The organism is Sphingobacterium bovisgrunnientis, from assembly GCF_009829085.1.
Classification (GTDB): Bacteria; Bacteroidota; Bacteroidia; order Sphingobacteriales; family Sphingobacteriaceae; genus Sphingobacterium; species Sphingobacterium bovisgrunnientis.
Map to the genome: position 1 here is coordinate 1 of NZ_WUQY01000021.1, position 57671 is coordinate 57671.

Below are 57671 nucleotides of genomic sequence, written 5' to 3' on the forward strand. Positions count from 1 at the left end.
TTCTTAAAGAACTTCTATCGAATCCGCATCGCGCTTCTTCTTATATTTCGAGCATTACTGCTGTACTTATCTTTTTTGTTTTCCCTTCATTTCCGTCGGGACTGCAAAGGTAGAAACTTTATTTTAATCCGCAAATTTTATTTGAATATTTTTTCTTTTTTGTTTTCCCGATTTCTCAGTTTAAACTGTCTCTAACCTCGTATTTCATCGCTGTTACCAGCGTTCCTCCCTTGCGGAGTGGTGCAAAGATAGAAACATTTATACATCAACTCAAAGCGTTTCTGAAAAATAAAAACGAAATTAATCGTAACTTATTGTGTATATGTGAATTATTTTTTAAAAACTATAAGAAACGAGGCTATTTATGAGAACAAGTAAAACAAGAAATACTTCTACACATGCTAAAAGGGATTTATATTAATGTAAATACACCTACTTCTTAAAAACCCAAAACTTCTGAAGTGTGAAATTAAATCCAAGTGAAACAATAATTTCGACTAATAATTTAGACAACAAAAAATGCCATTGCCATATATCGACTAGAATATAAATACCCAATGATTTCAGACTAATACTTCCAATTACTACAATAATAAATTTCCAGAGTTGGGAACCTAATGATGTTTTAGTATTACCAAAAGACCAATAGCGATTAATTAGAAAATTAACAATTGCACCTAAAGAGCCACTTATCGCATTAGAAAAAGGTGCTGAGAAACTCAACACCTTATAACAAAAAGAATAAATTGCAAGGTCAGTCATGCCGCCTAAGAAAGCAGACAACTGTGCCTTTAGAAATTCTTTTAGTTTAAAACTCATTATTTACTTTGATTTTGCTTTGCTAATTTCTCTGCATTGTCACGCTCATCCCCCATATCCAACAATTTCTTTGTATCACCCATATTAATAAAAAACAGCGCAATACAGATTACAATAACTGAATAGTGAATTGAGCCGACAAATAAAGCTTCCAATAAAAACACAAGCGATATTATAACGCGTATCTCCGTAGGCCCAACCAAACCAGCATCAATCGTATATTTGTCTGTGATTTTATAACGCAACTGCGAAATAATCATTGCCCAACCGTATAGTGCAACTAAAGCAAATCCAGCGTATTTAAAATCACCTTGCGCGTAAAACACATACCCAAGTCCAATGAATACCACACTAATCCAATCCATAATAATATCCAGCGCGAAGCCGTACCACTTGCGTGATTTATTACGGTAAAAAGCAATACGTCCATCTAAAGAATCTCCAAACCATTGTACAAAGAAACCAAGAGCACCAACTAAAATAAGACTTCTGTCTACATATTCTGCTAACAAGAAACTTCCCATAATCATCAATGACCCAAAGAAACCAATAGCCGTCAAGCCATCCGAAGACAACCAATTAGGAATTTTTGGCAATAGATACGTGATAAAACGCTGCTCTGGTTCACTTAATATATTTGTACGTTTTCTGTCCGCAAACAATTTCTTGTCAATTTTTCCTTCACTCATTACTTTATTTTTATAGCCAATTATTGTCTTTGTACCACAATAATGTCGCTGCCAAACCCTTTTCAAGATCGTATTTGGGCGTAAAACCCAACTTTTGCTTCGCTTTACTAATATCACAACTCCAATTTTCCGCTGTCAATTCTCCTAAGCGTTCGGGATATATGACAGGCGTTTTACTGGAATTTTTATACAACATTAGAGATATACGTGCCATAAAAGCTACAACTCGATAAGGTATATGCAAACGCAATGCCTTTTTTTTAAATGTTTTTCTAAAGATGTCGGCCATCGCATACTTGGAATATACTTGACCGTCCGATATATTATAAAATTCTAATCCTTCTTGTGGTGCTTCACATCCTTTCAGCAAAATACCCACCAAATCTTTGACGTAGATGAAACTCAACTTCTGCGGATTAGCACCGATGTAAGGATCAAACCCCTTGTTTAATGTATCAAATAAAATAAACAAATCTTTTTCACGTGGACCATACACCGCTGTTGGACGAAATACCGAAATCGCTTTGTCGGCAAATCGTTTTTTTATATTTAATTCAGAAGTCTTCTTACTACGCCCATATACCGTTAGTGGTCGATAATCTGTTTCTTCGTGAATATCCTCAGAGCTATTGAAAGCTATTGGGCCAATTGCAGCCAAACTACTGACATATACAAAACGCTTTAACTCCACGCCTTCTGCAAATGCGGCTTGCATCAGATTTTGCGTCATTCCTACGTTGACACGAAGCATTTCTTCTTCAGACTTTGACTTTGTCAATGCTGCGGCATGAATTACGTAATCGTATTTTTCGTGTAGAAAAAGTTGTTGCAATTCTTCTACATTCCCAAAATCAGGATGAATAAATTTGTCAACAAAAGCTTTAATATCATCCGTTTTGCTAGATGAACGGACAGCAGCATGCACTTCCCAACCTTTCTCCTTTGCAGCTTCGACTAAGTGCGAACCGACAAAACCACTTGCTCCTGTTATGAAAACTTTTTTCCTCATATTGTTTTCTCATAGATACGGTAACGCTTATACAATTCACCATTGATTTGCTCAATGGCGTGATTCATCATATAATTATGTTCCAGCATCCAAGAACATTCACCACGCTCAATGCCATAGATTTTCGCATTCTTAATAATTCGACCGTATAAACATGCCTCAATACCCATCTTGCGATACTCCTCCAACACACCCAACATCATCACGCGAAGTGATTTAATTTTCTTGCGTCCGAATAACAATTTGAAAATTCCCGTAGGCAATAAACGTCCTCGCTTAATTTTAATCTGAATTTCGTTGATATTTGGAATACCAACGGCAAAGCCAATTATTTGATTTTCCTTCTCTGCGATTATACAGAAATTCGGATTTACAATCATTTTCAAATCTTTGGCAACATATGCGAACTCATCGTCCGTCATAGGCACAAAACCTAAATTCTTATCCCAAGCCTTGTTGTAAACCTGCTTAATTTTCTCAGCTTCGGACTTGAAATTATTTAGATCAATAAGACGCAAGGTAACACCAGAACGCTTTAAACGTTCTTCCAATTTGTCCATCAATAGGACTGAACGATCACTTGCTTTAGCTGTCGGAATATCATACGCAAATAAATCCACTTGCTTTTCAAAGCCGAAATTGCTTATCAAATCAATATAGTAAGGATAATTGTAAGTCATCATGGCTACTGGAGGACGATCAAATCCCTCAATCAATAAACCACAAGTTTCATTCGTAGATAAATTTATAGGACCAACGATTTTCTCACCACCTTTATCCTTCACCCAAGCCTGTGCAACTTCGAACAGCGCATTAGCAACATTTTGATCATTTATACAATCAAAAAAACCAAATTGCCCTTCCTTTACATTATTAAAAGAATTGTGCTGCGTATTACAGATAGCGGCTATTCTTCCGACAATTTTATCGCCATCATACGCTAAAAAAAGCTGAGCTGAGGAATGCTTGTAGAATGGATGCTTATTGGGATTTAACAAATCATCTTGCGCCACAAAAAGCTCAGGCACGTAATTCGAATCCCCCCTATACAAATCATGCGGAAAATCTATAAATTCCGCACGTTGTTTTTTATTCACTACAGGTATGATATTCATCATGTCCTTTATATTTTAAGAGTAAACTTAACCTACAAATGTCTCCACTTCAGCAGTTTTGAATACTTTAGCCATTTTCTCGACAGCTTCGTCGATTTGTTCAAAAGTATGTGTAGCCATTAAAGAGAAACGAATCAAAGACTCTTCCGCAGGAACAGCAGGCGCAACAACTGGATTCACGAATACGCCATTGTCTTGAAGAGTTTTTGTAACGTAATATGTTTTTTCATTATTACGAACAAAAATCGGTAAAATTGGACTTTCTGTTTCACCCAAATCAAATCCACTATCCAATAATAATTTTTTTGCGTAGTTTGTATTAGCCCACAATTTCTCAATGTGTTGAGGCTCTGTTTGTATGATTTCCAACGCCTTCAATGTAGAAGCTACAGAAGCTGGTGTCATACTTGCAGAGAACATCAAAGAGCGAGCCTTGTGTTTTAAATATTCAATAGTGTCCTTATCAGCTGCCACAAAACCTCCTAAAGAAGCCAATGATTTACTGAAAGTTCCCATAATCATATCTACCTTACCTTGCAAACCGAAATGACTTTCCGTACCTGCACCATTGTGACCAATCACACCCAAACTGTGTGCATCATCACACATCACCGCAGCATCAAATTCATCCGCAACTTTAACCAATTCTGGAAGATTGACAATGTCACCTTCCATACTAAAGATACCGTCTGTAGCGATTAATTTAAAGCTATCTTCTGGAAGACGTGATAATTTAGCACGTAAATCTTCCATATCGTTGTGCGCATATTTAATCACCTTGGAAAATGACAATCGGCTACCATCAATGATAGAAGCATGATTACGTTCATCCAATAAGATATAGTCATTACGACCAGTGATACACGACAAAGGACCTAAATTAGATTGAAAACCTGTACTGAACAAAACCGCTGCTTCCTTACCCACATAATCAGCCAATTTTTCTTCTAATTCTACGTGAATATCGAGCGTACCATTCAAGAATCTAGATCCTGCACAACCCGTACCGTATTTTTCCAAAGCGTCTTGCGAAGCCTTAATAATACGTGGATCTGTAGTTAACCCTAAATACGAATTCGAACCAAACATTAATACACGTCGACCATCAATCACCACCTCTGTATCTTGCTTGGATTGAATGGGTCTAAAGTATGCGTATAAATCAGCTGCTTTTATAGGCTCTAGTTGTTCTTGAAGAAACTTCGATGTTCTTTCACTTAACTTTCCCTTGCTCATGCTATAGATATTTCTATTAAATGCGATTTTTTACTTTTTGACTAAAATCAAATAATCGTCAAAATTACGGATTAAAACTGAACTTGTTAAATTATGTTAAAACTATGACTTTAATCTAACATTGCACCAATTAACCCTTTTTTACGTATTAATTCCGTTATTTAAACTTTAACCAAAACGTGCAAACATACAAAAATTTGGTCGATTATTTGCAATTTTATAAACTTATAAATATCATAAAGTTAAGTTATTGTTAATACACTAACAAGAATTAAGAATATTAAATTCAACACATTATTTTATTAAATTTGCAGCTAAGAAACATCAAAATATGGCTATATCTTCACAAATAAATATTAAAAATAAACGCGCATCTTTCGAATATCACTTGCTGGATAAATATGTAGCTGGCCTACAATTGTTGGGCACCGAGATCAAATCGATGCGTGAAGGGAAAGCAAATATTAACGATAGTTTCTGTTCTTTTTTTGATGATGGGCTTTATATCCGCAATATGCATATCGCAGAATATTCATTTGGCTCATTCTATAATCATGAAGCAAAACGCGACAGAAAATTGCTTCTTACAAAGAGAGAATTGAAAAAATTAAAGGAGAAAGGTGAAGAAAAAGGTTTTACCATTGTGCCACTTCGCATCTTTATCAATGAACGCGGCTACGCCAAGATTGAAATCGCATTAGCGCAAGGTAAGAAAGACTTCGACAAACGCGAAACCTTGAAAGAGCGCGATAGCAAACGTGAGTTGGATCGTGTAATGAAGTATTAATATTATACGGAAAGCATATAAGCACCTGGTGTGATTCCTTCTCGATTTTTAAATAAGCGCACAAAATAATTGACGTCACTGAATCCTGATCCAAAGCAGGATTCTTTGACAGATTTAGTTATCTTCAACAGTTCCTTTGCTTTATTCATACGTTCGCTGATAACGTATTCCATTGGACTTACTCCAAGCTCTTTCTTAAACATTCGCGTCAAACTGGATTTACTCATATTCGCGACTTTTTCTAAAGACTCTATCGAAATTTTTTCTGTAATTCGTGTACGAACAAACTCTTTTAAATGCAATAGCACCGCATTCGCAGAACTACCAATTTCTAACGCCAACAAAGATTGGGCTTGCATCAGACGTATCATTACTTCTTTAAACGTTAAATCCGCGTAAACACTTTTCAATGCATTGTTGTCCATCATGATTTTGAAGAACTTATTCATAAGTTCTGTCAATTCAGGCGTATTGTACAAATAAAATAAGTCTGGATTGAAATTCCATTCCCCAATCATCTGATGTTTAGGACTAAACTCATTTAAGTAATTTAAGATGGAGTCAATCTTTTGTTTGCTCACCACTAAAGCCGTACACTGTGTGGGTTTGTGCAAAGTCGCTTCCGGAAAATCGATCAGCATTTTTGTATAAGAAGGCAACATAAGCATTTGTCCAGGATTATAATCAAAAGCTTGAATTTCGCCAATATGCATGACTTTTTTACCTTCTAGCATATTAATCAAAACCATATCACCAAACTGTAAAGGCACGAGCGAACTTGCCTCATAGGTCTCAAAAACATGAAGCTCCATCTCATCGACAGCATAAGAACGCTTATTCTCGATAAGTGTAGTAATTTCATTTTCCCTTGAAAATGGAAGGGTATTTATAAAAGATTTGTTCATCATATTAATCAAACTTTTATAATTGGCTCGTAATCAAATATAACAAAATGCTGACATACGAAGAAACAATAATTCTACACTTTGACACAAAAATGCTAAACCTTGAAAATCGTGTTGGGTATTTTTGAATAAACAGATAACACAAATAAATAAACACTAATATGGGTACTATTCAAAGACCAACGTTTAAAGAGCGTTATGACAATTACATTGGGGGTAAATTCGTAGCTCCTGTGCAAGGTAAATATTTTGACAATATCTCACCTTTAGATGGTAAAGTGTTTACACAGGCTGCACATTCAACAAAAGAAGATTTAGAATTGGCTGTGGATGCTGCTGAAAAAGCATTCCAAACATGGGGCAAAACATCAGCGACAGAAAGAAGTATTATCTTAAATAAAATAGCGGATCGCATTGAGCAAAATTTAGAATATATAGCCGCAGTAGAAACAGTAGACAATGGTAAAGCTGTTCGCGAAACGTTGAATGCCGATCTTCCATTAGCAATTGACCATTTCCGCTATTTTGCTGGCGTTATTCGTGCAGAGGAAGGTTCGTTAAGTGAATTGGATGCTAACACAGTTTCCTTAATCGTACACGAACCAATCGGTGTTATCGCACAGATTATCCCTTGGAACTTCCCGTTGCTAATGGCTGTTTGGAAATTAGCACCAGCGCTAGCCGGAGGTAATACTGTCGTATTAAAACCAGCAGAAAGTACCCCTACATCTATCATGGTACTAATGGAAGTTATTGGAGATTTAATTCCTCCAGGAGTTGTTAACATTGTGAATGGTTTCGGTTCAGAATTAGGTCGTGCTTTAGTTACGAATCCAAAAGTAGGAAAAGCAGCGTTTACAGGATCTACAGCCACTGGTCGTATGGTCATGCAATATGCCACGGAGAACATTATTCCAGTGACATTAGAATTGGGCGGTAAATCACCAAACGTATTCTTTGAGTCTGTAATGGATCAGGATGATGCTTTCTTAGACAAAGCTATTGAAGGTGCCGTACTATTTGCATTGAACCAAGGTGAAATATGTACTTGTCCTTCGCGCTTACTAATTCAAGAGTCAATTTATGACAAATTTATTGCGCGAGTAATCGAACGTGTTAATGCGATTAAAGTTGGTGATCCATTGGATCCAACAGTAATGATGGGTGCGCAAGCTTCGAAAATCCAGAAAGATAAAATCCTTTCTTATATCAAACTAGGTAAAGAAGAAGGAGCAGAAGTATTGACTGGTGGTGATGTAAACAACGTAGGTGAAGGATTTGAGGAAGGTTACTACATTCAACCTACGCTATTAAAAGGTCACAACAAAATGCGTGTATTTCAAGAGGAAATTTTTGGACCAGTATTGGCAGTTACTACCTTCAAAGACGAGAAAGAGGCTATCGAAATTGCGAATGACACGATTTACGGATTAGGAGCTGGTGTATGGACACGTGATGCACACCAATTGTATACTGTTCCACGTGCCATCCAAGCTGGTCGCGTATGGGTAAATCAATACCACTCGTATCCTGCTGGCGCACCATTTGGAGGATATAAACAATCTGGTATTGGTCGTGAAAATCACAAAATGATGTTAGATCATTACAGACAAACGAAGAATATGCTTATTTCTTATAATAAAGAAAAGTTAGGATTCTTTTAACAAATCACACACTTTACAATTCTATGGGGTTTCACTGTAAACCCCATTTTTGTCAAATCAACTTATTATGATCAAAAGACTAGACGTAACAAAAGAAGCAAAAAACATTATTCAGCAATTAGCAGCCCAGCACGGCGATTTGATGTTTTATCAAGCAGGTGGATGTTGTGAAGGTACGCAGCCACAATGTTTTGAAAAAGGAGGCTATTTTCCGCGCATGAATGACGCTATGATTGGCTTAGCCGAAGGTTACGAATTTTGGATAGATCGCGATTTGTTTGAATATTGGCAATATTCGCATTTTACGTTAGATGTACTGGATGGCTTTGGGCCTGGTGGCTTTTCTTTAGAAACGCCCCTCGGAAAAACCTTTAAAGTTCATTACAGACTATTTACTGAGGAGGAATTGAAAGATTTGGAACCAGTGAAAAGAAGTGAGTAAAAAAAGCTCAACTTTTTAAAGTTGAGCTTTTTTTATATGTTAAAATAAATTAAGCTTTTGGAGCATCAGGAGCTGGAGCAGCTGCTGGTTTCTCTTCGCGTTTAGGTTTATCTTCACGTGGAGGACGAGGCAATAAAGCTTTACGAGAAAGTTTCATTTTACCTTGTTTGTCTATTTCCAAAAGTTTAACCGTTACGATATCACCTTCTTTGTAGATACCATCCATAGTTTCGATACGTTTCCAATCAATTTCGGAAATGTGTAATAAACCATCTTTACCTGGCATAATCTCAACGAATGCACCGAAAGCCATGATAGACTTCACTTTACCTTCGTAAGTCGCACCGATTTCTGGTTTTGCTGTGATATTTTTGATACGTGTAGTAGCCGCATCAATTGCAGCTTTATTATCTGCAAAGATTTGAACGATACCTTTGCCATCAACTTCTTCGATAGCAATAGTAGCACCCGTTTCACGTTGCATTTCTTGGATGATTTTACCACCTGGGCCGATTACAGCACCGATAAATTCTTTATCAATAATCAATTGAATGATACGTGGAGCATGTGGCTTGTAATCTTCGCGAGGCGCATCGATCGTTTTCTTCATCTCACCTAAGATGTGAAGACGAGCTTCTTTCGCTTGATCCAACGCTTGAGTCAACACTTCCCATTTCAAACCGTTGATTTTTAAGTCCATCTGACAAGCAACGATACCATTCTCTGTACCTGTTACTTTGAAGTCCATGTCACCCAAGTGATCTTCATCACCTAAGATATCTGAAAGTATAGCGTATTTGCCTGATTTTTCGTCAGTGATTAATCCCATTGCAATACCTGATACTGGAGCTTTCAATTTCACACCTGCATCCAATAAAGCTAATGTACCCGCACAAACAGTTGCCATAGATGAAGAACCATTTGATTCTAAGATATCCGAAACAACGCGAATTGTGTAAGGATTTTCCGAATCAGCCGGCAATACTTTTTTCAATGAACGTAATGCTAAGTTACCGTGACCGATTTCACGACGACCAGCACCTCTATTTGGTCTTACTTCACCTGTCGAGAAACCTGGGAAGTTATAGTGTAAAATAAATTTGTTGTAACCATTGATGAATGCGCCATCAATCATTTGCTCATCGTCTTTAGCACCTAAAGTAACTGAAGTCAACGATTGTGTTTCACCACGTGTGAATACTGCTGAACCGTGCGCTGCAGGTAAATAATCAACTTCAGACCAAATAGGACGAACAGTACGTGAATCACGACCATCCAAACGGATTCCTTCGTCTAATAATAGATTACGAACCGCATCGTATTGTACGTCGTGGAAATATTTCTTCGCTAAGAATTTAGTTTCGTCATCAAGATCTTCACCTAATGACTCAATAACTTCTTGCGCTATAGCAGCAAATTTTTCTGTACGCTCGTGTTTAGCTGAACCAGATTTTGCAATCGCGTACACTCTATCGTAAGTAGCGCTGAAAATTTGAGCTCTCAACTCTTCGTTTGAAGGCTCGTGGTTAAACTCACGTTTAGTTTCTGAACCTACTAATTTTGACAATTCCAATTGTGCAGCTACTTGTTTTTTGATAGCCGCGTGTGCAAAAGCGATAGCTTCTACCATTTCAGCTTCCGAAATTTCGTTTGCTTCACCTTCTACCATCACGATATCTTGCGCAGAACCAGCTACCATAAATTCTAATGAAGCTCTTTCTAATTCAGATAAACGTGGATTAATAACCAACTGACCATCGATTTTCGCTACACGAACTTCAGAAATAGGACCGTTGAATGGAATATCAGACACTGCTAATGCTGCCGAAGCTGCTAAACCAGCTAGTGCATCTGGCATAATATCTTTATCAGCAGAGATCAAAGATATCATTACTTGCGTATCTGCGTGGTATGTTTCAGGGAATAATGGGCGTAAAGCTCTATCTACCAAACGTGAAATCAAGACTTCGTAGTCAGATAATCTCGCTTCACGACGTAAAAAACCTCCTGGGATTCGACCTGTAGCCGCGTATTTCTCTTGGTAATCTACAGATAATGGTAAGAAATCCACACCTGCTTTAGCGTCCTTTGATGATACTACTGTTGCTAACAACATCGTATCTCCTTGTTTTAATACGACAGAACCATCAGCTTGTTTAGCCAATTTGCCTGTAGACAATTCGATAGGTGCAAGACCGCCACCTAAGTCGATTGTTACTTTTTGTTCGTTATAACTCATTGTTTGTTAATAGTGATGCATTTTCCTCTTTATTATACAGATGCATCGATTTTTATGACTTTTAAAAATTCTATCAAAGGTAATTATTATTTTCCTTAAATTATTACTTTTATAAACACAGTAAGTCATAAAAAATGCCTAAATACACCGTATACATAACATTACTTTACCTAGTTTTTCACTCTATTATTTCCTGTAAAGAAAAAACTGAGAAATCTACTCATAAACCTATTTTACTAGCTACTGAAACTGTCTTACCTTTCAGTCATGGACATCATGACACCTTAGATTATCAACTAACTATTTTTGAAGACAGTACGTATTCATTGAGCTACAAGAAAGAAGTACAAGACCCCAATAATATATATAAGAGCAATACATACTGACTACAAGTATGGAAAAGCAAAAATAAAACAAGATAAGATTTATCTCACAAATGACACTTTGCTTCTTATTAATGGATATGTAGAATTTATGAAGAATGGTAAAATAGATTTTGTACGCAAAATAGATTCGACAGTATTCATACAAAAGAATACTTATGACATAAAAAAATACCCAAAATATCATGTCATTCATTATGAAACAGTAACAACAGGTATCTTAAAAAAGAAAAAAAAGTTTAAAGAAATATTTCCAATCAATAACGAAACTCTATTTGAAATAGAGTGGTTAGTAAAAGATACGGTTGATAAAATTATGCCTAAAAATACAATTTACAATGATAAATATTTAATGACTCCTAATAGAGAGGACTGTTGCTACTTTAAATCCTACCATAAAAAAGTATTACCCTATGTCGATCAAAATGGACATAAAATAATAATATTGTTCTTATCACTTGAAGCGAAAGATATTTTGGGTGCCGACCTGCCAATGATATCAGATGGCGCATACTATTTTTTAGATATAGATCTAAATCTGACAAATAAAAAAATTACTCGAATAGGCTTATATGAATAAGCACAAAAAAAGCCATCCAAATTGGATGGCTTTTTAAAGCTTTTCACTGTATGAAGCTTACTTGATGATATCACGTAAACCTAAACCTTTGATGATCGCACGGTAACGGTTAATATCTTTTTTGTACAAATAAGCTAATAATGAACGACGTTTACCTACTAATTTTTGTAGAGAACGTTGTGTGTTAAAATCTTTTCTGTTTTTTTTCAAGTGCTCAGTTAAGTGAGCAATTCTTTTTGTGAATAAAGCAACTTGTCCTTCTGCAGAACCAGTGTTGTCAGCTGCACCTGCAAATTCTGCGAAGATACCAGCTTTGTATTCTTTACTTAAATACATTCTTGAATAATATTAAAGTGTTATAAAAATTATTAATTGCCTGCAAAGATAGGACTTTAAATTAGAAAATAAAAAGGAATTTAAATTTATCAATATCATTCCCAAATTTTTCAAATCCTTTAAACCTTTACGTAAATACCTTTTTTATCCATAAAATAACCGATTATCCACATCAGAGCCAAGAACAGCAATGAATAAACGAATGAACCAATTTCAGGCACGCCAGGGATTTGCGCACAAACATTTTGATAAAACCATGATAAAGGTGTGAGGTATAATTGATCTCCAGCATCAGACAATCCGTTGGGAATGCGAATTAAAGCCATAGCTTTTGGAAATAAACCACTCAACACAAAAATGAATAATGGATTTTTACCAAATACATCAAAAAATTTAGTTAACCAATTTTTAACACCTTGCACCTCGATATACCAAATCATCCCCCCTATAGTCATAATTCCCAATCCAGTTGTATATAACACATATGAACTAGTCCAAATTTTCTTGTTAATCGGAAAACCTAAAGACCAAATCCAACCCAGTACAATTAATATAAACCCTGTAACAAAAAGACCAGACAATAATTTAAAATGTGGTTCAGAAGAAGTAGGAACTTTAGTCCACAACCAATCCACCTGCCCATGTTTCTTAATAAAAACTCCGGCTAAATAACCGAACACAACTTGAACAACAGCTGGCAAAGCACTCATCAACCCTTCTGGATCAAAAGGCACGCCCTCTCCTTTGTACATATGAGCTACGCCGAGAATATCTTTATCTATAGCTGTTCCGAACCAACCTGCTAGAGAGTATGGATCTTCTCCGCCTAATACCGCGCATATCCCCCAGTAACCAAATAAAATCAGCGCTGAAATGTAAATTAATGTACGAGGTTTGAAATAATATGCAAGTATGGATGCAAAAAAGTAGGCAATAGCGATACGTTGGAGTACGCCTAAAATTCGTACACCTTTTGTAGGATCGACACTACTCACCCACTCTCTGAATTGTAATGCCCCATCAATCCATTGCACAAATGGAAACCAATTTAATCCCAAACCTATTAGAAAAATAAGAACAGTTCTTTTGATTACCTTTTTCCAGAATATAGCATCCCCCGCTTCTTGCAAACGCGGAATGACGAATGACATAGCATTACCGACAGCGAATAAAAAGAACGGAAATACCAAATCGGTTGGTGTGCATCCATGCCAAGGAGCGTGTTTTAATGGTGCAAACATAGTTCCCCAAGTTCCTGGATTATTTACCAAAATCATAAGCGCCACGGTGGCGCCTCGAAATACATCCAGCGAATAATAGCGTTGTTTCATAGTTAAAACAGGTGTTTTAGTTAAAAGAATCGAAGATAGAAAATACATTTGAGAACTTATTCATTTTAAATAATGCAACAACTTCTCTCAACTTAATATTTTTTTTAAAAAGATTTTGGTTTTAAAAAAAAATAAACACTAACTTTACGTTACATTTTTATAAACCTATGTTTGACCAATTACATACGCAAGTAATCAAATCGATTTACTTTTCTGGCGCGCAGTCGATAGCTGAGATAAGTCATACTATTGGTAAAAGCGTTCCAATTGTTGCTAAAACGATACAGCATTTAGTAGATAAAAATATAGTTTTATCGCACGGATTACGAGCATCCACGGGTGGAAGGAGAGCTTCATCTTATATTTTAAATAAAAGCAGCATTGGTAATATACTCACAGTCAGCATAAACCGCTACTCTATTACTATGGGATTATTTAATATTTTGAACGAATCTTTGATGGAGGAGCTTGATATAAATATTAATGGTTTTGATGATATTAACATCTACAACACAATTGTAACACATATTCGCAAAATAGCTGAGAAGTACAATGATCATCCAATATTAAGAATAGGAATCACGACACCAGGTTTTGTTGATTCTCAGGAAGGTGTTAATAATTCTTTTCCAAAAGAATCACCACTACATGATCTACCAAATAGAATTAAAAAAGATGTAGAAATCGACACTTTTATGGAAAATGATTCCTCAGCAATCGCAATTGCAGAAAAACATTTTGGCAAGGCAAAAATAACTAATCACTCGTTGGTTATTAATCTAACTTGGGGAGTAGGACTTGGTATTATTGTAGATCAACAACTTTTTAGAGGCTATAATGGTTTTGCAGGAGAATTTAGTCATATACCACTAGCAGATGAAAACAAACTCTGCTCTTGTGGCAAAAAAGGATGCTTAGAAGTAGAGGCATCATTAGAATCTGCAGTTGAGTACATAAAAGAATGTTTAAATAACGGGGAAGTATCTCTTTTAGCCCCTAATATAGAAAACAAAGACAAATCACAATTTCTCAATTCGCTTATTCAAGCTTATAAACTTGGTGATCAATTAAGTATACATGCTATTAAAAAAATGGGGTTCATGCTAGGCAAAGGCATTGCAACTTTAATCCATATACTAAATCCACAAAAAGTAATAATAAGTGGGATTGGTGCATCATTTGGCGCTATTCTCCTTCCTGAGATTCAATCATCCATACATATTTATTGTATACCTAGATTATCCCAAAAAACAACTATAGAAATATCAGACTTAGAAAATATACAAACCATTGCAGCGGCATGTGTTGCCGTAATGCAAAGTAATGAGTTAATAAAAAATTAGAAAAATCATTTTATCACAAACAATTATGAACAATTATTACAAACACTGGAGCATTTCGCTGCTGATGCTGGTATTTAGCATCTCAACAGTATTTGCACAGCAATCTGTTACGGGGAGAGTAACAGATGCAGAAGGAGGCTTGCCTGGCGTAACCATTAGTGTAGTCGGAACAAATCGAGCTACGCAATCTACAACAAATGGAGCCTTCACCATTCAAGCAAACAATGGAGAGAAGATTAGATTCACTATCGTAGGCTACTTAAGTCAAGAAGTTATAGTATCAGGTTCAACAGTCAACGTTTCTTTAGCGCAAGATGCAAGTGGCATTGACGAAGTCGTTGTAACAGCAATGGGCATAAAAAGAGAAAAAAAATCTTTGGGATACTCGTTTCAAGATATTAAAGGAGATGCTTTAGTAGAAGCACGCGAAAATAATATCGCAAACGCTTTAACAGGTAAAGTAGCGGGCTTACAAATCATCAAAGGCTCAAGCGGCCCGGCATCTTCGTCTAAAATAGTATTAAGAGGTTTTACTTCATTGACAGGTGATAATCAACCTCTAATCGTAGTTGACGGTGTACCCATGGAAAATTTTGCAGGAGCGTCGAATAATGACTTTTGGAATCCATCTGCCGATATGGGTAACGGAATTGGTGATTTGAACCCAGAAGATATTGAAAGTATGTCTGTACTTAAAGGCGGTGCAGCATCCGCACTGTATGGATCGAGAGCATTGAATGGCGTGATTTTGATTACTACTAAATCAGGTAAAAGCTCAAGAGGCGCAGGCATCTCCTACTCAGCAACTATGGGCTTAGAAAATCTTTTTATCACTCCTAAACTTCAGACACAATTCTCACAAGGTACTGATGGTACATTCAACGAAACATCTGGCAATAGCTGGGGTGAAAAAATCTCAGGTCAAACGGTAACAGGATGGGATGGTAAACCACGTGCGTTGCAAGTATATAACAATTTAGATAACTTCTTCAAAACTGGATTTAATACTACGCACAATTTAACGTTTCAACAATCATTGAGTGAAGGTACAAACCTTTATACTTCTGGAACATACTTACATGATGACAGTAAGACCCCTGGAGTCAAACTAGACAGACTTAATCTGATGTCAAAATTAACTTCCCATTTTGGAGAAGATAAAAGATGGACAACAGACATCAAGGTTCAATATATGAATACTACTGCTAATAATAGAGCCGTTGGTGGTTCTAACGCAGGTAACTATTATTCAACAGCATTATTATTTCCGAGTACAATTGATATTACGGAATTCAAAAATGGAATGGACGAATTAGGTGGAAATCAAACTTGGTATAACAATAGTAATACTGTAAATCCATATTGGGCAGTAAATAACAAACTAAATCGTGATTCTAGAAATCGTTTCTTGCTAAATGCTACAATCAAATACAAATTCAACGATTGGTTGGATGCAGATTTCAGAGCTGGCTCGGATTTGTATAATACAAAATTTGATAGCAGAACATATACTGGATCTTCACTTCCAAACTCTTATGGAGTAGGTTCTGACAATTTCAATGAGCGCAACTATATTGTAAGTCTTAATGCGCGTAAAGACAACCTATTTGGTAAGTGGAATGGTTCAGCTTCTGCTTTTGGACAAATTATGAAACAAGAATCTAACTGGTTATCATCGTCAGCCGGATCTTTGACAGTACCCAATTTGTTTACAATAGGAAACTCAGAAGGGAATCCTGGATTTTCAGAAGGTATAAGTGAAAAACAAATCAATTCTTTATTTGGAACTGCTGAATTAAACTATGATAATTTCTGGTTTATTAATGTAACTGCTAGAAATGACTGGTCTTCAACCCTAAGTAAAGAAAACAGATCATATTTCTATCCTTCAATAAGCACATCTCTTGTTATTTCGGATATGATCGCTAAAACTGGTGGATCTTCTCCATCTTGGTTAAATTTTGCGAAAATACGTGCTTCATACGCGGAAACTGGCGGTAGTCTTGCTCCATATGAATTATATAACACCTATTCGATTGGTAAAGATCCTAATGGAAATACTACAGCGTCTAAGAACCCTACAAAATACAATCCGAATGTTTTAAGTGAATTATTAAAATCATTTGAAGTTGGATTTGATATTAGAGCATTTGATCGTTTATCCTTAGATTTTGCATATTACAAAACAAACGCGACAAATCAGCTAATTAAATTGGCTATGAATCCGCTTTCGGGATACCAAAACTATATGGCAAATGCTGGTAACATACAGAATAAAGGCCTTGAAGCTGTATTGGGTATCAATGTGATGAAAAATCCAGAAAAATTGCTTTGGGATATCAATGTAAATTATTCTAAAAACGTGAATGAGCTAGTTGAATTAACGGATGATTTAGATAGGTATCCTTTAGGAGGATTTGACAATCTTCAAGTAAATAGTACAGTTGGTCAACGTTATGGAACTATCTATGGTACTAAATATGCTAGAGTAGAAGACAAAGAAAGTCCACATTTTGGTAAAATGATTGTAAACGGTGATGGCTTACCAACTGCTGCCAATGGCACGCATATCTTAGGTGATCAAAGTGCTCGCGCATTACTTGGTATTACAAACTCATTTGCCTATAAAGATTTTGGCTTATCATTCTTAGTTGATGGAAGATTTGGCGGAAAATTCTTCGCAGGAACTAACCTAGCCTTACAACGTGCGGGTCTTGCAGCAGAAACTGTTGTAAATGGAGAAAGACAACCATTCGTCGTAGATGGTGTAGTCAGCGATGGCAACGGTGGATATACTGTTAATACGAAGACAGTGACACAACAACAATATTGGAATCAAGTAACTAATACTTCAGGAAATTTGGGTATCACAGAACAAAACTTGTACGATGCTACAAATATTCGCTTAAGAAATGTTCAGTTAAGCTACCGAGTTCCAAGTAGATTATTAAATACATCAGTTGTAAAAAGCGCTAAATTCTCATTATCTGCTAATAACGTGTGGATGATTAAGAGCCACGCAAATGGCGTAGATCCAGAATCAGTATATGCAATTAGCACGAATGCAGTAGGTTTCGAATACTTATCATTCCCTACTTCACGCTCGTACTTTTTAAATATTTCATTGGGCTTTTAAAATCTAACAAAATGAAAACGAAATTAACAAAACTCACAATAGCAGTTGCAATAGCAACAGCAGCATCCTTTTCGAGCTGTTCGAAATTCGATGAAATAAATACAAATCCTACACAAGCAAATGAAAATCAAGTGCAGGTAGAATACTTTCTGAATAATTCCATAATCGGTGCCCAACAAGATCCACATATCGCTGAACGTGTATTCGTATTGTACTGGAAATCTGCTGGACGACAACATTTGTCTGGGGGACTTACCACTGGTGGATATAATGATGATTGGACAAACGATTACTGGCGCTACATTTCAGAATGGTTGAATCACGCCAATACAGCTATTCAGATTGCGGATTTAAAAGCTGAAAACGGCACAGCACAACCCTATAATGCAAATCTTATACAAGTCGCTCGAATTTGGAGAGCATACTTAATGAGTGAATTAGCTGATAACTTCGGTGCAATACCTATTGAAGCTTTTTCAGGTAATAATCCAGAATTTAAGTCGACAAAAGATGTATATTATTTCTTATTAGATGAGCTAAAAGATGCTACGAGTAAGATTGATGCAGCTTTAGCACGTCCAGACAAACTTCAAAATCAAGACCCTGCTTATAGATACGAATGGGATAAATGGGTGAGATACGGAAACTCTATGCGTCTTAGATTAGCAATGCGCATCGCAGAAGTAGATGCAAATAAAGCTAAAACAGAATTTGAAAGCGCGGTAGCTACAAACAAATTAATTACTACTGCTGATCACAATTTCAAAGTTGCAGAAAGACCAGGCTGGGATGCATTATCTGGCGTCATGAGTAGAGAGTGGAATGGACAAGTATTATCTACCACACTTAATAATCTATACGTGGGATTAGGAGGAATTAAATCTGAAGATCAATTAGGCTCAGCTTTACATACAGCTATCAAACCAGAAAATTATATTGGAAAGAGAATGCTAGGACACTATTCTACAAGAACAAATGACCCAACAGCGGGCTATTTCTTTGATGGATTGCCTAACACGATTGACCCTAGAGCTTACAAAACGTTTTATATCCCTGGTGACGTAACAAGTGCTACCTGGTCTAACTATCCTTCATGGGCATCAGATGCCTCTACGACTAAGGTAAGATTTCCAAAAGTTACGGGGTTCAATGCAGACACATTGGACATTGATGTAAAACATACATGGAGCACAGCAGTAAGTGGTGATTTTGGAACAAAAGGAGCTGTAAATCCAATTCGTTCTATCCAAGTAGGTAAAATACCAGGATTGTCTAAAGCATATAGAACAAGTAACGCGGAGCGTATATTCTTTGCAAATTGGGAAACACACTTCCTATTAGCTGAAGCTTCTTTAAAAGGGTGGAATACTGGGACTACTGCTCAAGCGGCTTATGAAAATGGTGTAAAGGCGAGTTTTGATTACAATGGTGTTTCACAATATGCCACTGCCTATTTAAATTCTGAAAGTTATAATAGAGTTGGTACTTCAGTGAAGTTTACACATACAACAGAACCAGGATCATCGCGTACAATGAATTATGTTGATGGGTATACTGGAGCAGCAGGTACCGCAACAATTCAGTATCCGGTAAACTCTATTTATAAAAATGGTACTGTCCGAAACGATGCATTAACCAAAATTATCACGCAAAAATACCTTGCGAATATGCCTTGGTTGCCTCTTGAATCATGGTCAGATCATAGAAGATTGGGATTGCCTTTCTTCGAGAACCCAGCCGTAGAAAACCCGCTTCCAAATCTTCCAGCTTTGACAGCGACAAATTACATGACGAATCAAATCAAATTTTTCCCGCAAAGATTAAGATATCCATCTAGTCTAAAAAATGCGGATCAAGATGGATACAATCAAGCAGTATCACTGCTTGGTGGACCTGATGAAGTGTTGACTCCTCTTTGGTGGGCTAAGCAAAATTAGAATAACACATAGTACTAAAAATGCGTTCTTAAAATAAGAACGCATTTTTTTTAATAATATCTAATTAATAGATTTATCGTATAAACATTTACAACAACTAAGATCTCAAGCATTTATGAAGAAACTTAATTTATTTGCTATCTTATTCCTTATAGTATTTAACACTTTCAACTCTTTGAACGCCCAATCTCCTACCCGTACGTCTTGGTTTGAAGAAGCGCGATTTGGTATGTTTATTCATTGGGGATTATATTCTGCTGCCGAAGGAATTTGGAAAGGTGAAAATCTCCGTTATCTAAATAATTATGCCGAATGGATTCGTTACCGCAACCGTATTTCTAAAGAAGAATACGGGGAATTAGCAAAACGATTTGATTGGGAAAATATAAATCCCGAAGAATGGGTTATTCAAGCAAAAAAAGCTGGAATGAAGTACATCATCATGACCTCAAAGCATCATGATGGAGTAGCCATTTGGGACACTAAAATTGGAGATTACTCTTTATCAAAGTTAGCTGGTGTAAATCGCGATGTAATTAAAGAGTTAGCTGATGCATGTCGAAAACATAACATGAAACTTGGATTCTATTATTCACACTGGATAGACTGGGAACATCCATACGCCTGGGATCACAATTTGGAACTCACTAAGTCTGTTTCTCCACAACAATTTAACACCTATTGGCAGGAAAAAGCTATCCCGCAATTGCGCGAACTGTTAACAAATTATGGAGACATCGCGGTTATGTGGTTTGACATGTGGATTCCGTACGAACAAACCATATTTAAGAAAGAGCAATTGGAACAAGCTGTAAAATTAATTAGAGAATTGCAGCCAAATTGTTTGATAAATTCCAGATTAGGATTACCTACTGATGCTGAATTCGTGGATTTCCAAACTTTAGGCGATAATGTGTTTGCAAGCGAATATATTGATCATCCATGGGAAACACCTGGAACAATCGCCCATTCGTGGGGCTATAGTGCGTACGAAAAAGAATGGAAATCAACCAGTCAGATTTTTGAATCACTAATCTCTAATGTAAGTCTTAATGGCGGACTAACATTAAATATTGGTCCACGCGCTGATGGAAAAATTCCATATGAAAGTATTACCAGATTGAACGATATTGGCCAATGGCTAAATACATATGGTGAGGCTGTATATGGAACTAAGGGCACTCCATTACGTGCCAAAAACTTTGATTGGGGCTATTTAACTAGTCAAAATTCAGAAAACAAATCTTCACTTTACGCACATGTCTTCAACTGGCCATTGGACAAAAAATTACGAATCACAGGTGTAAAGTCAGACCCATCATCCATTTATTTGATGGATGGTAAGACATTGAAAAAATTGAACTTTATTAAAAATGGATCAATTATTCATATCGATTTACCTAAACATGCTTCCGACAATTTTGTGTCGCTAATTAAACTTGATTTCGCCCAGCAAGTTGAATTTGACTTGGATATTGTTGCAGAATCTTCTTTTGGTGGATTTTCTTTAAACAGCAAAAATATTTCCAATAAAAATAACGAAGAATTAAGGTCGTACGATGGTAAACGTCCTGATCATATCATATCAAAAGGGCAAGATTTGCAATGGTATATTGAAATTCCAGAAAAAGGAGAATACGCTTTGGATGTTTCAGCACACAACCCAACTAAGAATAATGTACCTATTACGATTCAGGCGGGCAAACAGAAAATACAAGGTATTTTAAAACCAAATGGAATGATGGTGGTGGAGCCAAACGAAAATAATTACGTAGAGGAATTTACTGATACCCCCTTGGGAAGTATTAAATTAGATAATAGTACTAAGATAAAAGTAATTTTAAAATCTTCCGAACAACATCCTGTTTGGATAAATAGAATTTGGATAAAGAAAATCTAAAAAGATTTATTTTTATTAAACGCGCTCTCATAAGGAGCGCGTTTAAATCTGCTATTAAATTTTCCATGAAATAACTTCTAAAATAGTAGTAAGATTGAATGATTATCATTTTCAATTTTAATAAAAAAACCTAAATTGGCAGCTATATTATTTTAAAATTTTTAATTTTTAATTTATATATTTAGCATAATAAAAAAACCAATTAAAATGAATCTAAACACTAACATACTTAAAAATTTATTTTTCTTGGGTTCTACTTCGATAGGGGATCTAAGCGTAGCCGTGGGAAAAAGTATTCCAATTACAACTAAAGGAATCAAAGATTTACTAAAAAAAGGATTTATACAAAATCTAGGATTAACTGATTCCACAGGAGGCCGAAAAGCTTATTTATACAAAGCTGATAAAGACAAGATTGGAAATATAATTGCTATATCCATCGAGCGTAAACGTACCCTAATAGATGTATTTAATATAGATCAAGAAAAACTTACTGATACCGTCAAAATTGTTATTCCACTAAGAAATGAAGCTGAATTACTAGAGGCATTATTACGAGAAGTAGAAAAGATAATTGAACAATTTACTAAATCATCATTTCTTGGTATAGGCATAATATGTCCAGGATTTGTGGATGCAGAAAAGAAAATAAATAATTCACTAAAACCAGATTCCCCTCTTTATAGTATTGCAACAACCATAGAAGAAAAAATTGGCATACAGGCATATATTGAAAATGATTCTACTGCAATAGCTTTGGTTGAAAAGCACTTTGGCAAAGCAAAGAATTCTTCTCCTACGTTAGTCATTAATTTAACTTGGGGTGTAGGCCTAGGTATTCTCATTGATAACAAAATTTTTAAAGGTTATAAAGGTTTTGCTGGTGAGTTTAGTCACATTCCATTAGCAGACAGCAACAAGCTATGTTTATGCGGCAAAAAGGGATGTTTGGAGGTTGAAGCGTCTTTACAAACTGCTATAGATTATATAGAAGATCAATTGAAGGCTGGCGAAGCATCCATATTAAATGAACAAAAATCAGAAATAACTTTCGAGCATTTGATCCATGCTTACAATGTAGGCGATCAACTAACAATTGAAGCGATGAAGCGAATCGGTCATATGCTGGGAAAAGGTATTGCGACACTAATTCATATTCTTAATCCAGAAAAAATAATTTTAGCTGGGAAAGGAACTGTATTTGGTGATATTATACTTTCAGAGGTACAATCATCCATACACCTCTATTGCATTCCGAAACTATCAGATCAGACTAAAATCGAATTGTCAACTTTGAAAAATGTACTTACACTTGCTGCTGCAAGCACTGTAATACAACAAATTCCTAAAATAAATTTACATTAAACATGATTTAAGTATTATTACCTTTTACAATTAATATAGAAAACACTTTTTTGTAGACTATTAACTACGTTATTGGTTACAAAGTCGATATAAAACATGTACTAGCAGGATATTAATATGTTATTTTGTTGTTATAAATTACATCACTTTTATAATTAGCATTGCCTTCATTTATAGGCGTTAATAAACAAAATATATGTATAATAGCGCTTCTTTGAATAGGTATTACACCGAAGGTATTCTACACATTACTTGTAAAGGGGAAATTCTTAAAACAACTCCACAAGCTAGAAGTTTATTAACGTTATTTGATTCAAAAAACGCAAATTTATTTAATGATTACTCGTTCTTAGATAAGAAAAACTATAATCCTATCTCATTAGATAAAATTGTTAAGAAAAATGTTAGTTATATTATCAAGATCAATTCAAAAAAGAAGTCCAGGTATATCTCCGCAACATTTGAACAATCGGAAAATAAAGAAAACTATATTGTTTCTATTCTTGACAATACGGACTTGATTGAAAAAATTCTTGAATTTAAAAAACAAGAATATAACCAACGACTTCTTGTATCTTCTATCAATGATATTATTTTTGAAGTTAATAAAGACGGAATTTTTTTAAATTATTGGACGAATAAACCCGAGCTTCTAATCCATCCGCCAAGTACATTTATTGGTAGACCTCTTACTGATGTTCTACCACAAGAAATTTCATCAAAAATACTGCATCTAATACGAAACAGTATAAAAGAAAAACAGCACAATGTATTCCAGTATAACCTACCAAACGCAAATAATAAACAGGAATGGTACTCCTTAACCATCAAAAATATTCCGGACCAGGATGAAATCGTAGCTGTGGTCATAACTGATATTACAAAAGAAAAAGATTATCAAGACAAATTAATTTTTTGGGAGAAAAAATTTTATCAAGCCTTCCATTTTTCAGGTATCGGCACAACACTGACTTCACTCGAAGGATATTTAATCGAAGGAAATAATACGGTTTCGGAGATACTGGGATATAGTCGAAAAGAGCTACAACATATTCGATCTATAGATATTACACATCCGGATGACAAAGCATTTGATTTATCGGTGCGCAGTGATTTAGTACAAGGAAAAAAAAATTACCAAACATTTCTGAAGAGATATCTACATAAAGGAAATTATTATGTTTGGTGTTCTATCACAATATCCTTAGTAAGAGACAATTGGAAAAACCCTCAATATTTTATTGTTCAACTTGTCGATATGACAGAATTCATTAGAAATAATGAAGAACTCATCCTTGAAAAAAAGAAATTAGAAACTATAAAAGCACAATTAGAGTCTAAGATTTTACAAAATGAGGAAGCTAATCATATTATTGCACACAATCTATTAAGTCCAATTGATAATATCAAAATGTTAATTGATAATCTTAAAGAAACACAAGAAAAAGACATTTTGTTGAATTTATTAAGCTCATGTTGCGACGAATTAGATGAAACAGTTGCGGATCTAAATGCCATTGCTTCAAACATAAATAATAACTTAAATAATCACGAAATAGAGTTGTGCAGATTCAATGAGATTTTAGACAAAATTATTGAAATCAAGCAACCGGTAATTTCTAAGAAGAATGCCGAGATAATTACTGACTTTCAAGTTCAAGAGATCAAAACTCAAAGGGTAGCGTTGTACTCTATTATAGATCAATTACTCGACAATGCTTTGCAGTTTTCAGCAGAGACAAGATCGCCTCTTATTCAATTGAGAACTTATTATGAAGATAATGAAGTCGTTTTTTCAATTCAATACAATGGATTAGGAATGGATCTGAACAAAGTCAAGTCCCAGCTGTTTATGTTTAAAAAGATATTTCATCGGGGATTTGATACTAAAGGTATTGGTTTAAATATAACAAAATATCAAGTGGAATCTCTCGGCGGAAAAATTGATGTTATAAGCACGCCAAATGAAGGAACAACTTTTTTTGTAAAACTTCCAAACACATAATATATGCGAACACCAACGCGGAAGGTAGCTCTTATTGACGACAATGCAATATTTCGAATGATTTTCGGAACAATGATATCCTCTTTTGAAAACATCGAATTTACGAACTATGAAAATGCACTAGATGCGTTAGAAGGATTAAAATCAAGTCTGGTTAATAATTCAAAAATCCCCGATTACCTTTTTGTCGATATTAACATGCCCTATATGACAGGCTGGGAAATGATGGATAAGTTGCAAGAAGATGAATATTCTTTTCTCCAAAATTCTAAAATATTCATCGTTAGTTCCTCACACTTAGAGTCAGACACAAATAACACCCAACAATACACTTTTATTACTGAGTATATTCAAAAGCCTGTTAAGAAGGAAAAACTAATAGAAATATTAGCTCTTCCTTAAAACATTCTATTTCGATATCTCCTCAAGAACAGATTTTAAAGCAGATACTTCAGCACCTACTGCTGTATCTCCACCATCTGTGATGGCAGAAGAATGATAAAAGTGTGCTCCTGTTTTGCTGTGCAAATTTTGAATATTTGTCGAACGTAAACCGCCACCAGGCATTATCACAATTCTGTCTTTTGCTAATTGAACCAATTCTCTTAGATTGACTATTCCCAAGTCTACATTTGGTTCACAACCTGAAGTCAATATTGTTTGAAATCCACATGAAATAACATCCTCCAAAGCAGTTTCACAATTCGCAACTTCATCAAAAGCGCGATGAAATGTACATGGAATTGGCGAAGCTAATTCTACTAATTCTTTATTCTGCGTAATATTAACGCTATTGTCCTCATGCAATACACCAAACACAAAACCATTTACTCCAAATGCTTTAATTCGCAGAATATCTGCTTTCATTTGTTGAAATTCGTGATCAGAATACACAAAATTTCCACCTCGCGGACGAATCATAACATTAAGCTTGATATGTAAATTCTTCCTAGATTGAATAATATCATCGTCACTTGGTGTTGTGCCCCCAACTTCCATTCCCGCACACAATTCCACGCGATCCGCACCATATTCTTGCGCTATTAGCGCTGATTGTATATTGAAACTTGCTATTTCTAGTTTAGCCATTCTATTTTAAAAATGATTTACCTTTAATCAATTCATTGCCCTTTGCATCATACTTCGCGAAATTGAAGCCCCCGTGAATACAATATGCACCATATTCACCTTGCTTATTGAGCGCAATAAAACCAACTTGAATATTATCTAGTGACTTGCCTCTATTTTGTGTGAACTTAATTATTCTTTTCACAGCCTCTTCACATGCTTGCTGCGGAGAATTTCCTTGACGCATCAATTCCACGACCAAATGACTGCCCACAGTACGGATCACTTCTTCCCCGTGCCCCGTTGCTGTCGCTGCGCCAATTTCGTTGTCTACATACAGACCAGCACCTATAATCGGTGAATCACCTACGCGACCATGCATTTTGTAGGCCATACCACTTGTTGTACACGCTCCAGAAAGATTTCCATCTACATCCAACGCAATCATTCCTATCGTATCGTGATTTTCAATATTAACAACAGGTTCATATTTTGCTGTTTTCAGCCATTCTCGCCATTCTTTTTCGGACTCTTCGGTCAATAGATTCTCTTCTATGTATCCCTGTGCTTTGGCAAACTGCAACGCCCCCTCACCTACCAGCATGACATGTGGCGTTTTTTCCATAACGGCACGTGCTACGGAAATAGGATGTTTTATATTTTTCAAAGCTGCCACAGAACCAATATTTGCTTGATCATCCATGATACAGGCATCCAATGTTACAATACCATCCCGATCTGGCCGACCTCCATAGCCAACACTACGCTCTTTGGGATCTGCTTCTGTCAGTCTAACGCCTTGCTCAACCGCATCCAATGCACGTCCGCCTTTGGCTAAAATTTTCCAAGCCTCTTCATTCGCTTGAATTCCAAAATCCCATGTAGACAACACAATTGGCTTATTCGATTTAGCTTTTGAAACTAAAGATTCGGCATTCAAAATTGAAGTTGATAAGCCCAATCCAATTCCCGAAAGCCCTAATTTTTTTATAAAAAGTCTTCTTGATTTCATAATTTCTCGTAGCTAGATAGATCTAAAATTGAAACCTTAAATATATCACTTTAAACTCTAATAAATGAAAAATGCCACTCCTCAGAGCAGCATTTTCTTAAATTAAATTGCTTTCGTCTTGTTTGCTAACCAACTTGCTTCAGCGGTTGTCAAGTGGGGTGCTAATTTGTCAAACACAAATTGGTTATATTGATTTAACCAATCGATATGTTCTTGTACTAATAAATCTTTATTGACTAAATCCGTATCAATATAACAGATTGTTAGCGTTTCAAAATTCATGAAATCACCAAAAATACTATTATCGTATTTTTTTGCCAAAACAAGGTTTTCAATACGAATTCCATGTTTACCTTCGCGGTAAAGACCAGGTTCGATTGATGTAATCATACCTTCTTCAATAGCGATATCTGTTGGAGTAGGATTAAATACATGTGGCCCTTCGTGCACATTCAAGAAAAAACCAATCCCATGTCCTGTACCGTGACCGTAATTGCGCAACGTTGCCCACATAGGTCTTCTGGTAATCGCATCGATTTGATAACCTTTTGAACCTACAGGAAAAATAGCTTGACTACCTTCAATTGTACCTTTCAACACAATCGTGTAATCATCCTTCTCCTCTTGCGTGATATTTCCCAATGAAACCACACGCGTAATATCCGTAGTGCCGGTTTTGTATTGCCCACCCGAATCCACCAACAATAGACCCTCAGCTTTAAGTGTGTAGTTACTAGTCTCATTAGCGGAATAATGTGGCAAAGCCCCATGATCCAAATATCCTGCAATCGTATTAAAACTTACATCCACAAAACCTTCTTGCTCTGCTCTAAAACCACGTAATTTCTCCGCAATAGAAATTTCAGACAACTCTTCCTGACCGATAGCCTCTTCCAGCCATTTGAAAAATTTCGTCATAGCGACTCCATCATTCACCATGGTCTGACGAATATGATCGACTTCAACTTCGTTTTTTATAGCTTTTAATGAAGTGGAAGGATTGATTTTTTCAACAATGTTGACAGCAGAAGGTATACTATCGTAAATCGCAAAACACGTACGTTTTGGATCTATTAAGATAGAATTTACATTAATATTCTTAACAAATTCAAAAGCCGCATTATAATCTGCAATTTCAACACCTTGATTATTTAAAGTCACGATATCTTCAGCAGCCAGCTTTCCATCTGCAATAAATAATATAGCTTTTTCTTGAGAAACATATACAAAAGACAGCACCACTGGATTGCAAGGCACGTCTTGCCCACGAATATTTAATAACCAAGCGACATCATCTAACGAAGAAATGAAATGACTTTCTGTACGACTTTTCGCTAAAATTTGACGTACTGCTACTAATTTAGATTCCGTCGATTGTCCCGTTGTTACTTCATTTAATAAATAGGCTTTTACTTGTGGAAGTGCAGGTCTATTTTCCCAAATAGCCGTTAATAAATCCACATGACCATTCACATTAATTTGCAATGGTTTCAACGTGTTTTTAACCGTTTGTGCTACTAACAATGAAGCTAAATTGCCATCAAAAGCAACTTGTGCACCTTCGGTTAATTTCTCTCCTAGCCAATCCGCATATTCCGCAGCACCTTGCGTCTTAAGTTTTACCAGTTCAAATCCTGAACCTTCCAATTGCTCATTTGCTTGGACAAAATAACGTGCATCCGTCCATAATCCTGCAAAATCTTGTGTAATAACCAATGTGCCAGCCGACCCCGTAAATCCAGAAACCCACGCAATGCATTTGTATCTTTCTGGCAGATATTCGCTAATATGAGGATCAGAAGAAGGAATAATATAAGCGTCAATTCCTTGACTGCCCATCGCCGCTCTAATCTTTGCTAATCTATCTTTATGTGACATAGTTTTTATATGTAAAAGTAATGCAAGTTAAACATTTATAAGCCCAATATTGAAATTCAAAGCCCAAAGTAGATAGCTTTTTTACAAAATATGCACATTACACCTACTTTTGAAAAGCGTATATTTGCTTATATGCCAAGAAATATGAAAATACATGCATTACTGCTTACGGGGTTGTTTAGCTTAGGTGTAACACAGATCAGCCAAGCACAAAATATCAAACAAAAACTAACGCAAAACTTTACTACATTTTCAGGTCATTCGTCTTTGACGAATGGTATTGCATCACTTCATGTAATGAATACCGAAACTGGAGAAACGGTATTCGAAAAAAATGCTGAAGTAGGCTTACCAACAGCTTCTACGCTTAAAGTAATCACTTCCATCACTGCGTTGGATTTATTAGGGAAAGATTTTACGTACAAAACTAAATTGTATTACGCTGGCGAAATTGATTCGCTTGGTATTTTACACGGAGATATTGTGATTCATGGCGCAGGCGATCCGACTTTGGGAAGTCATCGTTATGCGCATACGAAGGAAGATGTCATCTTAGAAAAATGGAAAAAAGCTATTCTAGAATCAGGAATAACGGCTATTAATGGAAGAATCATCGCCGATGATAGTATGTATAAGGGTATCGATGTACCTGGCGGCTGGCCTTGGACAGATATGGGAAATTATTATGGTGCAGGCATTTCTTCGTTAAATTGGAGAGAGAACAGCGCGGGGATTAATTTCCAAGCTGGCAACCTACAAGAACCCGCACCTATTGCAAACACCACTTCGGATTTGAGTTACTTGAAATTGGTAAACCATGTCACTGTAGGTCGCAACGGTTCTGGTGATAATGTCTATGCCTATTCCGCACCATACAGTGAAAAAATTGTGATAAAGGGAACATATGGACAAGATCTCAAAAAGACTATAGAAATTTCTTTGCCAGACCCAGCTTACGATTTAGCCTTTAATCTAAGTAAAACTTTAGCTTCAGATAGTATTGTTGTAACTAATGGAATTACGACGGGACAACGCTTATTCGAAGAGGGATTAACAGTTCCTAAATCAACGAAAGAATTAAATACACATACTTCACCTCCTTTGCACGAGATTGTTCATTGGTTTAATCAACGCAGCATTAATCTATATGGTGAAGCAATATTGCGAAGCATCGCATACATTACGGGAGGAAAAACTTCAACTTATGATGGCGCACAATACTTGAAAAAATATTGGGAACAAAAACTAAATATCAAAGCAAGTGAATTGGATATAGTGGATGGATCAGGGTTATCACCGCAAAATAACGTAACAACCAAAGCAATGAACCAAATCATGCAATACGCAGTAAAAAGACCGTGGTTTGCAGAATTCAATAAAAGTTTACCAACTTATAATCAAATGACCATGAAAAGTGGAACAATCAATGGAACATTAGGCTATACTGGTTACCATACCGCAAAAGATGGCAAGAAATACACTTTTTCCCTTCTAGTGTATAATTATGCCGAAGGCGGAGCACAAATGCGTCAACGGATGTTTACACTACTAAATACATTAAAATAATAGTCAATAATTTTCGTCCTTCTTATAAAAGAATAATACTTTTGTAGATTAAGTAGATTACTAAAAAACAATTATGAGCAATATTAACAGAAAAAAGGATGCCCTCAACTACCATGCAATGGGTCGTCCTGGAAAAATTGCAGTCGTTCCAACAAAACCGTACAATTCTCAAAGAGATTTATCATTAGCGTATTCTCCTGGTGTAGCTGAGCCTTGTTTAGCCATCGCTGAAAACCCAGAAGATGCATATAAATATACTGCCAAAGGAAACCTTGTCGCTGTAATCAGTAATGGTACAGCTGTATTAGGCCTAGGCGATATCGGCGCACAAGCCGGCAAACCCGTAATGGAAGGTAAAGGTCTTTTATTTAAGATTTTTGCTGACATAGATGTATTTGACATCGAATTAGATACCAAAAATGTTGACGAATTTGTCAACATCGTGAAAGCATTAGAACCTACTTTCGGTGGTATCAACTTGGAGGATATCAAAGCTCCTGAATGTTTTGAAATCGAAAGACGTCTGAAAGCCGAGATGAACATTCCGGTAATGCACGATGACCAACATGGTACAGCCATCATTTCGGGTGCTGCATTGATCAATGCGTGTGAATTGCAAGAAAAGAATATTGCAGATGTAAAAATCGTAGTGAACGGTGCTGGCGCTGCCGCAATTTCTTGTACAGCGATGTATGTTGCTGTAGGTGCGCGCAAAGAAAATATTGTCATGTTGGATAGCAAAGGGGTTATTCGCAGAGACAGAGAAACGTTGGATGCGACAAAAGCTGAATGGGCAACTGATAGAGATATTACAACATTAGCTGATGCCGTAAAAGATGCCGATGTCTTTATCGGACTTTCTGCAGCAGATGTATTGACAGCAGAAATGTTGAAAACAATGGCGCCAAAACCTATTGTGTTGGCAATGGCAAACCCTAATCCAGAAATTGCATACGATCTAGCTGTGGCTACACGCGAAGATATCATTATGGGTACAGGTCGTTCGGATTATCCAAATCAGGTAAATAATGTTTTGGGGTTCCCATACATTTTCCGCGGCGCTTTAGATGTACGTGCAACAGCCATTAACGAAGAAATGAAAATTGCTGCCGTTAGAGCAATTGCGGAATTAGCAAAAGAACCTGTTCCAGAAGAAGTAAACCAAGCTTATAATACAAGTAACTTGCGCTTTGGAATTGATTATGTGATTCCAAAACCAACAGATCCACGTTTGATTACAGAAGTATCTATTGCTGTCGCAAAAGCAGCTATCGAATCTGGAATCGCACGCAAGAAAATTGAAAATTGGGATTTGTACAAAGAAGAATTGCGTAAACGTCTAGGTAAAGATGACGGCATTATGCGTAATCTTTCTGCTGTAGCAAAAAATAATCCTAAACGTGTTGTTTTTGCGGAAGCGGACAACTATAAAACACTTCGTGCAGCCCAAATAGTGAAAGAAGAAGGTATTGCACTTCCAATTTTATTGGGTAATAAAGAAAAAATCAAAAGCTTAATCGAGGAATATGCTTTTGATTTAGATAATGTAAATATTATCGATCCAAGAGAAGAGGTAAAAACACCTCGCTTCGGAGAATATGTGGACAACTTGTTCAAAAAACGACAACGCCGTGGTTTGTCCAAATTTGACGCAACACAATTAATCACAAACCGCAACTACTATGCAGCAAGTATGGTTGAATTTGGTGATGCCGACACATTGATTTCGGGTTTGACTCGTAATTATGCTTCTACGATCAAACCAGCTTTACAAGTGATCGGTGCTAAACCAGGAAGCCGTATTGCCGGTATGTACATGATGTTGACCGAAAAAGGACCTTTATTTTTCGGTGACACTACGGTCAATGAAAACCCTACAGCAGAAGAATTAGCTGACATTACAGTATTAATCGAAAAAACTGTTCGTCGATTCAATGTGAAGCCGCGCGTAGCTTTATTGTCTTACTCAAATTTCGGTTCAAACGATGGCCCAACTTCGATCAAAGTACGTGAAGCAGTGAAATTATTACACCAAAATCATCCTAATTTAGTTGTTGATGGTGAATTACAAGCAAACTTTGCATTAAATAGTGATTTATTAAAATCAAACTTCCCTTTCAGTACATTGAATGGTGAAGCTGCCAATACGCTTATTTTCCCTAACTTGGAATCAGGAAATATTGCTTACAAAATGTTGCAGGAAGTTGGCAATGCAGAGGCTGTAGGTCCAATATTATTGGGAATGAACAAGCCAGTTCACGTATTGCAATTGGATAGTTCGGTGCGCGAGATTGTGAATATGGTAACAATAGCCGTGGTAGACGCACAGTCACACGATAAACAATAAAAAATGTACGATTATTTCAACGGTAAATTGGTATTCAAAGCACCTACGCATGTCATTCTTGAAGTAGGTGGGATTGGATACTACATCCATATTTCTTTGACAACGTATACACTAATCAAAGACCACGAAAACTGCAAGCTGTTTATATCTTTTCAAGTTAGAGAAGATGCACACACCTTGTATGGTTTTGCGACAGAAGGCGAACGTCATTTGTTCAATCATTTGATTTCCGTTTCCGGAATCGGACCAAATACTGGGCGAATGATGCTTTCTTCGAGTACACCCGAAGAAATTCAGTCTGCGATTGTCAATGGTCAAGTTGCTTTGATTCAAAAGATAAAAGGAATAGGCCCAAAGACTGCACAGCGTGTTATCTTGGAATTGCAAGACAAATTGAAAAAGCAAGGTGACGATGCGTTATTACCGTTGCCAATAGCTAAACAATCTGTTCCTGATGAAGCATTATCAGCATTGGTAATGTTGGGATTTGGCAAAAGTCAAGTCGAAAAAGTGTTGGCTTCTATTGTCCAAACCAATGAAGCACTTACCGTCGAACAAATTATTAAATTAGCCTTAAAAAAGCTTTAGAAATAAAATGCGGATGTTTCAATATCCGCATTTTATTTTAGGTACCTTTTGTTAACTGTTGAAATATTCCAATTACTAGACGCTCCTACTCTCATCTAAAATCAAAAGGTAGTATTTATAACCATACTTCAACAAAATCATTTCAAGTACAAGCAGGATAAATCACAAACTAGTGTTATCCCATTATTCTTTTTAGGAAGAAGACAAAACCTTATTTTGCAAAATACTTTGGGAGGATTTTGTAAAGCTTTGTTATTCTTAAAAGAAATCGTATACTTATAAGTAAATAATACACAACGTATAGCTCTAACCAGCACTAACCTAGATGAATCTTAGATTCTTTAACCTGATTTTGGTGTTTCTTATGCTCTCTATTCCTAGTGAGGCACAGTCACTATGGTCTTTAGGAGATTCCTTAAGAATATCTTGGTATGATTTACATAAAGCTAAAACCCTTAAGAGCTATTTCCAGAAACAACGACAAGACCCATCCAATTTTAAATTTGAATCTGGTTATGATCCGTCCACCCAATTATTTACCATTCAAAATATATTAAACAACGGAAGCAACATTCAACACGACCTGAATCGTACACAATATGTCACGCAAACTAATCGGTTAGCGGTAAAACGAAATTGGAATAATCCAACTATACACACGCAGACAAGGAAGGATAGCAATTTTATTCAACCTATTATTATCAATAGTCCTGTTTTTGAACGAATTTTCGGGGGTAATAAAATTGAAATAACTCCAAAAGGTAGCGTCGATGTATCCATCATGGCACAGCGAAATACCAACGAAAATCCATTGCTAAATGAACGTCACCGCAAACTTTGGGGATTAGATTTTGATCAAAATTTCAACTTAAATCTCGTTGGAAAAATTGGTGAACGTGGAAGTGTATTGGCAAATTTTAGCTCGGATGCAGAGTTTGATTTTGAAAATCAAATCAAGTTCGATTATGTGGGTAAGCAAGATGACATTTTACAGCGATTAGAAATTGGTAATGTCAATTTTGTCACACGGTCGCAATTGATGGGAAGTACAGAAGCACTCTTTGGTATCAAAACACAATTGCAAATCGGCAAAGTAAACTTTACTGGGGTACTTTCTCAAAAGCGATCTGATCACCAAGAGATTATCATTTCGAATGCAAAGGCAAAACGCGAACTCAACATTCCACTCAGTAATTACGAAGCCAATCAGCATTATTTCGTAGCGCAATATTTTCGCGAAAACTACAACAAAAGCTTACAAACCGTACCATTAATTAATTCACCGATTCAAATAACCGCCATCGAAGTTTGGTTAAGTAATCGCACAAATAAAACAGAAGGTGCGCGAGATATTCTAGCTTTATTAGATTTGGCGGAGAAAAACACGTATAATCCCAACATAACAGGAAATAAAACAGCTCTCTATCCGCACACGAAACTAACAAATGGGAATAATATCAGTAGCTCCAATAATCTTTTAGAATTTCTCGGTGAAAATGGTCGTAACCCGAATAGTAATTTTGTTCAGTCCTTTTTTGCTAATGCTGGAGACACTGATAATTATGCTAAATTGAGCGCAGCCCGAAAACTGCTTGAAGGACAGGATTTCACAGTACATCGGCGGTTGGGGTATATATCCTTAAGTTTTCCCTTACACGAAGATCAAGTGCTAGCCGTTTCTTATAGGTACATCGCTAATGGAGTAGAATATCAAGTGGGCGAATTATCAACCGACGTGCCTTTTGATGCGACATCGCCAAAAATGCTCTATACCAAATTGCTGAAAAATGAAATCGTAAACACGAGTCTTCCTAATTGGGATCTGATGATGAAAAATATCTATACTCTCGGGGGAAACAATTTCAGTGAGCAGGATATACAACTTCAGATAGTAAGAACAGATACACGAAATGCGACCGAAAACCCTATACTTTTTGAAGGACAACAAACAGCCAATCAATCCTGGTTACAATTAACAGGTCTGGATCGACTTGCACAAAATAACGCGGCAAGTGCAGATGGACTCTTGGATTTTATTGACGGAATTACCATTGACAATGTGCGCGGTAAATTGATATTTCCAGTTGTCGAACCTTTCGGAAAAGACCTAGAAGGGAAATTTTCAACCACAGAATCAGATCTAAAAGAAAAATACAGCTTTCCAGAGCTCTATCATTTACAGCAAGTCGAAGCAAAACAGAAGTACAGCAACAAAGATAGGTATCGACTTCGTGGCTCAGTCCAATCAAATAGTGCGTCTGAATACCAATTGGGAATATTTGACCTAAACCCCAATACCGTAAAAGTCTATTCGGGGGGGATCATGCTCCAAGAAAATGTAGATTATTCCATTGATTACGAATCTGGGACTTTGCGAATTTTAAATCCTGCATTGTCACTTTCAAATAACACCTTAAAAGTATCAATTGAAGACAATTCAATTTTTGGCGCGCAGCAGAAAACCTTTATTGGAGGTCGAATAGATTATGCTGCGAATGAAAAACTATTGTTGGGAGCGACATTTATGAAATTGAATGAACGTCCTTTCTCAGAAAAAGATTTTGTCGGTTCAGAATCCATTTCCAACACAATGATTGGCGCAGACATCAACTATACAACCAAGTTCACTTGGCTAACGCGTATGGTTGACAAACTGCCATTTATCAAGACAAATGAAGAATCTACAATTAATTTTTATGGCGAAATAGCACATTCAAAACCTGGCTACGCGAAAGCATTGAATACCGAAAATGACAGCCGTGGTGTAGCTTATTTAGATGATTTCGAACATAATTTTAGTTTTATCAATATCAAAAACCAACAGGGATGGCAAATTTCAAGTACACCACAACTATTTCCTGAACACACATTAAGTAATGACCTGGCTTACGGATATAACAGAGCGCAGTTTGCTTTTTATAATATTGACCCTATATTTTACCAATCTTCGAGCTTGAATCCCAATATCGATGCGAAGTTTTTGACAGATCACCGTACGAGACGCGTGACTGAACAAGAAGTTTTTCCTTTCAAAGAAATCAAAACGGGAACAGACGCCTTCTTGCCGACCTTAGATTTAGCTTTCTATCCAATGCTACGTGGACCCTATAACTTTAGCACAAGCTCAATTGACTCGGAAGGGAAGTTATTGCAACCCAAACAACGCTGGGGCGGGATGTTTAAGAAATTGGAGCAAACAGATTTTGAAACCAACAATATCGAATACCTCGAAATGTGGATGATGGATCCGACGCTGACAAATCCCAATCTCGCAGAAGGCGATATCTACATCAATTTGGGGAATATTTCGGAAGATATTCTCAAGGACGGACGGAAATCAATGGAAAATGCGATACCGGCAAATGGTGATAAATCAGGTATGGACAAGACCTCTTGGGGTTATGCGAGCCGTTTGCAACCAATCAACACAGTTTTTGAAAATTCAGACGAAAGTCGCAAAAATCAAGATTTAGGCTTGGATGGTCTTTCGAATGATGAAGAAGCCGAGTTTTACAGCATATATCTGAATCAAATGCGTAACATTTTGTCACCAGACGCTTACGCAAATATAGCAGCAGATCCCGCAGGAGACGATTACAACTATTACCGCAGTGCGAATTTTGGTAAGGATCAAGGAATACTGAAGCGGTATCAATACACAAACGGTACGGAAGGAAACTCGAAAACACAAAACCAATCACTAGCAGAGTATGGTGTCGAAAATGGAGCTCGCTCCTTACTGCCGGATGCCGAAGACATCAGCCGAGATAACAGTATGAATGAATCGCACAATTATTACCAATATCGGATCTCGCTTAGACCACAAGATATGTTGATTGGCTCGAATTATATTGTGGACGAACACACCACCCAAGCAGTTGTATTGAACAGAAAAAAAGATGTAAAATGGTATAAATTACGTATTCCTGTTCGGGATTTTGAAAGCAAATATGGTAATATCAACGACTTTAAATCGATACGATTTATACGACTTTTTCTTACTAATTTTTCGGATACTACTGTACTGCGTTTTGCGCAAATGCAATTTGTAAAAAGCAATTGGCGACAGTATAATCCCGAAAACTCCTCCCAATGGACCATTGCAGATCCAAATATAGGGTTGAATCCCCCAGCCGATCAATCCAATATAGAAATCGCAAACGTAAATATTGAAGAAAACGGAAAACGAACGCCAATTCCTTATGTCGTACCGCCAAACATCAATCGTCAAGTCGATTATTCAAATAATAATCTCGACGTGCAACTCAATGAACAATCCCTAAGTTTGAAAATAAAAAACTTGAAAGATGGCTATGGTCGTGCAGCTTTCAAAAATGCTTCATATGACCTCAGACCTTATGGCAACATTGAGTTTTTTGTTCATGCAGAAGGCGAAACCTTGCGCGATGATCACGCACACGCTTTCATTCGATTAGGCACAGATGATCAGCAGCACTATTACCAATATGAATCTGCATTAAAAGTAACACCAGCAGGTAGTAGCTCTCCTCAAATCATTTGGCCTGCCGAAAATAATATAGTAGTCAATTTGAATGCCCTTCGTGACGCGAAAATGGCTCGAGATAAAGCGTTCAAAAATGCTGCTCCTTGGCCACTTGACGAACCTTTTGAATACAGCGATGGAAAAAATATTATCACAATCAAAGGCGCACCAGATTTGTCCAAAATTCGATTTTATATGTTAGGCATTAAAAATCCTTTGCAAAATAGAGATTCGGGTAATAGCGTTGACAACGGTAATGAGATTGGTGGTGAATTTTGGTTTAATGAGCTACGGGTTACACATTTTGAAAATAAAAGCAGATGGGCAGCAACGGGTCAGTTACACGTGAAACTGGCGGATTTAGCCAATATATCCCTTTCGGGAACCAAAATGTCAGCTGGATTTGGCGATATTTCGCAACGTATTTCAGAACAAAATAGAACTGAACGACTTTCTTTAGATTTTATGGCTAATGCCGAATTGGGCAAATTTATCGATCCCAAACACGCTATTACTATTCCGCTCTATTTCAATTTTTCCAAACAAATCGGCACGCCAGAATATAATCCCTTCCAAGGCGACATTTTACTTAAGGAAACCTTAAAAGATCTTTCTGAATATGGAAAAGATTCGTTGATGCAAATTATTCAAGATTATACCTTCCGTAAAAACTTTAGTATTGTTAATGCGCGTAAAATATTCCGATCTACGGAAAAGCAATTGAAGCCTTGGAATATAGAGAATTTTGCTCTTTCCTATATTTACAATGAATACGAACACCGCGACTTATATACGAGTAATTCAATGCAGAAAAATTATAGAGGTTCGCTAGATTATACTTTCAATAATCCATCCGTCACTTTCCGAGAACCTTTCAAAAAGAGTAATCTGTTTAAATCCCTTAATTATAATTTGATACCTTCCTTACTCAGTTTCCGCATGGAAGTCAATCGAATATATCAAGAAAATACATTTCGGGATAATGCTTCAAACAATGTCTTGCCCACCTATTACAATAAAAACTTCAATACAAATCGCATTTACGGCATCAGTTGGGATTTGACGAAGTCGTTGCGTGTGGATTTCAACGCAACCAATTATGCCATCATTGACGAGCCTAACGGTCGAATTGATGGCGCACGCAAAGATACCTTATGGAATAATTTTTGGCGAATGGGAAGAAATATGGACTACAACCATATGCTCAATTTCACGTACAGCTTACCATTAAACAAAATCCCATATTTGGAATGGCTTAATGTTACTACACGCTATGGAAGCCAATTTAATTGGCAAAGCGAACCTTTAAATCTTCTTAAGAATGAAAGTATTAATTTGGGAAATAGCATTCAAAATAACCGAACTATACAAATAAACCCATCTCTAAATTTTAGCAGTCTTTACAATAAATTCAGTTTCTATCGCAATAATACTGGACCAACGAATCAAAATTTGATATCATTTTTCGTACGAATGTTGACGGGAATTAGAAGTGTGAATGCCGCATATACACGCGTGGAAGGAACGTATTTGCCAGGCTATATGCCAAATTCGAATATTCTGGGGCATAGTTTCAAACAAAATGCACCGGGATGGGATTTTATTTTGGGCGCACAAGTGGATATGTTGAATCGTGCGCAAAGTAACCAATGGTTGTCTACGGATAGTCTTCAGAACAATGCATATACTAGGTCGTATTCTGAAAATCTATCTGCAATAGCACACACAGAGCCGATAAAAGGTTTGCGACTCGATTTTACATCAACTAAAATTGATAATAGAAATAGTCTATTACCATTGCAAGCTTTGGGAAATCAAACTTTTCACGAAACCGGAAGTTATGCTGTTTCACAAATTGGCATCAAAACCTCCTTCAAAAATTCACTTTCCTTGTTACAAGAATTTGAGAAAAATAAGCAATTGGTTTCTGAATTGCTGGGTAATCTTAACCCCAATTCATCGGGAAGAGATGCTATTTTTTTTGCCGATGGCTACAATGAAAACCAACAGGATGTGATAGTTAATGCTTTCCTAAAAACTTTTCTTAATAAAGATTTTAAGCTTAACAAAACGAATAAACCGACTTTCCCATTGCCGAATTGGCGACTCAATTATTCAGCACTGGCACAGCTTTTAGGTATTGAAGATTTTATCCGTTCGATTAATATCAATCATAATTACCAATCTACGTACAGCATTTCCAATTATTTTTCTAATCTGCAGTATGCATTGGAAGAAAATTTCCTGTATGTGCGCGACCAAAACAATAACTTCATTCCGCAATACCAATACAGTCAATTGACCTTAACTGATCGTTTCCTACCATTAATAGGGCTAGATTTGAGATTTGACAATAATATGAGCGTGACGACGGAATATAGAAAATCACGCGATTTAGCATTGAGTTTAGAAAATAGCCATCTATCGACCATGCATGAACAGTCTTACATTGCGGGATTTGGCTACAGAAAACTTAATGCACGTTTGCCTTTTGGACTATTCGCTTCGCGGAATTGGAAGAGTGATCTTAACGTGCGGATGGATTTAGCATGGAATGACAGAAAAATACAAATGTACCGAACAGGTGTAAATTATGAAGAAATAACCGGAGGTAACAAAAATATAACACTAAATCCTTCCGTGGATTTCACAATCAATAGATTCTACAACATCCGATTGTTTTACAACTCTAATGCAACACGCCCTTATACATCACAAACTTTTGCTTCTTCTTACACGTATTTTGGCTTCACATTTAAATTATTATTTCAATAAAAATTCCCAAATTTGCTTAACAAAATTGCGGTTGACGAAGTTTTGTACATACTTATGAAAAACAGCACATGGCAGAAGATTTAAAAATAATTGCAGGAGAAAGAGAAGAGCAATACAAGAGTCTAGTTCCACAGATTAAAGGACTTTTGACGGGCGAAACAGATTTAATAGCCAACCTAGCAAATATCAGTGCCGCATTGAAAGAGCAGTTCAACTTTTTTTGGGTAGGCTTTTATTTAATCAAAGACAATGAATTAGTTTTAGGACCATTTCAAGGACCTGTCGCATGTACAAGAATAGCGTACAATCGTGGAGTCTGTGGCACCGCTTGGGCAAAAGAAGAAACACTTATTGTTCCTGACGTGGAAGAATTTCCAGGTCATATCGCGTGTAGTTCACTTTCTAAATCAGAGATTGTCCTCCCATTATATGTCGACAATAAATTAGTAGGTGTATTAGATGTAGATAGTGAACATATCAATCATTTTACAGCAGTAGATGAGAAATATCTGAAAGAAATATTATCTTTAATAAACTAATCCATATCTACATTACTCTTATTAACCAAGGATGAAAAGTGCACATCAATTAGCTTTTCTAAATCTGTTGTTTATAATTATAAATTCGTTTTGGATTATTATTGTAGACGACAAAAAAATATATGGGCTACCCATATACGATACCTTTTTTGATAATTGGTCATTTCTGACACCACATGTTGCGACATTTAACATTTGGAAAATCATTATTGTTACCTTAGTCTTTACAGCTGTGTTGTACTGCATTGTCCTCAAGAGAGAATATGCAGAAGATATACCATTAGCTCAGAAAATCGAAGAGGCTGGTAATTTGATGATATTGAATCAGCTATTACTTGGAATCAGCATGGTGCTCAAGGTGAATAATTATTTGATTGTCGCTTATATTTTTACCATCGCAACCTATTATACGCTCCATAAACTAAATATTATTTTCCGTATACGTGATCACAAAAACCCATCTTTCGTACATGTCTTCACACGTACGTCTTTAGGACTTTATAGCGGTTGGTTTGTTTATTTATTGGGCTTTAATGGAATCCCTACACTAAGTTCTATGTTCAATGAAAGAGCTGATCATCCTGTATTTTTCTATGTAGCTATTTTATTTCTTATTGGAAGTTTTTGTTTTACGTTGTACAAATCATTTGTGTGTAATCTACCGGCGATCATAGTAGGGTATACCGCTGGCATCTTGGGCTCCTACTATTACAATGTTAGTCAAGGTAAAGAAGACGTTTATTATATTATTATGCGCTATAGCTTTTTGACACTATTGATTTTAGCGATATTGACGATATTTTATCTGCTATTCAAGCGAAGAAAAATACTTATGTCTCTTGAATAGAAAATTAATAACTGATTTTCCAGACTTTCACCATTTTGTCGTCACCAGCGGTGCATAAAAATTGTTGAGCAGCACTATAAACAACAGAGTTTATAGACAAATGATGCGAATCAATACCTCTGTCACGCGAAACATTCTTCTGCAATTTGAGTTCAGTATCCCAAATCTTTATCGTCTTATCTCTACTTACACTCGCGAAATAGGAATTTCCCAAAGACACTATGCCATAAACTGTAAACATATGCGGTGTGACTTCTGCAAGCACAGAAAGATCTGTAATTGATAATTTGTACATTTTGGCATCTCTTCCTCCCGAAATCAAATGACCATCGACGAATGACAAACTGGTCACAGACTGCGTATGAACCTTAGTCGATTGCAACGTATGGTAATCTCTAATATCCAATAGATGAACGAAACCATTTTTATCACCAACAGCCATTAGATGTTTATCTTCATCTATTTCTAAACTTCTAACCGTTGTATTGGTGATTTGAAAAGAATAAAGCAATTCAAAATTTTCTAAATTCCAAACATAAGCTTTTCCATATTCATCGATTGCCAGCAACTCATTCTTAGATAGAATTGCTTTAACAACAAAAGCCGCTCCTTTTTCAACTGCTAATTTCGCAACCAATTCAGGTTCTGATTTCCGAATAACCAAGATACCACCTGTTCGCAATGTTGCGACTAACAAATCTTTCTCCGCAATATAGCACAAGTTATAAACCGATGATGGGACTGTACACAAAACACGTTTGAACTTCAATGTATTCAAATCCCATTCTACAATCCCTTTATCATTCCCTGCTGAATACAACAAACCATTTTGATCATCCACAGTTAAGGTATAAATAGGATTTTGATGTCCAATCAACGTATTTTCTAATGTAACTTCTATCATATCAATAAAAAAAGTGCCATACGAAGATACGGCACTTTTGTAAGAATATTATCGTAAGAATGTCTTACTGATGTCTACTTTCTAAATTTTTAGCAATTGTCTCTAAGGTAAGCCCCTTTTCACGTAATAACACAATCAAGTGAAATAACAAATCCGAAGCCTCGTTAATCAAATCCGTTTCAGTTTCAGCTAAAGCAGCGATAACTGTCTCCACTCCTTCTTCACCTACTTTTTGCGCAATCTTATTCAGTCCTCTTTGACGTAAACGATTCACGTAAGACTCTTCCGAAGGATGCTCAAAACGATGGTTTACGATACGCTCTAACTCCAACAAAAAGTTTTGATTAAATTCTGTATTAAAACAACTGCGAGAGCCTGTATGACAAGTAGGGCCAACTGGCTCTGCTTTGATTAAAATCGTGTCTTTATCACAATCAATATGATAGCTTTTTACATGCAAAAAGTTACCACTCTCCTCGCCTTTTGTCCACAATCTATCCTTGGTTCTGGAGAAAAACGTAACTTTCTTTTCTTGTTGTGTCTTTTGCCAAGCCTCATCATTCATGTAGCCTAACATCAACACTTCTAATGTTTGAAAATCTTGGACAATTACTGGAACTAATCCATTCCCTTTTTCAAAATCTATCATAGCTTTATTTATATTTCGCCCCTTTCCAAGAGCTTATTTCGATTATCTGACGATAATACCGTTTTTACGTAATGTTTCTTTCAAATCTGGAATCAAAATCTCACCGTAATGAAATACGGAAGCCGCCAAAGCAGCATCCACATTTGCCTGTTGAAATGTATCCACAAAATGCTGTTGATTTCCTGCTCCGCCCGAAGCTATCAATGGAATATTGATTGTATCGTTGATTTTCCTTAACAATCCATTATCAAATCCATTCTTCGTGCCATCATGATCCATCGAAGTCAACAAGATTTCGCCAGCACCACGACTTTCAGCTTCTTTAATCCAATTTTCTGTTTCGATATCCGTTTTATCACGACCACCACGCAGATGCACATAGTTTTTGCCATCTACTAAACGTGTATCTACCGCAACAACCACGAACTGTGTACCGAAAGTTTTCGCTAAATCATCAATCAATTGAGGATTGCGAACCGCAGCCGAATTAATTGAAATTTTGTCTGCACCACTATTCAACAAGATTTCAGCATCGCGCATTTCATTTATTCCACCACCAATAGTGAAAGGAATATTCACTTGACGTGCAACCGCTTTGACCAAATCAATAGTAGTTTTACGCTTTTCGTGTGTAGCCGTGATATCCAAAAACACCAATTCATCAGCGCCTTGTTCCGAATATTGCCAAGCCAATTCCACAGGATCACCCGCGTCCCGCAAGTCCACAAAATTGACGCCCTTTACCGTGCGTCCATCTTTGACATCCAAACAAGGAATGATACGTTTTGCTAGCATCTTAGAATTTAATTAATGATTTCAAATTCCAATCTTTGATCTCTTCAATTGAAATTTTATTTTCATAAATCGCTTTTCCTACAACGACAGATTCAATACGACCTAAATCGTTCAAATCTTCGATATCTTTCATCGAAGAAATACCACCAGAACCGATTAATTTGATGATTGGCGAGTGATCTAACAATTTTTTGTACAATTCCACACCTGCACCACCTAATTTTCCGTCTTTAGAAATATCAGTACACAAGAAACGGAAAAATCCTAGAGCTAGACATTTATCAATGTACTCTACTAATTTGATAGGTGAACTTTCTAACCAACCTGAATATTTGATAACCTCATCCAATACATCAATCGCAATAACGATGTGATCTGCATATTTTACAGGACCTTGGTTCAATGTTGCTAATTCTTCTAAGAAAGAAGGATTTGTAATCGCTTGCGTACCGACGATAACGCGGTAAACACCAGCATCTACCAGTTCTTTTACTTTCTCAATACTGCGTACACCACCACCGTATTGTACTTTCATATCCGTTTTTTGGATAATTTCGAAAAGGTATTCTTGATTCGAAAAATCACCTTTAGCACCGTTCAAATCTATGATATGCACCATTTCGGTACCATTAGCATAGTAATTTTTGATTTGGTCTTCTAAAGAGATATCGTAAGTCGTCACATCTTGATAATTACCTTCTCTAAGACGTACTACCTTTTTGTCTAAAACATCAATCGCTGGAATGATATACATAGTAATATTTTTATTTAATTAAAATCTTGAAAAATTTAATAACAACTGCTCGCCAAATTTACCCGATTTCTCCGGGTGAAATTGTACGCCATAGAAGTTATTTTTTTGAAATGCTGCCGCAAAATCCAAATCATATGAACAAGTCGCCGCAACAATCGATTCTTCGCGCTCAATAAAATACGAGTGAACGAAGTAAAAGTAGCTATTATCTGCAATATCCGTGAAAAGCGGACTATTATTTTCCACTCGAACACTATTCCATCCCATATGCGGAACTTTAGAGCTTATTCTTTTGTCAAAATGTAACGTTTTAACAGGGAAAATGTGCAACATATCGGCATTTCCTTCTTCCGAGAAGGAAGTCATCAACTGCATACCCACACAAATACCTAGCACAGGCTTTTGCAACGCCAAAATAGTATCCACCAAACCTGTATCCTGCAACTTTTTCATCGCAGCACCAGCATGTCCCACACCTGGAATGATAATATGGCTATATTTATCGAAGTCCTCTTGAGTATTAATCATGCCATGCTCTACTTGGATTCTATCCAACGCCGCCGTCAATGAAAATATATTCCCCGCTCCGTAATTTACAATTCCAATCATATTATAGAGATCTTAGATATTAGTATTTAGTAGTTAGATGCGTAAAAAGTCTAAATACTAATATCTAAATACTGAAATACTATTATAACACTCCCTTCGTACTTGGCAACTGCATATTGTCTGCGTCGCGGCGTACAGCTTTTTTGATTGACTTCGCAAAAGCTTTGAAAATCGCTTCAATCTTGTGGTGCTCGTTATCGCCTTCGGCTTTGATATTCAAATTCGATTTGGAAGCATCAGAAAATGATTTGAAGAAATGGAAAAACATTTCCGTCGGCATATCTCCTATTTTCTCACGCTTGAATTCCGCATCCCACACAATCCAATTACGACCACCAAAATCCAAAGCTACTTGCGCCAAACAATCGTCCATTGGCAAAGTATACGAATAACGCTCAATACCACGTTTATCGCCTAAAACTTTTAAGAAAATTTCACCTAAAGCTATACCTGTATCTTCGATAGTATGATGCTCATCGATGTGCAAATCACCTTTTGCTTTTAGCGTTAGGTCAATCGCTCCGTGACGTGCAATTTGGTCAAGCATATGATCGAAGAACGGCAACCCTGTTTCTATTTCCGCTTTACCCGAGCCGTCCAAATTCAACTTGATATAAATATCGGTCTCATTAGTTTTACGGTGATGTTCACCAGTACGTGTTCCTAATTTCAAGAACTCGTATATTGCTTTCCAATCTGAAGTTTCCATACCTATTGCCTCTTGTGCAAATTCTACACCTTCAGTTTTTCCTAATTCATCGTTATTGCGCAACCAGATAGCTTTAGCGCCCAAATTTTGCGCCAATTTCACATCATTTACACGGTCACCAATCACGAAGGATTCAGCCAAGTTATATTTTGTAGCATCAAAATATTCACCCAACATACCAATTCCAGGCTTACGTGTTTCCGCATTTTCATGAGGAAAAGTGCGATCAATATGTTCTTTAGCAAAAGTAACACCTTCGCCTTCTAATACTTCAAGTATAAAATTGTGAACTGGCCAGAAGTTCGCCTCAGGATGTGAGTCTGTTCCCAAACCATCTTGATTCGACACCAATACCAATTCAAAATCTAGTTCTTTCGCAATACGTGGAAGGTATTGCAAAGCGCCAGGATAAAACTTCAATTTTGCAAAAGAATCTATTTGTTGGTCTTCTGGCTCTAGAATCAAAGTGCCATCACGATCTATAAATAAAACTCTTTTAATCAAATCTGCCATGTTTCGTTTATATATAAAATTGCTTAATAGCTTCTACTAATTTAATATTTTCTTCTGCCGTTCCGACTGTCACACGTAGACAACCTTCGCATAATTCTACTTTCGATCGGTCACGTACGATAATTCCTTGATTGACCAAGAAATTATACAATTCACGTGGCTCTTCTAATTTTGCTAAAATAAAGTTAGCGTCCGAAGGTGTGATGTGATGAACTTGTTCAATCTGAGACAAAGCTGCAGCTAATTTCTCACGTTCTTCGACTGTTTCTTTGATCCAAGAATTTACCTGTTCCACATTCCCTAAAGCTTCCAAAACTAAGTCCTGCGTTGCTTGATTGATATTATAAGGCGGTTTTATTTTGTTGAAAACAGCGATGATCTCTTTGCTCGAAAATGCCATTCCTAAACGTAAAGCAGCTAATCCCCATGCTTTAGACAAAGTCTGAAGAATTACTAAATTAGGGAACTCATTCAGTTCTTGTGTGAACGAACGTTGTTTCGAAAAGTTGATATATGCTTCGTCAATCACCACAATACCATCAAAATTTGTCAACACCGTTTCGATATCTTGACGACGAATACTATTTCCTGTTGGATTATTGGGCGAACAAATAAAAATCAATTTTGTATTTGCATCGATCGCTGCCGCAATTCCATCCAAATTCAATTGATAATCTGTAGTCAAATTCACTTTACGAATTTCTACATCATTGATATTCGCAGACACTTCGTACATACCATAAGTCGGCGGAACCAATATTACATTGTCCACTCCCGGTTTACAAAATGCTCTGTACAAGATATCAATCGCCTCGTCACTACCATTTCCTAAAAAAATATTTTCTGCCGGAATTCCCTTTATAGCAGATAGTTTGTCTTTAACTTGATGCTGTAATGGGTCAGGATAGCGATTGTAATGATGCGGTAATGGTGAACCAAATGAATTTTCATTCGCATCCAACAATACCGAAGCTTCTCCTTTGAACTCATCACGAGCGGAAGAATAAGGGACCAACTTTTTAATGTTGTCCCGTAAAAGATTTTCTAAGTTAAAAGACATAATTAGAGCCTGTTAAAATTAAGGCGTAAATATGAGGAAAATTATACAAAAACACTAGACATTATACCATTTTCCTTCAAAAGACAACTCAGAATTGAAAAATTCTAATTTTGCTTCTTCAACTAAAGGATTCAATTCACGGTATCGTGCTGAATAATGCCCTAATAATAATTTTTTAGCGCCGACATGATTGGCTACTTGCGCAGCTTCAAGTGCTGTACTGTGCAAAGTTTCTATCGCTCGCTCCTTCATATCATGCATAAATGTGCTTTCATGATACAAAAGATCAACATTTTGAATACTGGATACATAAGACTCGAAAGCGCGTGTATCCGAACAGTATGCATAACTGCGAGAAGCCGGAGCTGGCTTGGTTAGTTCCGCTGCTTTATAAACTGTTCCATCCAAATCCACACAGTCCATACCGCGCTTTAATTGCTGTAAAAAGACTGTTGGAATATTTAATTTTTCGATTTTCTCTCGAATAATTGATGCATTTCGAGGCGCTTCATCGAATCGAAACCCAGTTGTAGGCACGCGATGGCGCAACGGAAATGATTTCACTGAAATAGAATTATTTTGAAAAATAACCTCTTCCTCATTCGAATTTGTCGGGTGAAAAATCAAATTAAATTGTAAAAAGGTTTCCGAGTATTTGAGTTGCAGATTGATAATTTCAATCAATGGTTCAGGACCATACAGATGAAGATCACTATGTCGACCATGCAGATTCATTGATGACAACAAACCGACTAAGCCCAAATAGTGATCTCCATGTAAATGACTGATAAAAATGTGTGATATTTTATTACTTTTCACACCATACCGATGCAATTGCATTTGCGTCCCTTCACCACAGTCAATCAGATATATTTGCTCATTGAAATTAATGATTTGGGCAGTTGGGTGACGATCATACATAGGCGTAGCCGAACTATTCCCCAAAATCAAAACTTCAAATTTCATATTACTTTATCCTCCTATTAAATCGCGCTGTAGCTCATTCCCAAAAATCCAATCCTCAGCAGCTGCCAATGATTTCAAGATTGTGAAATGCATATCCAAATGTAATACTTTCAGTGTTTGTTCCACCTGCGGATTGATATTAATTATTATAAAATCTCCGCCCGCCGCATTACAAAGGCGGTGTGCCAATAAGCCCATGCGTATGCCTTCTTCACTGATCTCTTTTACTTGATTAAGATCTAACACAATATTTCGTTGCCCAGCAGTATTTCGTAACATGAATTCTCCTTTTAAATAATTTGCGGCAGTTCCATCTATTACTTCACGCAAAGGTTCGATGACTACATAGCGTTCGTGCTTGTCAATTGTGTATTTCATAATCAAGATATTTATGTTTTTATAATTCCCTTAAAGCTTTGCTGATATTGCTTTCTACACGTGCTAACACTTCACCTTCAGCAGGATATTGAAATTTCTCACCTACGATATGCTCATACAACTCAATGTAACGCTCAGAAATAGATTTCACAATCTCTTCTGTCATTTCTGGAACTTGCTGTCCTTCTTTTCCTTGAAAACCATTTTCAATCAACCACTGACGTACAAATTCTTTTGAAAGCTGCTTTTGAGGCTCTCCATTGGCTTGTCTTTCTTCATATCCTTCTAGGTAGAAATAACGTGATGAATCTGGTGTGTGAATTTCATCCATCAAATAGATTTGTCCATCTTTCTTCCCAAACTCGTATTTCGTATCCACAAGTATCAGTCCTCTTTCCTTAGCAATTTCCGTACCTCTTTGGTATAATGCGTGCGCATATTTCTCTAATTGCTCATAATCTTCCTGACTCACAATACCCTTAGCAATAATATCTTCTTTAGAAATATCCTCATCATGCCCCACTGCTGCTTTTGTCGTAGGCGTAATAATCGGCTCTGGAAGCTTATCATTTTCTTTCAACCCTTCGGGCAAAGTAACACCACACAACTGACGACCGCCATCACGATATGTACGCCATGCATGACCAGACATATAACCGCGGATAACCATCTCCACTTTGAACGGCTTGCACATGTGCCCTACTGTAGCAGAAGGATCCGGCACAGCGATTACCCAATTTGGTAGAATATCCGCTGTAGCTTTCAAAAATTTTGCGGCGATTTGATTTAAAACTTGACCTTTATAAGGTATAGGCTCAGGCAACACTACATCAAAAGCCGAAATACGATCTGATGCTACCATTACCAGGTATTCGTTGTCAATAGTATATACATCTCTAACTTTACCTCTGTAAAAAGCAGTTTGTTTGTCAAACTTAAAATTCGTTTCTTTTATCGCACTCATACTATCAAAAATGGCACCGCAAGGTGCCTTATATATTAATTATTATTATTTAAATCTCCGTAAGCTTCTAAAATACGTTTAACCAATTTGTGACGTACGACATCGCTTCCTGTTAAGTAGACAATATCGATACCTTTTATACCATCTAAGATTTTAATCGCCGTAGCTAATCCCGATTGGTTTTTCTTTGGCAAATCTATTTGTGTCAAATCACCTGTCACAATAAACTTGGCAGTAGGCCCCATACGCGTCAAAAACATTTTCAGCTGCATATCGGTAGCATTCTGCGCCTCATCCAGTATCACAAAGCAATTGTCCAATGTACGACCACGCATAAATGCCAATGGCGCAACTTCAATAGTTCTATTTTCTAAATAGCCCTTTAATTTTTCAGCAGGAATCATATCATCCAAAGCATCGTACAAAGGTCTCAAATAAGGATCAACCTTCTCTTTCAAGTCTCCAGGAAGGAATCCCAAATTCTCACCAGCTTCTACCGCTGGACGGGTTAAGATAATGCGTTTGATTTCTTTGTTACGTAATGCACGAACAGCTAAAGCAACAGCCGTATATGTTTTGCCTGTACCAGCTGGCCCGATAGCAAATAAGATATCATTATTAGATATGCTATCTACCATTTTGCGCTGATTTGGTGTACGCGCGCGCACGATCAAACCGTTTGGACCATATACAATAGGCTCAGATTTCAACGCTGCAGAAGCATCTTGTTTTCCTGTGGCTGTCGAAGCATCACCTTTTGGTTTTACACCCAAAAGTTCTTCCAACTGCACAAGCTCAAGGTTGTCATACTTTGATACATGATCTAGGATTGTAGTAAATACGGACTCAAATAATTTTTGTTCCGTTTCTTCGCCCAAAACTTTTAGTTCTGTGCCACGAGCTATCAATCGTAATTTTGCAAATCTTTCTTTAATAGATTCAAAATTTTCATTGTCAGCTCCCCACAGCGACACTAAATTGACACCTTCTAAATTGATTATTAATTCACTCAAATTATTATATTTTTAGTGTTATGGCTTTATGGTAAAGAATTACTTCAATTTTCCCATAATCGATGTAATTTATCTTACTTACAAAAATACAAACTAATATTCTGACTCTCACCAATTCTAAAAAATATTCACTATTTTAAGCACAATTAAAGTATTAACAGAGGTAGTTTTTATACCTTTGTAGTCATTTTTAGAAATATTAAGGATATATAGTAGAGGCGTGTCTCTCGCGCACTAACAAACAGAATGAGTGTAATTACGTTAACAACTGATCTTGGGTATCGCGATTTTTATCAAGCGGCACTTAAAGGAAGCATTATTTCATTGCTTCCTGATGTCAAGTTAATTGATATCACGCATGAAATTCCATCTTTCAATATTCAAAATGCAGCATTCGTATTGCAGAATGCTTATCACTATTTCCCTAAAAATACCGTACACCTTATCGGTATTGATACCGTATTCCAAGAGGGAAGTCGCTATATTGCCATGAAATTCAATGGGCATTATTTCGTTGGTGCTGATAATGGAATATTCAGTATTCTTTTGGGCGAAAATAAGGCAGAACATCTTGTAGAAATTGAAATGATGCAAGATTTACGCTTTTTGCATTTTCCACTGGCAGACATCTTAGTCAAAGCTGCTTGTCATATTGCTGACGGCAAAGATATCTTGGAGTTGGGATCAGTGATTGATGCGCCACTTCAAAAAGTAACATTATTACCTATCATCGAAGGCAATATCATCAAAGGACACGTTTCTTACATCGACTCATTTGGTAATGTCATTAGTAACATAAGCAAAGACCTGTTTAATCAAGTGCAGAAAGGCCGTAATTTCATCTTGCACTTCAAACGTAATGAAACCATCAACAAGATGAGCTGGCATTACAATGAAGTTTCAGAAGGTGAAAAATTATGTCTTTTTGGAATTTCAAATTATCTGGAAATTGCCATCAACAAAGGGAACGCCAGTACACTGTTGGGGCTTCATCCCGATGAAACCATCATGGTGGAATTTATAGTTTAATTTAAAATCCAATTCCTAACATCACAGATAACCGATGCAAATTATATGTGCTTTCGGTATAATTATCATAGCCACTTAAGATTTCGTCATTTTTAACACTTGAAAAATCATTTGCCTCAAACATCCAACCGATATTGTTGAAATACATATTTTCAGTGAAACGTTGATATTTATACCCGAAAGATAAAGTAATATGTGATCTTTTCTCTTTACTTGTATACCACAATAAACCTATTTGCGGAGAAGCTAGTAACCCGCCTTTATATGATATTTTGGAATTTGTACTTTCTTCCGACTTATTTAAATTTACGCTATATCCTAAATCAAAAGCTCCATACAAGGATTTAGATTTATCTGGACATAGAATATATTTTGCTTGTGTAAATAAGGGTAAAGCCTTAAATGGATTACCTTCATTTTCATTAAATGTGTATTTTTCATACCCTACCCCAAGTCCTGCAGAAAATTTATTTGTATACTTCCATGCATTTAGTCCGCGAAAAGAAGGCCCTAGTTCCATAGTTGCGGGACCATAGGTCAATATTCCACCTTCGAGATGAGTAAACCTCTCAATTTGGCAATATGAAGTAGATATTGATAGTAAAAATGAGATTGTTATTAATATCTCTTTCATATTAATCTACAAGAGGTTTAACGGAAATACAGCTCAACAATTTCAACTTCGATTTGTCTGAATAATCGTATTGGCAAACTCCATTTTCACCTATGACAATCAAAGATTTTGGACCCGGAATCACATCTGTACTATTCAATTGTGCGAGATGCTCAAGGGGCATATCTCCTACTTTCGTTACATCCTTCGCATTAAAGCTTTTAAATCCAAACTGTCCTTCGCAGATATAAAGTACATCCCCCGCTAAGCCTAGACCATGTGGATTTTGCATTTGGAACGTTTTTAGAAGCTTTGGCTTTGTCAAATCTTTAATATCCACAACCTCCAAAACATTTACCTTGCCTGCACAAACAGCACCTGTACGTAAAGTTACAAAAGCATAATCATCATTCACCACGACAGGATCGCAAGCACGCACATGTTCATATCGTGACAATTTTTTAGGTTGAGCAGCATTGTCAATATTGTAAATATACATGCCTGAATTTGTACCTATAAACAAATTATTTTTATAAGGAAATATAGTTTCAATACCCCAACCCAGTTTAATATTTTTAGAAAACACAGGTTTAGTTTTATCTGAGACATCGAATAAATTTAAGGACGACTGATCGACAGCATATAAATGTTCATTAGCTAAAGTAAATCTTGCCATCGACCCACCTTGACCATAACTTCCTCCACCACTATAATTCAAATGATTTGAAGTTTCCGCATAGTAAGATACATATGGATTATATTTTCGAAAATCTTCTCTATTAATAACGGTGTCTACATAACCAACTACGACATCCTGCAAAGATTTTGTTTCATAATTGTACTGATATACGTTTTTAAACGTTTCTTCTATTCGATGTAATAAAGTAGGGTTTGCAGGATTTGACAAATCAAAAGTTAACAAATCAACATAACTATCCGCATAAAGAACATTGTCCTTCACAGCCATGTCTACATTACCAGGAATACTCAAAAAAGATAATGCAGTTGGATTAGCAGGATTTGCATTGTTAAAAATATGAATACCCTTCATCGGCTCATTTATAAATAAGAAGTCTTTAAAAATGTAAATCTTACCCGTTTGCTCTAATGGTTGAGGGGCCACTACCGAAGTCATTAACTTCCGCACGTTCGACATTTTTTCAAAAACTGGAAGTGTAGTTTTGAAATAAGTATTGCTTTCTACCTTGTCGCAACCCGACAACATGCAAAATACGACACCCAGAAACAAAAAAGATTTTATTAAATTCATAATTTGGTTGTTTAGTGCTAGTAAAACGGTTGTAATACTTTTCACGCTACAATTTCAAGTAAAATTAAACTTATTCGTCAAATCATCGTCTTAATCAACAAAAACATCAGTATACATGAAAAATTGGCTTATTGCACTATTATTACTTCTCAGCTTCACATACCCTATATATAGTTTTTCCCAAACACCTTTGGATACATCAAGTACATTCGAAGATCAGCGCAAACGCGTAAACAATCTTTTGAATGCACGAAATCAAAAATTCGGTGAATATGATGTTTCATTGCAACAGAAAACTGGAATTTTCGGTCTTTTTAAATCTAAGAATGATATGCAAAAATCCATAGACATCCTTAAGCAAATCGTCATCACAGACAATAATATTTTTGTGGAGACACGTAAACTTTTGGATTTAAAAGACAGTGAAAAAGAACGTTTTGAGCAATTAGCTACGGAATACGATCAACAAGTAACAGCTTACATGAAAACCATTTCTAAGCTGCAAAATGAAAATGATAAACTTCGCGAAACTATTAAAAAACTAGAAGAGGAAGACCACAGCAGCAGTACCTACATCTATCTTTTTAGTATATTAATTGTGGCGTTGATAGCAGCACTAATCTATCAATATAAGCTATTGAAATCTAAAAATGTGACGAAAGTCTGATAGCTACATAGGGGAATATATGTACATTTGTCGCCATTAAACAAGCATTGAGTTTACGATAATGGCTAGACAAAGACTGAATAGTGGCAATACCCAAGCTGAAGAATTACCAAAACCAAAGATTAACAAAGAACTTGTAAAAAAAGCTTTAGAAATATTTACGTATCTCAAGCCCTATAAATTCAAGTTTATAATCGGCATGGTCTTTTTGGTATTATCTAGCCTGACGATGTTGACATTCCCAGCTCTTTTGGGCGCTATGATCGATGCCGCTCAAGGCAAGCAAACTTATCCATGGCTTGAGCCAAGTATACTCTACATCGGATCAATATCAATTGCAATTTTATTCTTTCAGTCGGTAACATCATTTTTCCGTATTAGACTATTTGTCGAAATAGCTGAAAAAGCATTAGCCAATATTCGTCGCGACTCCTACCGTAAACTTATAACATTACCTGTTGATTTCTTCGCAAATCGCAGAGTAGGCGAATTAAATAGTAGACTTTCAGCTGATTTATCGCAAATTCAAGATACACTGACGACAACATTAGCCGAGATTATCAGACAAGCATTGAGTCTTTGTATTGGTGTATTATTGCTCGTGTGGGTTTCACCAAAATTAGCTTTAATGAATTTAAGTATTTTGCCAATTTTGGTGGTTACTGCTATTTTCTTCGGTAGATTTATTCGTAATCTTTCGCGTCAGACGCAAGATCAATTAGCGGATTCCAATAGCATTGTGCAAGAAACTTTATTGGGCATTTCTAATGTCAAAGCATTTGTAAATGAATATTACGAATCTCAACGCTACGGCAAAAAATTAGACAGTGTTGTAAAATTAGCCATCAAAGGCGCTACTTTCAGAGGTTTATTCGCTTCATTTATTATTTTCTGCATCTTTGGTGCTATCATAGCTGTTATTTGGTATGGCGCGACGCTAGTTGCTACAGGAGAAATTACGGTTGGAGATTTAACAACCTATATTCTGTATTCAATGTTTGTAGCTGGTTCTATGGGTAGCTTCCCTGAATTGTATGCCGGAATCCAAAAAGCATTGGGTGCGAGTGAGCGAGTAATTGAAATATTGAATGAACAAACAGAAAATATCACTGTTAGTGAACACAATAAAGAAATTAGCAATCCTATTGCTGGAAAATTGACCTTCTCCAATATTCAATTTGCTTACCCTTCAAGACCAGATATTGATATATTAAAAGATATTTCTTTTACGGCGAATGCAGGCGAAAAAATTGCTATTGTCGGCCCAAGTGGTGCTGGAAAATCCACTATTGCTTCCTTAATCTTACAATTCTACAACCCTTCTAAAGGTCAAATTTTATACGACGATATCGATTCATCTCATTATTCGCTTACAGATATTCGTAATCAAGTCGCGATTGTACCGCAAGATGTTCTTTTATTTGGAGGTACTATACGTGAAAATATTAATTATGGCCGTCTAGATGCTAATCCAAACAGTATTATCGAGGCTGCAAAACGTGCCAACGCACATGATTTTATTATGGGATTCCCTGAAGGTTATGATACAGTTGTTGGTGAACGCGGTGTCAAACTTTCGGGTGGCCAACGCCAACGCATTGCAATTGCCAGAGCATTGCTAAAGGATCCTTCTATCTTGATTTTAGATGAGGCTACTTCAGCCTTAGATTCCGAATCCGAACGCCTGGTTCAAGAAGCATTAGAAGAACTAATGAAAAATAGAACTTCTATCATCATTGCACACCGACTTTCGACTATTAAAAATGCCGATAAAATCGTTGTGGTAGAAAATGGTGTCGTGGCTGAATTTGGAAATCATGACGAATTAATCGCGACAGGATCAGGACTATATCACCATTTATATACATTGCAATCCACACAAAGAACTGTTGAAAGTTAAATTTTGTTAATACTATTTTGTCAAAACTTTTTGGAATGATGGTTGTTCTATTAAAACACTAAATAAGTAGTTATATTTATATACAATCAAAATTTCAATATTATGAAAAATAAAAACGGATTAGTAGCATTTGCATTATTAGGACTTGCGGTGGGTACTGCTGCTTATTATTTATTAGCTACAGAAGATGGCAAGAAAACTTTAGATAAAGCAAATTGTGGTATAAAAGATTTGACTAAATCTATCAAAGAGTTATCTAAGAAAGAATCTAAAAAAGCATCTAAATTAGCGGCTAGCGCTAAAGAAGAGTTAGAAAATTTAACTGCAAAAGCTAAAGATGCGAGTAAAAGTGTGTTAGACAGAGTATCGGACAAAGCTTCTACTTGGGCTAATAAAGCATCCGACGCAGCACATGGTGTAGCTAGCAAAGCAGAAGATATTGCTGATAAAGCTAAATCTGATATTTCAAACGCGTAATCAGGCATTACATGTAATAGACGAATTTCAAATTATGTGTATCTTTGCAACACATG

General features: G+C 36.4%; 47 protein-coding genes (1 of these 47 running past the window's edge). 22 read left to right on the forward strand and 25 right to left on the reverse strand.

Annotated features, from left to right (window positions below):
• Positions 1-432 precede the first annotated feature (432 nt).
• The 5 genes from GOQ16_RS10860 to spt are packed head-to-tail and all read right to left on the reverse strand — an operon-like array spanning position 433 to position 4868.
• Complete coding sequence (locus GOQ16_RS10860; protein ID WP_160069302.1) at positions 433-819, reverse strand: GtrA family protein; 387 nt, start codon at positions 817-819, stop codon at positions 433-435.
• Positions 819-1508, reverse strand: a complete 690-nt coding sequence (locus GOQ16_RS10865; RefSeq protein WP_149914695.1) for a CDP-alcohol phosphatidyltransferase family protein — start codon at positions 1506-1508, stop codon at positions 819-821. The genes GOQ16_RS10860 and GOQ16_RS10865 overlap by 1 nt, the downstream gene beginning before the upstream one ends.
• A gap of 10 nt (positions 1509-1518) precedes the next feature.
• Positions 1519-2517, reverse strand: a complete 999-nt coding sequence (locus GOQ16_RS10870; protein ID WP_160069303.1) for an NAD-dependent epimerase/dehydratase family protein — start codon at positions 2515-2517, stop codon at positions 1519-1521.
• On the reverse strand, positions 2514-3635 hold the full coding sequence (locus GOQ16_RS10875; RefSeq protein ID WP_160069304.1) for a GNAT family N-acetyltransferase: 1122 nt from the start codon (positions 3633-3635) through the stop codon (positions 2514-2516). Before GOQ16_RS10875 ends, GOQ16_RS10870 begins: the two co-directional genes overlap by 4 nt.
• A gap of 24 nt (positions 3636-3659) precedes the next feature.
• Entirely contained in the window at positions 3660-4868 is a 1209-nt protein-coding gene (gene spt, locus GOQ16_RS10880; RefSeq protein WP_160069305.1) for a serine palmitoyltransferase, read from the reverse strand.
• 331 nt (positions 4869-5199) lie between these two features.
• On the opposite strand from spt, the gene smpB reads away from it, so the two are divergent.
• Positions 5200-5655 carry an SsrA-binding protein SmpB gene (smpB, locus tag GOQ16_RS10885; RefSeq protein ID WP_160069306.1) on the forward strand — a complete coding sequence of 152 codons (456 nt, stop codon included), beginning with the start codon at positions 5200-5202 and terminating at the stop codon, positions 5653-5655.
• A gap of 2 nt (positions 5656-5657) precedes the next feature.
• Here the strand turns inward: smpB and GOQ16_RS10890 are convergent, their stop codons facing one another.
• Entirely contained in the window at positions 5658-6563 is a 906-nt protein-coding gene (locus GOQ16_RS10890; protein WP_240141018.1) for a helix-turn-helix domain-containing protein, read from the reverse strand.
• 158 nt (positions 6564-6721) lie between these two features.
• On the opposite strand from GOQ16_RS10890, the gene GOQ16_RS10895 reads away from it, so the two are divergent.
• Entirely contained in the window at positions 6722-8224 is a 1503-nt protein-coding gene (locus GOQ16_RS10895; protein ID WP_160069307.1) for an aldehyde dehydrogenase family protein, read from the forward strand.
• 67 nt (positions 8225-8291) lie between these two features.
• Positions 8292-8666, forward strand: coding sequence for a DUF779 domain-containing protein (locus GOQ16_RS10900; protein ID WP_160069308.1), 375 nt, complete (start codon positions 8292-8294; stop codon positions 8664-8666).
• Positions 8667-8715: 49 nt separating this feature from the next.
• Here the strand turns inward: GOQ16_RS10900 and pnp are convergent, their stop codons facing one another.
• On the reverse strand, positions 8716-10905 hold the full coding sequence (pnp, locus tag GOQ16_RS10905; RefSeq protein WP_160069309.1) for a polyribonucleotide nucleotidyltransferase: 2190 nt from the start codon (positions 10903-10905) through the stop codon (positions 8716-8718).
• Between the two features lie 474 nt (positions 10906-11379).
• On the opposite strand from pnp, the gene GOQ16_RS10910 reads away from it, so the two are divergent.
• Positions 11380-11868, forward strand: a complete 489-nt coding sequence (locus tag GOQ16_RS10910) for a hypothetical protein (protein ID WP_160069310.1) — start codon at positions 11380-11382, stop codon at positions 11866-11868.
• 57 nt (positions 11869-11925) lie between these two features.
• On the opposite strand, the gene rpsO is transcribed toward GOQ16_RS10910, so the two are convergent.
• Entirely contained in the window at positions 11926-12204 is a 279-nt protein-coding gene (gene rpsO / locus GOQ16_RS10915) for a 30S ribosomal protein S15 (protein ID WP_132777454.1), read from the reverse strand.
• Positions 12205-12323: 119 nt separating this feature from the next.
• The gene (locus tag GOQ16_RS10920; RefSeq protein ID WP_160069311.1) at positions 12324-13535 is read right to left on the reverse strand and encodes an acyltransferase family protein; all 1212 of its coding nucleotides are present in this window, start codon (positions 13533-13535) and stop codon (positions 12324-12326) included.
• A gap of 167 nt (positions 13536-13702) precedes the next feature.
• Between GOQ16_RS10920 and GOQ16_RS10925 the strand changes: the two genes are divergently transcribed.
• The 7 genes from GOQ16_RS10925 to GOQ16_RS10955 all read left to right on the forward strand — a co-directional run bounded on the left by GOQ16_RS10925 (position 13703) and on the right by GOQ16_RS10955 (position 25623).
• Entirely contained in the window at positions 13703-14878 is a 1176-nt protein-coding gene (locus tag GOQ16_RS10925; RefSeq protein ID WP_160069312.1) for an ROK family protein, read from the forward strand.
• 25 nt (positions 14879-14903) lie between these two features.
• Positions 14904-18014 carry a SusC/RagA family TonB-linked outer membrane protein gene (locus GOQ16_RS10930; RefSeq protein WP_160069313.1) on the forward strand — a complete coding sequence of 1037 codons (3111 nt, stop codon included), beginning with the start codon at positions 14904-14906 and terminating at the stop codon, positions 18012-18014.
• Positions 18015-18025: 11 nt separating this feature from the next.
• Positions 18026-19951 carry a SusD/RagB family nutrient-binding outer membrane lipoprotein gene (locus GOQ16_RS10935; protein WP_160069314.1) on the forward strand — a complete coding sequence of 642 codons (1926 nt, stop codon included), beginning with the start codon at positions 18026-18028 and terminating at the stop codon, positions 19949-19951.
• Between the two features lie 115 nt (positions 19952-20066).
• Positions 20067-21851, forward strand: a complete 1785-nt coding sequence (locus GOQ16_RS10940; RefSeq protein WP_160069315.1) for an alpha-L-fucosidase — start codon at positions 20067-20069, stop codon at positions 21849-21851.
• Positions 21852-22058: 207 nt separating this feature from the next.
• Positions 22059-23216: an ROK family protein gene (locus GOQ16_RS10945; RefSeq protein ID WP_160069316.1), complete on the forward strand. Its 1158-nt coding sequence runs from the start codon at positions 22059-22061 to the stop codon at positions 23214-23216.
• 517 nt (positions 23217-23733) lie between these two features.
• Positions 23734-25221, forward strand: coding sequence for a PAS domain-containing sensor histidine kinase (locus tag GOQ16_RS10950; RefSeq protein WP_160069317.1), 1488 nt, complete (start codon positions 23734-23736; stop codon positions 25219-25221).
• Between the two features lie 3 nt (positions 25222-25224).
• Positions 25225-25623 carry a response regulator gene (locus GOQ16_RS10955; protein ID WP_160069318.1) on the forward strand — a complete coding sequence of 133 codons (399 nt, stop codon included), beginning with the start codon at positions 25225-25227 and terminating at the stop codon, positions 25621-25623.
• Positions 25624-25629: 6 nt separating this feature from the next.
• On the opposite strand, the gene GOQ16_RS10960 is transcribed toward GOQ16_RS10955, so the two are convergent.
• The 3 genes from GOQ16_RS10960 to GOQ16_RS10970 form a co-directional block, all read right to left on the reverse strand.
• The gene (locus GOQ16_RS10960; RefSeq protein WP_160069319.1) at positions 25630-26310 is read right to left on the reverse strand and encodes a copper homeostasis protein CutC; all 681 of its coding nucleotides are present in this window, start codon (positions 26308-26310) and stop codon (positions 25630-25632) included.
• Position 26311: 1 nt separating this feature from the next.
• Entirely contained in the window at positions 26312-27301 is a 990-nt protein-coding gene (locus GOQ16_RS10965; protein ID WP_192922523.1) for an isoaspartyl peptidase/L-asparaginase family protein, read from the reverse strand.
• A 102-nt stretch (positions 27302-27403) separates the two neighbouring features.
• A complete protein-coding gene (locus GOQ16_RS10970; protein ID WP_160069320.1) occupies positions 27404-29179 on the reverse strand; it encodes an aminopeptidase P family protein in 1776 nt (591 codons plus the stop codon).
• Positions 29180-29323: 144 nt separating this feature from the next.
• Here GOQ16_RS10970 and dacB point away from each other — a divergent pair, with 144 nt between their 5' ends.
• From dacB to GOQ16_RS11000, 6 genes are all read left to right on the forward strand, one after another.
• Positions 29324-30745, forward strand: coding sequence for a D-alanyl-D-alanine carboxypeptidase/D-alanyl-D-alanine endopeptidase (gene dacB, locus GOQ16_RS10975; protein ID WP_160069321.1), 1422 nt, complete (start codon positions 29324-29326; stop codon positions 30743-30745).
• Between the two features lie 73 nt (positions 30746-30818).
• Complete coding sequence (locus GOQ16_RS10980) at positions 30819-33092, forward strand: NADP-dependent malic enzyme (protein ID WP_160069322.1); 2274 nt, start codon at positions 30819-30821, stop codon at positions 33090-33092.
• Positions 33093-33095: 3 nt separating this feature from the next.
• The gene (gene ruvA / locus GOQ16_RS10985; RefSeq protein WP_160069323.1) at positions 33096-33680 is read left to right on the forward strand and encodes a Holliday junction branch migration protein RuvA; all 585 of its coding nucleotides are present in this window, start codon (positions 33096-33098) and stop codon (positions 33678-33680) included.
• A gap of 325 nt (positions 33681-34005) precedes the next feature.
• Positions 34006-40959: a T9SS outer membrane translocon Sov/SprA gene (gene sov, locus GOQ16_RS10990; RefSeq protein ID WP_160069324.1), complete on the forward strand. Its 6954-nt coding sequence runs from the start codon at positions 34006-34008 to the stop codon at positions 40957-40959.
• A 68-nt stretch (positions 40960-41027) separates the two neighbouring features.
• Positions 41028-41498 carry a free L-methionine (R)-S-oxide reductase MsrC gene (locus tag GOQ16_RS10995; protein WP_160069325.1) on the forward strand — a complete coding sequence of 157 codons (471 nt, stop codon included), beginning with the start codon at positions 41028-41030 and terminating at the stop codon, positions 41496-41498.
• 31 nt (positions 41499-41529) lie between these two features.
• Positions 41530-42345: a hypothetical protein gene (locus GOQ16_RS11000; protein ID WP_160069326.1), complete on the forward strand. Its 816-nt coding sequence runs from the start codon at positions 41530-41532 to the stop codon at positions 42343-42345.
• Between the two features lie 4 nt (positions 42346-42349).
• Here the strand turns inward: GOQ16_RS11000 and GOQ16_RS11005 are convergent, their stop codons facing one another.
• The 11 genes from GOQ16_RS11005 to GOQ16_RS11055 form a co-directional block, all read right to left on the reverse strand.
• The gene (locus GOQ16_RS11005) at positions 42350-43249 is read right to left on the reverse strand and encodes a WD40 repeat domain-containing protein (RefSeq protein WP_160069327.1); all 900 of its coding nucleotides are present in this window, start codon (positions 43247-43249) and stop codon (positions 42350-42352) included.
• Positions 43250-43313: 64 nt separating this feature from the next.
• On the reverse strand, positions 43314-43898 hold the full coding sequence (hisIE, locus tag GOQ16_RS11010; RefSeq protein WP_160069328.1) for a bifunctional phosphoribosyl-AMP cyclohydrolase/phosphoribosyl-ATP diphosphatase HisIE: 585 nt from the start codon (positions 43896-43898) through the stop codon (positions 43314-43316).
• 42 nt (positions 43899-43940) lie between these two features.
• Positions 43941-44693 (reverse strand): imidazole glycerol phosphate synthase subunit HisF, encoded by a 753-nt coding sequence (gene hisF / locus GOQ16_RS11015; protein ID WP_160069329.1) that lies wholly within the window; start codon positions 44691-44693, stop codon positions 43941-43943.
• A gap of 1 nt (position 44694) precedes the next feature.
• Positions 44695-45447 carry a 1-(5-phosphoribosyl)-5-[(5-phosphoribosylamino)methylideneamino]imidazole-4-carboxamide isomerase gene (locus GOQ16_RS11020; protein WP_149912467.1) on the reverse strand — a complete coding sequence of 251 codons (753 nt, stop codon included), beginning with the start codon at positions 45445-45447 and terminating at the stop codon, positions 44695-44697.
• An 18-nt stretch (positions 45448-45465) separates the two neighbouring features.
• Complete coding sequence (gene hisH / locus GOQ16_RS11025; protein WP_160069330.1) at positions 45466-46056, reverse strand: imidazole glycerol phosphate synthase subunit HisH; 591 nt, start codon at positions 46054-46056, stop codon at positions 45466-45468.
• 82 nt (positions 46057-46138) lie between these two features.
• Complete coding sequence (gene hisB, locus GOQ16_RS11030; RefSeq protein WP_160069331.1) at positions 46139-47278, reverse strand: bifunctional histidinol-phosphatase/imidazoleglycerol-phosphate dehydratase HisB; 1140 nt, start codon at positions 47276-47278, stop codon at positions 46139-46141.
• Between the two features lie 7 nt (positions 47279-47285).
• Positions 47286-48338 carry a histidinol-phosphate transaminase gene (gene hisC / locus GOQ16_RS11035; RefSeq protein WP_160069332.1) on the reverse strand — a complete coding sequence of 351 codons (1053 nt, stop codon included), beginning with the start codon at positions 48336-48338 and terminating at the stop codon, positions 47286-47288.
• Between the two features lie 54 nt (positions 48339-48392).
• Complete coding sequence (locus GOQ16_RS11040) at positions 48393-49304, reverse strand: ribonuclease Z (protein ID WP_160069333.1); 912 nt, start codon at positions 49302-49304, stop codon at positions 48393-48395.
• 6 nt (positions 49305-49310) lie between these two features.
• Complete coding sequence (locus tag GOQ16_RS11045) at positions 49311-49682, reverse strand: STAS domain-containing protein (protein ID WP_160069334.1); 372 nt, start codon at positions 49680-49682, stop codon at positions 49311-49313.
• A 19-nt stretch (positions 49683-49701) separates the two neighbouring features.
• Positions 49702-50646, reverse strand: a complete 945-nt coding sequence (locus tag GOQ16_RS11050; protein WP_160069335.1) for a phosphoribosylaminoimidazolesuccinocarboxamide synthase — start codon at positions 50644-50646, stop codon at positions 49702-49704.
• 35 nt (positions 50647-50681) lie between these two features.
• The gene (locus GOQ16_RS11055) at positions 50682-51659 is read right to left on the reverse strand and encodes a PhoH family protein (protein ID WP_160069336.1); all 978 of its coding nucleotides are present in this window, start codon (positions 51657-51659) and stop codon (positions 50682-50684) included.
• A gap of 246 nt (positions 51660-51905) precedes the next feature.
• Between GOQ16_RS11055 and GOQ16_RS11060 the strand changes: the two genes are divergently transcribed.
• The gene (locus GOQ16_RS11060) at positions 51906-52688 is read left to right on the forward strand and encodes an SAM hydrolase/SAM-dependent halogenase family protein (protein ID WP_160069337.1); all 783 of its coding nucleotides are present in this window, start codon (positions 51906-51908) and stop codon (positions 52686-52688) included.
• Position 52689: 1 nt separating this feature from the next.
• Here GOQ16_RS11060 and GOQ16_RS11065 read toward each other — a convergent pair whose 3' ends face one another.
• Both GOQ16_RS11065 and GOQ16_RS11070 read right to left on the reverse strand, forming a co-directional pair.
• The gene (locus tag GOQ16_RS11065) at positions 52690-53322 is read right to left on the reverse strand and encodes a hypothetical protein (protein WP_160069338.1); all 633 of its coding nucleotides are present in this window, start codon (positions 53320-53322) and stop codon (positions 52690-52692) included.
• Between the two features lies 1 nt (position 53323).
• Positions 53324-54571 (reverse strand): LVIVD repeat-containing protein, encoded by a 1248-nt coding sequence (locus GOQ16_RS11070; RefSeq protein ID WP_160069339.1) that lies wholly within the window; start codon positions 54569-54571, stop codon positions 53324-53326.
• A gap of 115 nt (positions 54572-54686) precedes the next feature.
• On the opposite strand from GOQ16_RS11070, the gene GOQ16_RS11075 reads away from it, so the two are divergent.
• The 4 genes from GOQ16_RS11075 to GOQ16_RS11090 all read left to right on the forward strand — a co-directional run.
• Positions 54687-55238, forward strand: coding sequence for a hypothetical protein (locus tag GOQ16_RS11075; RefSeq protein WP_160069340.1), 552 nt, complete (start codon positions 54687-54689; stop codon positions 55236-55238).
• A gap of 61 nt (positions 55239-55299) precedes the next feature.
• Positions 55300-57138 carry an ABC transporter ATP-binding protein gene (locus GOQ16_RS11080; protein WP_160069341.1) on the forward strand — a complete coding sequence of 613 codons (1839 nt, stop codon included), beginning with the start codon at positions 55300-55302 and terminating at the stop codon, positions 57136-57138.
• A gap of 102 nt (positions 57139-57240) precedes the next feature.
• Entirely contained in the window at positions 57241-57615 is a 375-nt protein-coding gene (locus tag GOQ16_RS11085) for a YtxH domain-containing protein (protein ID WP_160069342.1), read from the forward strand.
• Between the two features lie 53 nt (positions 57616-57668).
• On the forward strand, positions 57669-57671 hold the beginning of the coding sequence (locus GOQ16_RS11090) for a heme exporter protein CcmB (RefSeq protein ID WP_160069343.1). The gene runs 660 nt beyond the window's last position; 3 of the gene's 663 nt are visible here — the first part of the coding sequence; it begins with the start codon at positions 57669-57671; its stop codon lies off the right edge, out of view.

Excerpts from the sequence above, each read along its gene's own strand:
- GOQ16_RS10920 (WP_160069311.1), bottom strand. The coding sequence starts at position 13,535 with ATGAAACAACGCTATTATTCGCTGGATGTATTTCGAGGCGCCACCGTG.
- GOQ16_RS11080 (WP_160069341.1), top strand. The coding sequence starts at position 55,300 with ATGGCTAGACAAAGACTGAATAGTGGCAATACCCAAGCTGAAGAATTA.
- dacB (WP_160069321.1), top strand. The coding sequence starts at position 29,324 with ATGAAAATACATGCATTACTGCTTACGGGGTTGTTTAGCTTAGGTGTA.
- GOQ16_RS10945 (WP_160069316.1), top strand. The coding sequence starts at position 22,059 with ATGAATCTAAACACTAACATACTTAAAAATTTATTTTTCTTGGGTTCT.
- hisIE (WP_160069328.1), bottom strand. The coding sequence starts at position 43,898 with ATGATAGATTTTGAAAAAGGGAATGGATTAGTTCCAGTAATTGTCCAA.
- GOQ16_RS10980 (WP_160069322.1), top strand. The coding sequence starts at position 30,819 with ATGAGCAATATTAACAGAAAAAAGGATGCCCTCAACTACCATGCAATG.
- GOQ16_RS10970 (WP_160069320.1), bottom strand. The coding sequence starts at position 29,179 with ATGTCACATAAAGATAGATTAGCAAAGATTAGAGCGGCGATGGGCAGT.
- GOQ16_RS10925 (WP_160069312.1), top strand. The coding sequence starts at position 13,703 with ATGTTTGACCAATTACATACGCAAGTAATCAAATCGATTTACTTTTCT.
- GOQ16_RS10860 (WP_160069302.1), bottom strand. The coding sequence starts at position 819 with ATGAGTTTTAAACTAAAAGAATTTCTAAAGGCACAGTTGTCTGCTTTC.
- pnp (WP_160069309.1), bottom strand. The coding sequence starts at position 10,905 with ATGAGTTATAACGAACAAAAAGTAACAATCGACTTAGGTGGCGGTCTT.
- GOQ16_RS11060 (WP_160069337.1), top strand. The coding sequence starts at position 51,906 with ATGAGTGTAATTACGTTAACAACTGATCTTGGGTATCGCGATTTTTAT.
- GOQ16_RS11065 (WP_160069338.1), bottom strand. The coding sequence starts at position 53,322 with ATGAAAGAGATATTAATAACAATCTCATTTTTACTATCAATATCTACT.
- GOQ16_RS10935 (WP_160069314.1), top strand. The coding sequence starts at position 18,026 with ATGAAAACGAAATTAACAAAACTCACAATAGCAGTTGCAATAGCAACA.
- GOQ16_RS10930 (WP_160069313.1), top strand. The coding sequence starts at position 14,904 with ATGAACAATTATTACAAACACTGGAGCATTTCGCTGCTGATGCTGGTA.
- GOQ16_RS11000 (WP_160069326.1), top strand. The coding sequence starts at position 41,530 with ATGAAAAGTGCACATCAATTAGCTTTTCTAAATCTGTTGTTTATAATT.
- GOQ16_RS11045 (WP_160069334.1), bottom strand. The coding sequence starts at position 49,682 with ATGAAATACACAATTGACAAGCACGAACGCTATGTAGTCATCGAACCT.
- GOQ16_RS10995 (WP_160069325.1), top strand. The coding sequence starts at position 41,028 with ATGGCAGAAGATTTAAAAATAATTGCAGGAGAAAGAGAAGAGCAATAC.
- rpsO (WP_132777454.1), bottom strand. The coding sequence starts at position 12,204 with ATGTATTTAAGTAAAGAATACAAAGCTGGTATCTTCGCAGAATTTGCA.
- GOQ16_RS10890 (WP_240141018.1), bottom strand. The coding sequence starts at position 6,563 with ATGATGAACAAATCTTTTATAAATACCCTTCCATTTTCAAGGGAAAAT.
- hisC (WP_160069332.1), bottom strand. The coding sequence starts at position 48,338 with ATGTCTTTTAACTTAGAAAATCTTTTACGGGACAACATTAAAAAGTTG.
- GOQ16_RS11040 (WP_160069333.1), bottom strand. The coding sequence starts at position 49,304 with ATGAAATTTGAAGTTTTGATTTTGGGGAATAGTTCGGCTACGCCTATG.
- GOQ16_RS10875 (WP_160069304.1), bottom strand. The coding sequence starts at position 3,635 with ATGATGAATATCATACCTGTAGTGAATAAAAAACAACGTGCGGAATTT.
- ruvA (WP_160069323.1), top strand. The coding sequence starts at position 33,096 with ATGTACGATTATTTCAACGGTAAATTGGTATTCAAAGCACCTACGCAT.
- hisF (WP_160069329.1), bottom strand. The coding sequence starts at position 44,693 with ATGCTAGCAAAACGTATCATTCCTTGTTTGGATGTCAAAGATGGACGC.
- GOQ16_RS11085 (WP_160069342.1), top strand. The coding sequence starts at position 57,241 with ATGAAAAATAAAAACGGATTAGTAGCATTTGCATTATTAGGACTTGCG.
- GOQ16_RS10895 (WP_160069307.1), top strand. The coding sequence starts at position 6,722 with ATGGGTACTATTCAAAGACCAACGTTTAAAGAGCGTTATGACAATTAC.
- GOQ16_RS11070 (WP_160069339.1), bottom strand. The coding sequence starts at position 54,571 with ATGAATTTAATAAAATCTTTTTTGTTTCTGGGTGTCGTATTTTGCATG.
- sov (WP_160069324.1), top strand. The coding sequence starts at position 34,006 with ATGAATCTTAGATTCTTTAACCTGATTTTGGTGTTTCTTATGCTCTCT.
- GOQ16_RS10940 (WP_160069315.1), top strand. The coding sequence starts at position 20,067 with ATGAAGAAACTTAATTTATTTGCTATCTTATTCCTTATAGTATTTAAC.
- GOQ16_RS10955 (WP_160069318.1), top strand. The coding sequence starts at position 25,225 with ATGCGAACACCAACGCGGAAGGTAGCTCTTATTGACGACAATGCAATA.
- GOQ16_RS11050 (WP_160069335.1), bottom strand. The coding sequence starts at position 50,646 with ATGAGTGCGATAAAAGAAACGAATTTTAAGTTTGACAAACAAACTGCT.
- GOQ16_RS11075 (WP_160069340.1), top strand. The coding sequence starts at position 54,687 with ATGAAAAATTGGCTTATTGCACTATTATTACTTCTCAGCTTCACATAC.
- hisB (WP_160069331.1), bottom strand. The coding sequence starts at position 47,278 with ATGGCAGATTTGATTAAAAGAGTTTTATTTATAGATCGTGATGGCACT.
- spt (WP_160069305.1), bottom strand. The coding sequence starts at position 4,868 with ATGAGCAAGGGAAAGTTAAGTGAAAGAACATCGAAGTTTCTTCAAGAA.
- GOQ16_RS10865 (WP_149914695.1), bottom strand. The coding sequence starts at position 1,508 with ATGAGTGAAGGAAAAATTGACAAGAAATTGTTTGCGGACAGAAAACGT.
- GOQ16_RS10870 (WP_160069303.1), bottom strand. The coding sequence starts at position 2,517 with ATGAGGAAAAAAGTTTTCATAACAGGAGCAAGTGGTTTTGTCGGTTCG.
- GOQ16_RS10965 (WP_192922523.1), bottom strand. The coding sequence starts at position 27,301 with ATGAAATCAAGAAGACTTTTTATAAAAAAATTAGGGCTTTCGGGAATT.
- GOQ16_RS10900 (WP_160069308.1), top strand. The coding sequence starts at position 8,292 with ATGATCAAAAGACTAGACGTAACAAAAGAAGCAAAAAACATTATTCAG.
- smpB (WP_160069306.1), top strand. The coding sequence starts at position 5,200 with ATGGCTATATCTTCACAAATAAATATTAAAAATAAACGCGCATCTTTC.
- hisH (WP_160069330.1), bottom strand. The coding sequence starts at position 46,056 with ATGATTGGAATTGTAAATTACGGAGCGGGGAATATATTTTCATTGACG.
- GOQ16_RS11020 (WP_149912467.1), bottom strand. The coding sequence starts at position 45,447 with ATGTATATCATTCCAGCGATTGATGTTTTAGACAAAAAGGTAGTACGT.
- GOQ16_RS11005 (WP_160069327.1), bottom strand. The coding sequence starts at position 43,249 with ATGATAGAAGTTACATTAGAAAATACGTTGATTGGACATCAAAATCCT.
- GOQ16_RS10960 (WP_160069319.1), bottom strand. The coding sequence starts at position 26,310 with ATGGCTAAACTAGAAATAGCAAGTTTCAATATACAATCAGCGCTAATA.
- GOQ16_RS10910 (WP_160069310.1), top strand. The coding sequence starts at position 11,380 with ATGAAGAATGGTAAAATAGATTTTGTACGCAAAATAGATTCGACAGTA.